The following is a 57080-nucleotide window of genomic DNA, read 5'->3' as shown; positions in this document are numbered from 1 at the left end:
TCGAAGCCGACCAGGTTCGGGATCGTCAGGTTCAGGCCGGCGCCGGTGAAGCCCGGCAGATCCTCGATATTGGTGTCGCTGCGCACGAACACGCCGTAAGTGCCTTCCATGCCGAAGCGATCGAGCATTGCGCCGCGCATGCGCATCAGCAAGGCCGGTGGCAGCGGCTGTTTCGCGATCCAGTCGCGGGTGAAATCCAGGAACGTATTGACCCGTTTTGCGTGCTGCGCGGGGTCGAGCCGGCGCCGCACCGCGATGTCCGCGTACTGCTGTTTCATCCATTCGAACATCGCCGGGCCGCCGGCTCTTACCGGCTCGTTGAGCAGCTCGCGATAGATGCCGAAGCTCACCGCCAGGCCGGGTGAAACGTGATCCGGGAATCGATGGGTCAGCTCGCCGACATGCGCGGCCTTGGGCCCGCAGATGCGGCCGGAATCACTGGCGCGCAGATTCGCGGTCGATACGAAATCGGCGCGCAGCAGGTTGAGCTTCACCAGGTCCGGCACGATCACCACGCTGGGTTTCTGCGCGCCCTGGCCCAACACCTGGTCCCATCTGGCGCCGTCTTCGGCGATCTCGACCAGGCCGCCGCTGCTCGCGGCCAGCACGATCCTCGATCCGTCGTAGGCATCGAGTTTCGGGATCAGATCGCGCGACACCACCACGTTGGGGATACCGAGATTGCGCGCCAGCAGTTGCACGTGCGACACCGGGTTGCCTTCGGCCTCGGTCAGGATGCCGGCCGCGGCCGGCAGATCCGAGGTGGTTTCGGGCACCAGGAAAATCGCCGGCTCGCTGCCGGCGCCGGCGTTCTTCATCGAGGTACGCAGGATGCCGCGCGCGATGCCGGGATTGAGCCGGCGCAGGCCGCCGCCCGCCGGCTCGCCGAACAGCTGCTGGCTGACGCCCGAAACCGTGTCGGCATCGACGCGTAGCGTCTGCAGTACGGTTGAATAGAACAGCAGCGGGCTCGCGCGCAGACGATCCGGCACAAAAGCCTCGACCAGCGGCTCGATCGGCCGCAGGCGCTCGACACCGTTGCTGTAGTAGTAGCTCAGCCGGTTGCCGCACCAGGCCGAAGCACGCTCCAGGTATTCCAGCTCGCTGCGGTAGTCGCTGAGTTCGACCTTGCCCGACAGCGACTCCAGCGCGGCCGCCAGCTCTTGCGATTCGCGATCGGTCAGCAGGCCCATCCCGTACAGCGCGGCTTGCGTGAACGCCAGCCAGTGCAGCCGCTGCTCGCGCGTCAGCGCCGGCATCGTCGGCAGCGCCTGCGAGGCCGCAACCATGTAGGCCTGCTCGGCGTCGAGGCTGGCGTCGATCGCGGCGACCCGCGCATTGCGCGCGACCGCCGCATAGCCCTGGCCGCGCAACCACACCAGTACCTCGGACGCCGACTTCAGGCGCGCGTCGAAGCCCGCGTCCGCTGCTTCGGCCGCGGTCTGCGCCTTGACCAGATCCTGCAGCGCGGCCTGCATCTTCTCGTCGCGCAGGTAGCGCTTGAGCCGGCTCAGCGCCAGCGACAGCGGCGGCGGCTGATACGCCTGGTCGATCGCGGCCACCAGCTCCGCATATGCAGCCTGCAGCGCCGGCTTGGCGCTGCTGCTCGCCGCATAGGTGCGCACGCGCGCCGCGTCGGCGGCCTCGGGTGCGTTATGGATGCGCGAGCGCAGTGGGTGGAACTGCGGGTCCTTGTCGTCGAGCACCACCGCCATGCTGCGCACCTTGCTCAGGCTCGGCGTGTCGGCACCATGCGGGAGGGACCGTGCGGCCTCGCGCAGCGCGAGGTGCGGCAGATCCTCATCCGCGGTGATCGCCGCCAGCAGGCTGCGCGCGGCTTCCTTCTCGTTGTGATCCTGGATCGCGCCGCGATAGAACTGCGCCCGGCGATAGATCCAGCCATCGTCGTAGGAGATCAGGAAGCGCTCGATCACCAGGATCGACAGCAGGTCCGGATCGGCATCTGCGCCGATCACCTGTTCAGGCGCGACCGTGACCAGCAGGTTGGCGACCGGATAGCCGGCGGCGCGCAGCTTCAGCGTCTGCGCGTTCCACTCGCCGTGCTGGTAGCCGCCGCCGAAAGGCTCGCAGATGAAAGCTTTCGGCTCGAGGATCTGGCCGTCCGAGCAGAAATAGCGGATGCGGCTGAACGGCCCGAGCGCCGCGTTCTTCATCGCCGCGATCCAGGCGCGGCCGGTGTCAGCGTTGAAGGACGGATCGATATGCTGCGCCGCCGCCGTCTGCGGCGGTGGAATCCTGGGTGGCGGCTTGCCGGTGTCCTGCTTCGCGGCGGCAACCGCAGCGGCCGGAGCCGACAGCGCCTGCGTCGTCAAAAAGGCGATCGACCAGGCCAACGTCGCCCCGATACGCCAGGCCCCTAGCCGCATGAACCACTCCCGGTTATCGAGATCGCCTGCAAGCGCGGCCCCTAGCGATCATCAAAAATTCCAATCAACGCACTCAATCTGGCGGCAGGCGATTAATCCGGACTTAAGCCTCGCCACTCATCTGCTTCCAGCGCTGCTGCATCTCGGCTTTCGATACATTGAACTGGTGTGTCGACAGCGTCCAGCGATGGCCGAAAGGATCCAGCATCGTCGCGCTGCGGTCGCCGTGAAACTGATCCGCGGCTTCGCGCAGCACCGTCGCGCCGGCTGCGACCGCCGTCGCCAGTGTCGCGTCGACATCGCCGACATACAGCATCAGCGACACCGGCGTACCACCGATCCTGGCCGGTCCGAGCACGCCGGACTCGGGATATTCGTCGGCAATCATCAGCACCGAATCGCCGAGTTGCAGTTCGGCGTGGCCGATCCGGCCGCCGGGTTCGGCGAAGCGCAGCCGTTCGATCGCGCCCAGCACCTCGGAATAGAACCTGATCGCCGCACTGGCGTCGCTGACGACGATGTAGGGCGTGAGGCTGTGATAACCGTCAGGGACTCGCCGGGTCATCGTCGTGCTCGCAAGGTAGGGACACCCGAAGATTAACCCGGCCAAGCGCAGCCCGGGTACGGCCCGGATACTGGCACCGGGGCGTCCGGTTACGTTTCGCGATCAGCGTTTCGACGCAGGCCGCGGCATCTGCTGCGCGGCGCAGTCGGTCCTCAGCCAATGCAGCAGCGCGGCCGATAGCGGGTCGCGGTTCGCGGAAAACGGATGATCATCCTGGAATGTCAGCGCCCGCACGCGATGGCCGCCGGCTTTCTTCACCGCGCTGGCCATCGCGTTGCTCATCAGCGCGTCTTCGTCCGGCGAATCGTCGGTGGCGCCGATCAGCAGCAGCGCATGCGATTTCAGCGCCGCTGCCTGCTTCAGATAGTCCCAGGGCTCGGCGTGCGCTTCCATCTCGGCGATCAGATCGTCGGCGTGCGCGTCGATCGGGCCCGACTCGCCGTCGGTGGTTTCGACGAAATAGGCCAGGCTCTCGGCGCGCTCTTTCGGGTGTTCGTCGAAGCGTTTCGCAGCCCAGCCGAGGTTCCAGCCGGCCATCGACGAAATGCACACCGTATCCGGCAGATGCGCAGCCGACATCAGCGCCAGCCAGCCGCCGAAGCTGTGACCGACCAGGGTGATGCGCTTGGGGTCGATATGATATTTCGCGACATTCGCGGGCGCCTGCAGCCAGGCCATCACCGCGTCGACGTCCTCGAGCCCATGCTGAAACGAGAACTTGCCGCCGGTACCCCAGGAGCCGCGGTAGTCGAAGTACACCGCGTTGTAGCCGGCGCGCCGCACGTCCTGGGCCGTGTCCAGATTGCGCTCGTTGCCTGGATAGCCGTGCAGGAACACGACCACCGGATGCGCCGACTTGCCCGCCGCCAGGTAGATCAGGCCGTTGAGCCTGACGCCGCCGCTGGGAATGCCGATCTCGTCCATCGACGGTGACGCCTCGTCGAACGCCGAGGCCGACACCGGCAGCAACAGCAGCGGCGCGATCAGCATCGCGTGGAGCGCGTGGCGGAATGTGGCTGCGGTCGGCATGGACGGAGTGTCGCACGGTGGGGGCCTGATGTCGGCAAAGGATTGCCGACCTACGCCGATGCGCCGACCGGCTAAGATTGCGGCCCAACCCAACGCGACCGTCCCGATGTCGAATCCGAAAACCGCTGCCCTGTCGCCCATGGCCGGCCTGATCTTCTCCTCGCGCTGGCTGCAGCTGCCGCTTTATCTCGGCCTGATCCTGGCTCAATGCGTCTACGTGGTGCTGTTCGTCAAGGAGCTGTACCACCTGATCCACGGTGCGTTCAACCTCGGCGAGCAGGAGGTGATGCTGATCGTGCTCGGGCTGATCGACGTGGTGATGATCTCCAACCTGCTGATCATGGTGATCGTCGGCGGCTACGAAACCTTCGTGTCGCGGCTCGGGCTCGACGGCCACCCGGACCAGCCGGAATGGCTGAGCCATGTCAATGCCTCCGTGCTGAAGGTCAAGCTGGCGATGGCGATCATCGGCATCTCGTCGATCCATCTGCTGAAGACCTTCATCGCCGCCGGCACGCTGGGCGCGCTGCCGGTCTGCGCCAGCGTACCGGCCGGTACCGCCTGCACCACGTTCACCGAGACCTCGGTGATGTGGCAGACGATCATCCACCTGGCCTTCATCATCTCGGCCGTTGGCATTGCCTACACCGACCGGCTGATGAGTGCGATGAGCCACAAAGTGAACGATCACCCGGCCAGCTGATCCAAGCGGGGCCGGTTGTTGAGGACGCCGATGAACAGAATGCCGCTGAAGATGTTGCTGCTGACCGCCGCGGTTGCGGCGCCGATCGCTGCCACCCAGGCCGCCACGGTCACGGTGGAGTTCAAGGACCCCGACCACTACGTCGACGCCGGCAATCGCGGCGCCGACCGTGACCGCAATTTCAAGACGCTGACCACGTATCTGCAGAAGCTCGGCGAGCGCCTGCCGGCGCAGCAGACGCTGGCGATCACCGTGCTCGCGCTGGACCTGGCCGGCCAGTACGAACCCTGGCGCAGCCCGCCGGGCAACGAGGACATCCGCTATCTGCGCAGCAGCACCTGGCCGAGCATGCAGCTGCACTACCGCCTCGGCGACGGCGACAAGACCGTCGGCGAAGGTGAGGACTCGATCGCCGACATGAACTACCAGCTCGGCCGGCAGGTCGGCTCCGAGAGCACGCTGTACTACGACAAACAGATGCTGAAGACCTGGTTCGACAAGCGCTTCCCGGTCGACGGCAAGCCCTGAACAGCGTAGGCCGGCAAGGGATTGCCGGCCTACGCTGTTCAGGCGTCCAGGCTGTACCTGGACCGCGGTGCCGGGCGAGAATCGCGGCAGGCTCAAGGACGGGCTCACAGGGAGGATAAAAATGAACCGGAAACATCGCCGCCTGGCGACGGGCTTGTCGTGGCTGCTGCTGGCGTTGGCGGCGCTACCCGGTTTTGCCCGGGCCGCCGCCTGCACCGACACCGTGGATCGCAACTCGCCGGTCCGCAGCAACGGCTTCACAGGCGATCTGTCGAACACGCGCAATGCGGCATCCGCCATCGACTCCGGCAATGTCGGCACGCTGCAGCTCGCGCTGAGCCACATCGCCAGCGGCAGCACCGAAAAACGCGGCGCACCGGCGGTCACCGACCAGGCCGTGTTCCTGTCGGCCGGGCTCGACGTGGTCGCGATCAATCGCGTCTCGGGCTGCCAGTACTGGTCGTACCCGATCCCGCAGAAAATCGACGGCAGCCTGCGCAAGAATGCAGTGCGCTCCTCGTCGGTGTATCTGCTCAACGCCGACCCGCAGCGGAGCGCGCTGATCCTGGCTGGCGACTACTTCGGCCACTACTACGCCGTGGATGCGGTCAGCGGCAAACTGGCCTGGACGCGCTTCATCGGCTACGACGCCGACAACAGCTCGATCACCGGCGGCGCGCAGTTCTACGACGGCAAGCTGCTGGTGCCGGTGGCCAGCAAGGAAGTGCTGAACACGATCTTCCAGTTCGTGCGCGTCTGCTGCAGCAGCCACGGCACGCTGCAGGCGCTGGATCCCTATACCGGCGTGACGATGTGGACGTATCACACCGCTGCGGCAGCGACCTACCAGGCGTCTTCGCGCAAGTTCGCACCCAACGGCATGAGCCTGTGGGGCACGCCGGCGGTGGATACAGCGCGGCGCAACCTCTACATCGGCACCGGCCAGAACCTGACGCCGCCGACCACCGACAACTCGGATTCGGTGATCGCACTCGATCTGGACAGCGGCGCCGTCAAATGGGTCTACCAGGCAACCGCCGGCGATGCCTGGAACGCCGGCTGCGAGCTGCGCCCGCCGCTGCGCTCGGACTGCGTAGAGCCGGCAGGATCGGACTTCGATTTCGGCGCATCGCCGATCATCGCCAGGCGCAGTGGCGCCAGGGACGCCGTGATCGCCGGCGCCAAGAACGGCGTGGTCTACTCGCTGGACCCCGACACCGGCGCGCTGAACTGGAAGCGCAGACTCGGCCGCGGCGGCAATCTCGGCGGCGTGCACTGGGGCATGGCCGCAGACGCCAGCCGCGTCTATGTCGCGATCAGCGACGTCACGCTCGACAAGACCTCCAAGTTCCAGCTCGGCGGCCTGATCACGGCACCGACACCGCCGCCGGCCGGCGAAGCGCATCCCGGCGTCTACGCGCTCGATCTGGCGAGCGGCGCCGTGCTGTGGCAGGTGCATCCGACGCATCAATATCAGGGCGCGGCGATCAGCTCGATCTATTCCGCGGCGGTCTCGGTGACCAATGACGTAGTCTTCGCCGGCTCGCTGGACGGCGTCGTCAAAGCCCTGCGCGCCAGCGACGGCACCGAACTCTGGTCCTACGACACCGTGCAGTCCTACACTGACGCCGCCGGCAACACCGGCAACGGCGGCACGATCGATTCGGTGGGCGCGATCGTCGCCGGCAACGACGTGCTGGTGAATTCCGGCTACGACACCTTCGGCCAGGCCGGCCCGATGCAGGCCGGACCGGGCAATGCGCTGTTGGTGTTCAGGCTGCCGGGGGGTTGAGCTTGCGCAACATCCGCTGATCAAGCCGCAATGCCATTCGGGATTCAATATCAGGGAGAGATGCGATGGGGATCGTTCGTGTGATGGGCTATAGCTTGCTGCTGGTGGCGACGCTCACGGCTTGTGGTGGCAGCGATAAACAGGACGCCGGTGTCGCGGCGCTGACGGCCGCGCAGAAAAGTTGGTCGGACGCGATGATCGACGACTACCAGTTCACTCTGACGGTCGCCTGCTTCTGCGGCTCCAGCACGACCGATGCCGGCCCCGGCGAATATGTGGTGATCGTGAAGGACGACGTGATCGAATCCGCGTTCGAGAAAGACAGCGGCGAATATTTGAACGCCGACCAAGCTGCTGCGCTGCCGACGATCGACGGTCTTTTCACCATCATCGGCGATGCGTACGACGATGATGCCGATCACGTCGACGTGGTCTACGACGCCACGCGCGGATATCCGATGGACATCACAATCGACCCGATATCCGGCGCCGCGGACGACGAGATCGAATATCACGTTCGGGACTTCATGTAACCGGGCTTGCGCCGCCGTGTTTCCGCATCGGATCGAAAAGCGCTAACGTCGCGTCGTTGGTCCACCCTCGGGATACTCGCTCCATGCGCTCCATGCGTTACATCGCAATCGTCGCCGCGCTGTTGATCGGCAGCTCCGTCGACGCCCACGCGGGCGAGCCGGCCCAAGTGGTGACCCACGATCAGAAAGCGAACTGCAAGTTCGTCAAGTTCATCAAGGTCAAGGGCAGCCCGGATGCGGCGCTCAAATCGGCGCTCGATCAGGCGGGACGCTCCGGAGACAGCTTCCTGGTGCTGAGCAGCACCGACAGCGGGGTCGACGGCGAAGTGCTGCGCTGCAAGCCCTAGCAGCCTGTAATCAGTGATCAGCATCCGAACACGAGCTGCACCGGTAGGAGCGGGTCATACCCGCGACTGTGCCGCTCAAGGCCTGAGTCGCGGGTATGACCCGCTCCTACACAGGCGGCGATGGGGCCCCCAACGGTGCGCGCCGGCAAAAGATTGCCAGTGTGTGGCCAGAATGCCATTCACCGATTACACGCTACTGGTGTCGTGAGTCCAGATGAACCAGGCGAATCTTCTTTGGGGCGTGCTATTCGGCTCGGTCGGGCTGGGTTTCTTCCTGTACGGCAAGAAGCAGGGCAAGCTGGTGCCGCTGGTCTGCGGGCTGCTGCTGATGGCGTATCCGTATTTCATCGCCAACACCTGGCTGTTGGTGGCGATCGGTATCGCACTGGTGGCGGCACCGTATTTCATCCGGCTCTGACGGGAGCGAGCGCATGGGCCTATACGCAGGCAGCTACACCGGCAGCTGCCTGTGCGGCGGCATCCAGTACCGCGTCGATGCAGAGCTGGCGCCGATCCAGCTCTGCCATTGCTCACAATGCCGCAAGGCCCAGGGCTCTGCGTTCGCCAGCAACTCGCCGGTCGCTAAATCCTCGTTTCAACTGATCGCCGGCGCCGACTTGCTGAAGGCCTACGAGTCGTCGCCGGGCAAGCGGCGCTTTTTCTGCAGCCGCTGCGGATCACCGGTCTACAGCGCCCGCGACGCGACGCCCGAGCTGCTGCGCCTGCGCGTCGGGCTGATCAACGAGCCCTTGCCGGCAGGCCCGGAGTTTCACTTTCACACGGCGTCGAAAGCCAACTGGCTGGCGATCGACGACGGTTTGCCGCAATACGCCGGCGAGTATCCGGCGGCCGAGAAAACCCCCGATGCGTAGGCGCGATGCAGCAGCCCTGCTGCTGACGCTGGCAAGCGTGGCGTACACCGCCGGTGCTGCCGATACTTCCATAGCGACGCCGCATCTGCTTGGTCATTTCAGCGACGCGCAGCTCGGCGCCATTGGCAGCTTCAGTCTGCCGCGGACCTTTGTGTATGACGCTGGCGGCAAGATGCTGCAACCGGAGGCATGGCCCGCCGATCTCGCCGAAGTGAAGAAGACCCTGGGCGACGCTTACTGCTGCGTCGACGACGGCAAGGGCAGCTGCGTACCGATCCCGTATGGCGAGTACATCGGCGAAAACTTCGCTGGCCTGATGGACGCGACACAAAAGCCGATCACGCTCGCCGCGCTGCCCCGGCACCGGTGGCTGCTCGTGGAATATTCGGCCAGCTGGTGCGCGCCCTGCGTCGAAGAAACCAAGGCCCTGACTCGTTACTTCAGCTCGTCCAAAGACGCCGGTCAGTACGTCTGGCTGACGATCGACATGAGCCGCCTGATCGAGGCACAGGATGCGGCCAGGAAAGCCGAATAGGCGGCATGGCCGCGGTCGGCGCGTAGGCTCTCGGCCAGGTCCACTATTGCTGAATCCCGATGTAGGTCGGCAATCCTTTGCCGACGTGTATCTCCGATGCGCAACCGAGGCCTCACGTCGGCAAAGGATTGCCGACCTACAAAAGCAAAAGCCGCCCGATCTTTCGATCGGGCGGCTTTTTAACAACCACTACCTCATCAGTAGTGGACCGAAGCCTGCACGTAGCCGTAAGTGCCGGGCAGATCGTACAGCGAGGCGTCGTAGCCATTGAGCGAGCAGCTCAGGCAATCAGGCGGCGCCTTGTCGAAGATGTTGTTGACGCCCCCCGAAACGGTGGCGTCGACCTTGACTGGCAGCTTGTACGAAACGCGCGCGTCGTTGTAGACCACCGCGCCGAGCCGGTTCGTCGCCTTGTCAGTATCCGAACACAACTGCGGAAAATCAGACAGGATGTCGTCGTTGCAGCTTTCTTTCAGCGCGCTGATGTAGCGCATTGTCCAGTTCGCATTGAAGCGGCTCAGCTCGTAGCTCGCACGCAGGTTGCCGCGGATGCGCGGGATGCCGCTATCCGCGACTTCGATGCCGACTGTACGCGGCTCCTGAAGGCCGGTGGCCTTGGAGACCGACTTGTACTCCTGCATGTAAGTACCATTGAAGCTCAGGCCGAACTTGCCGGCCGGCGTGACCGGGCTGAGCCAGGACAGCGTCAAGTCGTAACCCTTCACGTCGATCGTGCCCAGGTTCAGCAGCTTGTTGCTGAAGCCGTTGATGTCGCCGGTCGTGCCGCGAGTGATACCACCGCAGAAAGCGTCTGACAACGTCGCGACACAGCGATCGAGCTGGGTCTGCGCGTCCAGCGACTGGATCGCGTCGTCGAGCTTGATCTTGTAGTACGTGACTTCCAGATCGATACGCTTGGTGAACGGCAGGCTTTCGGCCCAGTAGGGGCTGTAGACGAAACCGAAGGTGGTGCTCTCCGAGGTTTCGGGCTGCAGGCTGCTGTTGCCGCCAGTCTGCACCGAGATCTGCGTATTCGCCTGTTCAAAGCCGGCCGGCACGCCGAGCGCCGAGCAGTTGGCGATCGTCTGCGCGTTGGTCGCGTTCGAGCAGGGATCCTCGATCGTCGCGTCGAAGCGGCTGGACGAGGCGAACAGTTCGCCGACCGACGGAGCACGGAAGCCCTCCGCATAAGTGCCGCGCAGGGTCAGATCCTTGATCGGCTGGTAACGCAGGCCGTACTTGTTGTTGGTGGTGTCGCCGAAAGTGTCGTAGTCGGAATAGCGCGATGCAAAATCGAACTCCAGCGCATAGACCGCGGGCATCTCGGCGAGCAGCGGAACCGACAGTTCGATGTAGCCTTCGTCGACGGTGTAACCGCCCGAGGTCGGCTGCGAAGGCACACCGTTGGTTTCACCGGCGGTCACCACCGAATCCGGCGCGTATTCGCCGTGCAGGCGGCGCGATTCATAGCCGGCCGCAAAGCTCAGGTCGCCAGCCGGCAGCGTGACAATCGGGCCGGAGACGTTCGCCGAGACCGAGTGCAGCGTCTGTTCACTGTGATCGTTCTCGGTGAATTGGATGTAGTTCAGCATGTCCTGCGTAAGGCCCGCCGGACCGCCGAAGAAATTCAGCGGCACGCAGTTGCCCGTCGCGATAGTACCGTCGCAATTGGACACCGGGCCAAGCGCGCGCTGGATGTGCGCGATGTTGTAGGTGCCGGTCACGTACTGCTGCGCGCGGTTGCTGCTGTCGATGTAGTGCGCGTCCCAGTTGTAGTTTTTGCCGAACAGGTCGAAGTCACCCTGCAGGCCGCCGGTCAGATACAGCGTGTCGACGTTCTGCGAGAACACGCGCGGACCGCCGGCCAGCGGACGCATGCCGGCGAACGCGAGATTGCTCGAATCGAGGGTGACGCCGAACGGGTTGTAGGGATTGCTCACGTCGACGCCGACGGTATCCGCCAGGCCGCCGGTACCGGCGCCGGCGCCGATGAAGATCGGCTCGGCCGCAGCCTGGTTCACGGACTCGCGATTCTGGTACAGGCCCTTGACCGAGAACTTCACGTGATCGAGCAGCTGGTAGCTGGTCTGCGCGAAGATCGCCTTGCGTGTCGACGGCGTCAGCAGCAGGTTGTACTCGGCGAAATTGAAGCGATCCGCGCCGCTGAACTGGTGAAAGCCGGTCGGGAAACTCTGCACGCCGCCACTCGGAGCGTTGCCGTTGGCGGTGATGTCGCAGACCGACACACCCGCATCCGGATCGATCGGACACAGGGTTCCGTAAGTCTGGGTGGGATCGGTCGGCGTGAACACGGTGCGCGTTGTCGGGATCGCCGAGCTGCCGAAAGCGACACCGGTGCCCGGCACCGGATAGCGTGACTGCGCGGTGGCGTTGGAGCTGATGCCGTTCTGATCGAAGTAGCTCAGGTCGACAAAGTAGTCGTACTTATCGCCGCTGCCGCCGAACGACACGTTGGCCGACTTGGTCTTGCCGTCGCCGGTCGAGTAGTCGCCGCCGTACGCATCGAACAGGATGCCGTCCTGCTTTTTCTTGGTGATGATGTTGACCACGCCGCCGATCGCGTCCGATCCGTAGACCGCGGATGCGCCGTCGGTCAGGATTTCGATGTGGTCGACCATGCTCATCGGGATCGTGTTGATGTCGACTGCCGCCGAAACACCCGACGCGGACGACTCGTTGACCCAGCGCAGGCCGTCCACCAGCACCAGCGTGCGTTTGGCGCCCAGCTGACGCAGGGCGACCGTGGCCGAGCCGGAGCCGACACCACCGCCGTCGGGCGGGAAGCCGAAGTTGCCCGCCGAATTGAACTTGGTATTCAGCGCCGAGCCGCTCACCGACAGCTGCGACAGGATGTCGCCAATGCTACGCAGGCCGCTGTTCTCGATGTCCTCGCGACTCAGCGTCTGCACCGGCGCCGCACCCTCGGCCTCCGCCTTGCGGATGTGGGAGCCTGTGACGATGATGGTTTCGATCGCTACGGGCTCGTCGCTCGGTGCTGGCCCGCTCTGCGCTAGCGCCGGCGCGGTCCCGCCGAAAGCGGCGAGCAGCGCGCCACCCCACAGCAGGCGTGAAGCGTGACGGGCTACTGCCTGTTTGTTCCTGTCCATGAGAACTCCCTCTCTTTAGTTTTGTGCGTGCCGCCCCTGGCGCTGCGGGCATTGTTTCATCAAGTTTCATGCCGCAAGGCCGCGCCTTCAATACTGCGGCTCCTCACTGGAGCGCCGGGAGATTCCTCTTGCGCTTGCGCGGGCGGGCACGGCGGAAATCACTCTTGCCTCCGGCCACGCCGCGGCGCTACCGTCGATGATCGCCACCAGGGATGAAGTCATGAACCGCACTCGCGTGCCAGCCGCGGCACCTCAGCCGCGCCGCGTCATCGCCGTGATCGCCGCCACAGCATTGACGATGGTGTGCGGCAGCACGAGCGCGCAGAACGATGGCGAGCCGGGGTTCCGTGATCTGTATCGCGAGCTGATCGAAATCAATACCACACTGTCGGCCGGCGACTGCAGCGCCGCCGCCAAAGCGATGTCGGCGCGCTTGTCTGCTGCCGGCTTTGCGGATCGCGATCTGCAGATCCTCGGCCCGGCCGATCATCCGCGCGAACAGGCGCTGATCGCGACGCTGCACGGCAGCTCGCCGAAACTCGAAGCGGTGCTGCTGCTCGCACATATCGACGTCGTCGAAGCCAGGCGCGAGGACTGGCAGCGCGATCCGTTCAAGCTGGTCGAGGAGGACGGCTGGTTCTACGCACGCGGTGCCAGCGACGACAAGGCGATGGCCGCGGTGTTCACCGACGCGATGATTCGCTACAGGACTCAAGGCTATAAACCCAGGCGCGACATCAAGCTGGCGCTGACCTGCGGCGAAGAAACCTCCGAGCACTTCAACAGCGTGCGCTGGCTGCTGCAAAACCAGCCGGCTGCGCTGCAGGCCGCGTTCGCGCTGAACGAGGGCGCCGGCGGCGAACTCGATGCCGCCGGCAAGCCGGTATCGCTGCAGATTCAGGCGGGCGAAAAGGTTTACGAGGACTTCGAGCTTTCGACCACCAGTGGCGGCGGCCACAGCTCGCGGCCGGTGCCGGACAACGCGATCTATAGACTGGCGGCCGGGCTGATGCGCCTGTCCGCGTACCCGTTTCCGCTGGCGCTGAACGAGGCGACGCGCGGCTATTTCGAAGCGCAATCGAAGCTGGTTGCACCGGATGTTGCCGCGGACATACAGGCGGTGCTGAAAACCCCGCCGGACACCGATGCGCAGGCTCGTCTGTGGGCCGCGAATCCGATGTGGAACAGCATGCTGCGCACCACCTGCGTCGCCACGCAGTTGTCCGGCGGCCATGCGCCGAACGCGCTGCCGCAGCGCGCCACCGCCAACGTCAACTGCCGCATCCTGCCGGGCGTGCCGGTGGCCGAGGTGCAGAAGACGCTGGCCATGGTGCTGGCCGACGACAAGATCGCGATCAAGCCCTCGGACGAGCCGGTGGTGGTCGGCCCGGCGCCGCCGCTGACGGCGCAGATCATGCAGCCGGTACGCAAGATCGCCGACACCATCTGGCCGGGTGTCGCGATCGTGCCGACGATGTCGACCGGCGCCACCGACGGCCGTTTTCTGAATGCGGCCGGTATTCCCACCTACGGCCTGTCCGGCATGTTTCACGATGCCGAAGGCAGCCACATGCATGGCCTCAACGAACGCATTCGCGTGAAATCGTTGATGGACGGACGCGTGTTCCTGTACGAGATCGTCAAGATTTACGGCAGCCAGAAGTAGTGTCGTGAGTTCGAAATCCACACCCGCATTCGACTCGGCTTGATGCGCGGCCGGTTCGCGCTATTGCATCGGCTGTGCATGGCAAGCCTCGGCCTCGGCATCAGTCATGCATCGATCGCGACGCCGGCCTACGAGAGCATGAGCGTCGCCGAGCTGCAGGCGGCGATGGATCGCAAAGAACTGAGTTCGCGCGCACTGACCGCCTACTTCGTCGCGCGCATCGAGGCGCTCGATCGCCGCGGGCCGCGGCTGCAGTCGGTGATCGAGCTGAATCCGGATGCGGACGCGATCGCCGCCGCGCTCGACGCGGAGCGGCTGCAGACCGGAGCACGCGGCCCGCTGCACGGCATTCCGCTGCTGCTGAAGGACAACATCGACACCGCCGACCGCATGCTCACCACCGCCGGCTCGCTGGCGCTGCTCGACTCGCATCCATCCACCGACGCGGCGCTGGTCAAGCGTCTGCGCGATGCCGGCGCGGTGCTGCTCGGCAAGACCAATCTGAGCGAATGGGCCAACTTCCGCTCCACGCATTCGCTGAGCGGCTGGAGCGCGCGCGGCGGGCAGACGCGCAATGCCTACGCGCCGCTGCGCAGCCCCTGCGGCTCCAGCGCCGGTTCGGCGGTCGCGGTCGCGGCCGGCTTCGCGGTACTGGCGGTCGGCACCGAAACCGATGGTTCGATCGTCTGCCCGAGCAGCGTCAACGGCGTGGTCGGCATCAAGCCGACGCTCGGCCTGATCAGCCGCCGCGGCATCGTCCCGATCGCGTTCAGCCAGGACACGGCCGGGCCGATGGCGCGCAATCTTGGCGACGCGCTCGCCTTGCTACGCGTGATGGCGGCGAGCGATCCGTCCGATACGGCGGCGCCGGCGATACCGGACGGCTTCATCGGCCGTCTGCAGCTGCCGGCCGATGGCGGCGATCTGAAGGGCCTGCGCATCGGCGTCGCGCGCAATCTGAGCGGCTATCACGACGGCGTCGACGCGGTCTTCGAGTCGGCGCTGGCGCTGCTGCGCGCCGGCGGCGCCGAACTCGTCGATCCGGCCGAACTCCAGCGCGACCCCGCGCTCGCCGCCGACGAGCTGAGCGTGCTGCTGTACGAGTTCAAGGACCGCATCGGCCCTTACCTGGCGACGCGTCAGGGCGGCCCAAAAAACCTGGCCGATCTGATCGCGTTCAATGACACCATGCGCGCGCTCGAGATGCCGCTGTTCGGCCAGGAGCTGTTCCTGCAGGCGCAGAGCAAGGGCCCACTGAGCGACCAGGCCTATCGCGAGGCGCGGATGCGATCGAAGCAGGCCGCCGGTGTCGACGGCATCGATGCGGTGCTGCGCGCGCATCATCTGGATGCGCTGGTGGCACCGACAAAAGGGCCGGCCTGGCTGATCGACCCGGTACTCGGCGATCGCGGCATCGGCGGCGCGGCGCAATCAGCGGCGATCGCCGGCTATCCGCACATCAGCGTGCCGGCTGGCCTGGTCCAGGGACTGCCGGTCGGCCTGTCGTTCATCGGCACGGCCTGGAGCGAACCGCAGCTGATTCGCATGGCGGCGGCCTTCGAGAAAGCGCGCGGAGCGTTCCCGGCGCCGCAGCTCACCCCGTAGGTCGGCAATCCCTTGCCGACGTGCACGCATCAATGCGCAATCGCGGCCTCACGTCGGCAAGGGAGGAGTCCATATACGACCTACGCTTTGCTGGCCGGTTTAAACTGCTGTGCATGGCCGACGTCATCAATCTCAACAAGGCGCGCAAGCGCCGCGACAAGCAGAACGCCGAGGCGCTGGCGGCGGAAAATCGCGTGCGCTTCGGCCGCAGCAAGCAGCAGAAAACCCTCGAAGCCGCGCAGGCCGAAGAAGCGCAGCGCCGGCTCGATCAGCTCAAGCGCGAGCACGATCCTCAAGAACCGTCCTGAAAGCGGCGATGAAGACCGTGATCATGCCCCTGCCCTCGCGCGACTTCGATCCCAGCGAGGCCGCAGTGTCCTGGCAGCGGCTGCGCCAGGACGGCCATCGCGTGCTGTTCGCGACGCCGGACGGCGAGCCGGCCACCGCCGATCCGATGATGCTCAGCGGCGAAGGCCTGGATTTCTGGAGCTTCGTGCCGCTGCTGCGCAAGCTCAAGCTGCTCGGCCTGATGCTGCGCGCCAATGCCGACGCGCGCGCCGCGTACCGCGCGATGCTGGTCGACGCGGCATTCCTGAAACCGCTGCGCTACGACGAGCTGCGAGTGGCCGATTTCAACGGCCTGCTGCTGCCCGGCGGCCACTGGTCGCGCGGCATGCGCGCGTATCTGGAAGACCCGCAGCTGCAGGCCTTCGTCGGCGCGTTCTTCGACAGCGGCAAGCCGGTCGCGGCGATCTGTCATGGCGTCGTGCTCGCAGCTCGCGCACGCCGCGCCGACGGCCGCTCGGCGCTATACGGCCGGCGCACCACTGCACTGAGCTGGAAGCTCGAATCCTCGGCCTGGTCGCTGATGCGCTTTGCCGGCCGCTTCTGGGATCCCTCGTATTACCGCACGTATTCCGAGCAGCGCGGCGAGCCGCGCGGCCATCGTAGCGTGCAGGCCGAGGTCAGCCGCGAACTGGCGTCGCCGAACGACTTCGAGGACGCGCCCGCCAGCGCCTTGCGCAAGAGCAGCGGCCTGTTCCGCGACTCGGCCGTCGACGCGCGGCCGGCCTTCGTGGTCATTGATGGAGTCTATGTTTCGGCGCGCTGGCCCGGGGATGTGCATACGTTTGCCGCACGCTTCTCGCAGCTGATGAGCCGCCGCTAGCACCGATGTTGGGGTTCGCTACGCTCACCCCAAGCTACGCGGGCCGACTTTGGAGCGGCGCTCCATCCGCCAGCTGATCGTCGTCAGGCCCAGGCCAAGCACCGTAATCAACGCCGCCGCCCACGGCAGCGCGTGATAACTCGCGCCATTGCCGAGCAGCACCGCGCCCACATACGCGCCACCGGCATTGCCCAGGTTGAATGCGCTCTGATTCATTGTCGATGCCAGCAGCGGCGCGCCCTGCGCCTGCTGCATGCAGCGCGTCTGCAAGCCCGGCCCGGCCGCGAAACCCAGGGCGCCGACCAGGAATACGCCGATCGATGCGGTGATCGCGTTGTTCATCAGCAGCGGGAACAGCGCGTAGAACGCGATCAGCGATATCAGCACGCGGCTCAGCGCCTGCATCACGCCGCGGTCCGCGATGCGGCCGCCGGCCAGCGTGCCGAGCGTGGCGCCGGCGCCGAACAGCATCAGCACCCAGGCGATCAAATTCGGCGGCACGCCCGCCGCGTCGCGCAGGATCGGCACGACAAACGTGAAGACCGTGAACACACCGCCGAAACCGAACACCGTCATGCACAGCGCCAGCAGCACCTGCGGCCGCCTCAAGACCGCCAGCTCGCGGCGCAGCGACGGCGCGGCCTCGGCCGACAGCTTCGGCACGAACTGCGTGATGCCGGCCGCGGCGACCAGGCCCAGCGCAACCACCGCCCAGAACGTCGCGCGCCAGCCATAGGCCTCGCCGAGCATCGCGCCCAGCGGAACGCCGACGATGTTGGCGATGGTCAGCCCGGCGAACATCAGGCCTACCGCCTGGGCGCCTTCGCGCTCGGGCACTATGCGCGTCGCGACCACGGCGGCAATGCCGAAGAACGATCCGTGGGAGAACGCGGCGATGAAGCGTGCCAACATCAATACCGCGTAGTTCGGCGACAGTGCGCAGGCCAGGTTGCCGAGCGTGAACAGACTCATCAGCAGCAACAGCGCGCTTTTCTGCGGTATACGGATCAGCAGCAGCACCAGGATCGGGCCGCCGACGACCACGCCCATCGCGTAGCCGGTGACCAGCAGGCCGGCGCGAGGGATCGTGACCCCAAGATCGGCCGCGATCTGCGGCAGCAGCCCCATGATCACGAACTCGGTAGTGCCGATGGCGAATGCGGCGATGGCCAGCGCCAGCAGCGGCAGGCGGGTCTGAAACCAGGAGGGCATGAGCAAGACAGTGGGCCGACAGCGTGGTTAGTGTTCCATGTGACGGCGAAGTTCAGGGGCAATTCACCGCCGGCGTGTTCGGCGGCGTGCCGCTCCCGCTTTTTTACTATGACGGTTGCATGACAACCTGACGATATACTCGGCTCGCCCCAAGCGGTTCAAAAATACTCGAGGAGAGGGCCGATGCAGAACATCATGGCGGGCGCCGTGGCACTGGCTTGTCTGTCGCTTTCAGGCTGCAGTTCCACGTCGCCCGATGACAGCAGCGGCGACCCCGCCCCGACTTGCGCCAGCCCGACCGCTCCGGCAGCGACCGATGGCTCGCTGGTGATCGACAGCCCATCGGACTTCGACGCGACGGCCAACCCGACACCGACCACGACGATCTATTTCACCGTGCTGACGCCGGCGCGCTGCCCCGGCGCGAGCTATCCGCTGGTGCTGCACAGCCATGGCTACGGCGGATCGCGCCTGACCGCGCTCGCCGCCAACGGTGACCTGCAACCAGACCTGCCGCACTTCCCGTCGATCGACGCGCTGGCGCAGGCGCTGCCGTATCACGGCTACGTGGTGCTCAGCTTCGACGAGCGTGGCCACGGCCAGTCCACCGACGCCAACGCGCGGCTGATCGACCCGGCCGCGGAGACCCAGGACGCACGCGCGCTGCTCGACTGGGCCTACGAGCACGCGGCCGACTACGGCATCGAGCGCGAGAGCGGTACCGGCATCGCCAAAGACGTCAAGGTCGGTACGCTCGGCTACAGCTACGGCGGCGCGTTCCAGCTGCCGCTGGCGGCACTGGACCCGCGAGTCGACACGATCGTCCCCAACGGCACCTGGCACGGCCTGCTGTACAGCCTGCTGCCGGGCGATTCGGTGAAGCTCAGTTTCGGCGGCCTGCTCGGCCTGCTGGCGATCACCGGCGGCGTCAGCAATACGCCGATCGTGCAGACCGCGATCAATACCATCGGCGTCACCGGCCTGGGCGCCTACAACGTGCGTTCGCGCGCCGACCTGATCGCCGCCGTCGCCAGGCCCGCCTCGCAGCCGCGTCCGGTCGGCGAGGACGAGATGATCTCGCTGTTCGACACCCACGGCATGAGCTACTTCCGGCGCCAGCAGAAGGCCGGCGCGGGCTGGGGCTTCGGCGAGAGCAGCGCGAAACTGCGCAAAGTGCCCGCGCTGTTCCTGCAGGGCAATCGCGACGTGCTGTTCAACCTCACCGAGGCTTACTGGAACCGGCGTTATTTCAGCGAGGCCGGCGGCGACGTGCGTCTGATCTCGACCGAGGGTGGCCACATGAATCCGCTCGCCAACCAGACCGAGGGCACCGCCAATTGCGGCGGCGTGATCGGTGTTGCCGCGGTGCTCGGCTGGTTCGATCACTACCTCAAGGGCGCCCGTTCCGCTGCCTACGATGCGCTGCCGCAGATCTGCATCTCGGTCGCCGACACCACTGGCGCACCGGACGTGGCGGCGGCGGGACTGATGGTCGATTCGTTCCCGGTCGGCTCGCTCAGCGGTAACGGCGCCGTGCCGGCCAGCCTGGCGACGGGGACGGCCGAAGTCCCCGCATTCACGATCGCGCCGGTGTTCGTGCCGGTGGCGACCATCAGCGGCAACGACAAGCTGCTGGCCGGCGCGCCAACCATCGGCAAGCTCGTGGTCACACGCGGATCACCGGCCTTGCCGAATCAGAGCACCAATGCCTTCGTCGGCGTCGGCATCCTGCGCAGCGGCGCGGCGGCGCCTTTCCTGGTCGACGATCAGCTGACGCCGTTCAACGAAGGCGAGCACACCAACAACCGCAACATCGCCGAGGATGCTCGTATCCTGCTGCCCGCGGTCGGCGAGCAGCTGAAGGACGGCGACCAGGTGGGCCTGCTGTTCTACCCGCAGCACATCCAGTACGCGGCGATCGTCAGCGCCGAAGGCCTGACCGGCGTCACCGGCATCGTCACCTACCTCGGCAATGTGCCGATCCCGCCGATCACCTCGGCGCTCGAGCCGGTACTCGGCCTGCTGTACGTCAACCCGTATACCGCAGTGGCAAGCGACGTGGAACTGCCGATCCTGGTGCCGGGTGTGTATTCGGGAAGTCGGCTGAGTCAGTAGCAGCGATCCGCTCAAGACTGAGCGCGCGGCTTACAATCCCGGCTCCGACTCTGGCCGGTGGCAAACCATGAGCCACGACGCACCCTACGAAATCCACATGTACGCCGCGGTTGCGAAAATGGGCGCCACGGGCCGTTATCCGGCCGGCGAACAGCATCCGCTGCTGGTGTTCCTGAAACAGGATCCGGACTCCGAGCACGACTTCGACATGGCCATGGAAGTCGCACAACGCAACGGCTGGACCGACGTCGATTTCACCAAGGCCGGCACTCTGCCGGCCGACGCCGGCGAGAATCATGTCGAACCGTTTCACGGCTGCTACATGGCGGCGGTGCAGGACGGCGAATCGATCCTGGTCTACGACACGCCGGTGAAAGCAGCGCCGCCGAAGAACAAGCCGGCGAATCCGACCTGACCCGTAGGTCGGCAATCCCTTGCCGACAACAGGCAGTGATGGCGCGGCCTCGGGTTCACGTCGGCAAGGGATTGCCGACCTGCGGGTCATGCCCGGGCGGCGCTCATTCCGCACCGATGGCCGCGGCCCGCAATTGTTCTGCAAAGCTCGTCAGCTCGCCGGCATTGAGATCGGATATCGCCCACCACCGCATGCCGCCGACGGTCCAGCGTTCGATGTTGTAACCGGAGTTGGTGAGGGGCTCCGCTTCAGATTCGGCGCCCGCCGCAGGCCAGACGAATACGTTGATGACGTGGCGTCCGCGACGATAATCGAGCGCGGCCACGGCGCGATGATCCAGATAGTCGAGGCGGCCGCCGGCGAGTGGGAATCCATGCGCCGCCAGGTCGAACACCGGCGGCGCATAGTCGAGCTTGCCGGCGAACCAGGGCTTGACCGTGTGCCGGTCGGTCGAGGCGACGTCGTCCAGATGCGCCACCATCATCGACCGCACGTGGCCGGCCACGACCTCATCGACCAGTGCGCCATCGGCACGGCGGCTGCCGATCAGCAGGTTGAGGCCGACCGAGAGCGTGAGCGCGGCTGCGATCGGCAGCGCCCACTGCAGGATCTGACCGCGACCGTGCTGGCGCGGGCCTGCAGCCGCCCGGCCATCGTCGTCATCCAGCAGGCCGGGCAAGCGCGATTTCAGGGCCGCAGGCATCCGGTGATACGGCGCCCGCTCGCGCAATACCCGGCTGAAATCGCGTAGCCGCTGCAAACGGGCGGTGCATTCCGCGCAGACGGCGAGATGGCTTTCGAGCGACAGCGTGCGCGCCAGATCGAGCTCTGCGTCGGCGTAGGCGCTCAGCAGCTCACGTACCTCGTCGCAGTTCGGGTTCATGCCGTTTTCTCCAGCTGTTCGAGCACGCGGCGCAGTTGCCGGCGGCCGCGCGACAGACGCGACATCACGGTGCCGATCGGGATGCCGGCAATCTGCGCGACGTCCTTGTACGACAGGTCTTCGAGTTCGCGCAGCACCAGCACCTCGCGATACTCCGGCGCCAGGCGCCGCAGCGCGATCTCGATCCGCAGACCGTCGGCCTGGCGCAGCATCAGGGTCTGCGGATCGGTGGCATGCAAGGGCGCGTCGTCGGCTGCGTGCAGATGCAGACCGGTTTCGTCTTCGACATATTCCACATGCAGATCCGCGGGTCGATTCTGCTTGAGCCAGCTGTAGGCGGTGTGGCGAACGATGGTCAGCAGCCAGGCGCGGCCGTCGCCGCCGCGAAATCCGTCGAAGAAGCGGAACGCGCGCAGATAAGCCTCCTGCACCACGTCCTCGGCGTCCTGCGGATCACGCGTGAGCCAGCGTGCGAGGTTGTAGGCGGCGTCCAGATGCGGCTCCGCCATCGCCGCGAAACGCCGGCTTGCTGAGCGGCTTGTCGAGAGGTCGATCGGAAACGCTCCGGTATTCAAGCCACAGACCGGTCCGCTGCGCGCTTTATTCCCGATTCCGGCGAAATATTTTGGGGAGCCGGCAACGGGAATATTGCGGCGATGCGCCAGGTATGCACTGGTGTCCGTTCCGGGACGATCATCCGCGGAGTATCCATCACATGCACAAGACAATCGACCGCCGCCAGTTCATCAAGCTCGCCGGTCTGGGCGGAGGCGTGGTCTTCGCCTCCGGTCTCGGCGGCTTTTCCGCGCTGGCGCAAGCCGCAAGCCGCCACGGCAAAAAGGCGTCTGGCGCCGAAGAGGATTTCTATTTCGTGCAGCTGTCCGACACGCACTGGGGCTTCAGCAATCCGGTGATCAACCCGGACTTCGCCGGCACGCTGCAGAAAGCGCTCGCCCAGGTCAACGCGCTGAGCCCTGCCCCGGATTTCATCGTCTTCACCGGCGACCTGACCCAGACCACCGACGACGCGGCGTTGCGGAGGCAGCGCATGAGCGAGTTCCGCGACATCATCGCCGCGCTCAAGGTGCGCGACATCCGTTATCTGGCCGGCGAACACGATGCCGCGCTGGATCAGGGCGCCGCTTTCAAGGAGTTCTTCGGCGACACGCACTACAGCTTCGACCACCGGGGTGTGCATTTCATCGCGCTCGACAATGTCTCCGATCCCGCCGCCAACATCGGTGCCGATCAGCTGGCATGGCTGGGCGCGGACCTCGCCAAACTCGACCGGCAGCAGGCCATCGTCGTGCTGACGCATCGGCCGCTGTTCGACCTGGCGCCGAGCTGGGACTGGGCGACGCCCGATGCCGGCAAGGCGATCGATCTGCTGATGCCGTTCGAACACGTGACTGTTTTCTATGGGCACATCCACCAGCAGCATCACCACATGACCGGGCATATCGCCCACCACTCCGCGCAAGGCCTGATGTGGCCACTGCCAGCTCCGTTGTCCGTGCCGAAAAAGGCTCCGGTGGCCTGGGACCCGGCCGCACCGTACCAGGGGCTGGGATTCCGCCAGATCGAGTCGGAGCACGGCGTGCCGACGATCACCGAATTGCCGGTGAAAGCTTGAGACGCACGATGCGCAAGACCAGGCGCCTGCACGTTGCTATGGCCCTCTTCACCAGCACGCTGCTGGGTTTTGCTGCCGCGGCCTGGACGGCCGTTCCGGTCGTGCGCGTGGTCAAGGTATCGGCGAAGCGTTACGAGTTCAGGCCTGCCAGCATCACCATCAGCCGCGGCGAAAGCCTTGATCTCGAACTGGTGACGGACGATGTGCTGATGGGCTTCAACGCGCCGGATCTGGGCGTCCGCAGCAACATCGTTCCGGGGCAGGTGTCCTGCCTGCGGATCACGCCGCAGAAAACCGGAACCTTTCCTTTCCTGTGCGACGTGTTCTGCGGCTCCGGGCACGAAGACATGAACGGCAGCATCACCGTGGTCGATTGAAGCGTCTTCAGCACGACAAAAGCCGCTGCGGGGAGCGGCGGCTTTTGCGGTATCAATCGCTATTCGACATCGGTCGCCGTGCGGACATCCTGTCCTGGTCCCGGCCGTGCTTCCCTGCACGACCTGCGATCGATACCCAGCCCAGTATCCAGCTCCGCACTGAATGCCGCATGAGCCAGGGTGCAGAGACCTGCCTTTAATGGTAATTCAATGCACATCACATGCTACTATCCGCGCATGGAATCCAAGACCGCCCGCCTGACGCTGCTGATCGACCCCGAAAAGAAAAGCGCTTTCGAGTCGCTTTGCGCGCAGCAGGATCTGACGCCGTCGCAGGTGGTGCGTCAACTCATCCGCGACTATCTCGCCAAACACGGCGTCACCTACGGCACCAAGAAAAGCAGCCGCAAATAGCGGCGTTTCAACGCGGCATCTTGCGGCCGCGGTTGCGATACCAGCGCTCCAAGGACTCGGCGTATCCGGGCAAATCGAGCCGATGTTTCTGGCCAAGCTCCGGCGCTGCGGCCTTGATCGCAGCCCAGCGCGGAGGCCAGTTCGCTCCGCGAAATGCCAGCGCGATGCGGTTGCCGCCGACAACAGCGTTCATCAGCAGGAACTGATCCTCGAATACCTTGGCGATGCTGCGCTGTGCTGCATCCTTGATCGAATTGGCGCCGACGAGGTTGACCACCATCACGCCATCCGGCCGCAGGCGGTCCCGCACCGAGCGGTAGAACCCTTCGGTGGCCAGGGCTGGCGCGATGCCATGGACGTCGCATCCGTCCACCAGCACCACGTCGGCCGAATGGGCACGGGTCTGGGCTCGGTTCTGGAAATATTCGGCAGCGTCGGCATGCACGATGCTCAGGCGCGCGCATGGAGCGGGCACCCGAAACAGATGCGACATCCCAATGACCTTGTCATCCACCTCGATCGTGGTGACGCGGGTATGCGGCAGCTCGTAATAGCAGAACTTGGTGAGCGAGCCGCCACCCAGACCCACGATCTCGACATGCATCGGGGCCGGCTGAAACAGCAGGCAGGCCATCATCCTGCGGGTGTAATCCAGCGAAAGCGTATCGGGCGAGCGCAGGCTCATCCGGCTCTGGGTGTAGCGCATCGTGAAATGCAGCTGCAGGAACTCGCCGTCATCGACCACGAACGGCGCGGCGTATTGCCCGGTGCCGACGCGCCGGAGCTGCCTGCCCGCGGCGGCGTCGATCGGCTCGTTGATATGGATGACGATCGGATCGTCGGCTGCGTCCTTCCCCGCTTGCGGCACATCAACCGACGTCGCTGCGGCGGCAGCGCGACTGTCGCCGGCCGCGGCCGGCGAGCGCGCGCGCTTGGATGTCACTGCGAGCCTGCTTTGGTCACCGGCTCGGCAGGCGCCGACGGTTCGTCGAAGGCGCGCAGCGCGGCTTCGAGATTCCGGAAATAACGCAGCGGACCGGGCCGCTTTCTGACCACGCCCGCTCGCACCAGCTTGTGCAGCACATTGGTACGCGCCTCGCAGAGCATCACACGCACGCCGCGGCGCTCCAGATTGTGGATCGACTCTTCCAGCGTCTGGATGCCGGTGATATCCATGAACGGCACGTGCCCGAGCCGGATGACGACACCGCGCGGATCGGTGTGGGTCTGCTCCAAAGCGCGCTCCAGATTCTCTACCGCCACAAAAAACAGCGGGCCCTCGATGGAATAGATCAGCAGGTCGGACGGCAGGTGCATGCGGCCGCTCATTTCCAACTCGGGCTGAATGGCCGAGCCGTCGAGCCGCAGCACCTCCACCGAGGACGCCATGCGCCTTAGAAACAGCAGCATCGCGAGAATGACGCCGATATTGACCGCGACCACCAGGTCGGACAGAACGGTGAGCAGGAAGGTGATCAGCAGAATCGCCACGTCGCCGCGCGGCGCAGTCCGCGTCATGCGGACGAAATGCCGGGCCTCGCTCATGTTCCAGGCGACGACGAACAGGATCGCGGCCAGCGCACTCAGCGGCACCTTGGCGGCCAGCGGTGCCAGCAGCAGCAGGATCAGCAGCAGCGTCAGCGAATGCACGACACCGGCGAGCGGGCTGGTGGCACCGTTGCGGAAATTGGTCGCGGTTCTGGCGATCGCGCCGGTCGCCGCAATCCCGCCAAACAGCGGCGACAGCAGATTGGCGATGCCCTGGCCGATCAGCTCCTGATTCGAGTTGTGCCGGGTTCCGGCCATGCCGTCGGCGACCACTGCGGATAGCAGCGACTCGATCGCGCCCAGCATCGCGATCGTGAACGCGGAAGGCACCAGCGAAATCAGGCGGTCATAGGTGACGTTTGGGAACGCCAAATGAGGCAGGCCGAGTGGAATGCCGCCGAAAGCGCTGGCGATCGTCGCCACGCCCTCGAATGCAAAAATCGACTGGAGGATCGTGGCCACGAGCATTGCAATCAGCGGGCCGGGAACGCGCTTGAGCCCGGGAATCCGCGGGCCATAAAGCACCAGCAGCAGGCTCGATAGCGCGAGCCCGGTCGTCGCCGGGCTCAAGGCGGGAAACGACTCCAGCAAATGGAACAGCTTTTCGTGGAAATGCGTACCGCCGGGCGCAGGGAGGCCGAAGAAATCCTTCCACTGGCCGACCCAGATGATGACGCCGATCCCGGACGTGAAGCCGACGATCACCGGGTCGGGGATAAAGCGCAGAACGCTGCCGAATTTGGCCAGGCCCAACAGAATCAGAATGACTCCGGCCATGCCGGTTGCCAGCAGCAGGCCATCGACTCCGTGCTGGGCGGTGACACCGGCCAGAATGACGATGAAGGCCCCGGTAGGGCCGGCAATCTGGATGCGCGTGCCCCCGCACAGCGACACGACCAGCCCGGCGATGATCGCGGTGTAGATGCCCTGCTCGGGCTTGACGCCCGAGGCAATCGCGAAAGCCATCGCCAGCGGCAAGGCAACCACGCCGACGATGACGCCGGCCACCACATTCCGCAGCCATTGATCGCGCCTGAACAAGCCGGCTTTTGCTGCCTCGACCACCGCGATCATTGCCCGGCTCTCGCGAAAATTTATGTGAACTACATTATCATAAAATACGTATTATCTGTGCTTCACATGAAACCCCGGGACGCACGGTGCCGCGGCGCGGATCGGCGGCAACTGCCTGCAAAGGGACTTCTGGCTTAGCATGCGGTTTTTCCGGAGCACGGCCGATGAATCTGCAACGACTGCTCGGCATCGAATTGCCGATCATCCAGGCGCCGATGGCCGGCGTGCAGCTGAGCGCACTCGCGGTTGCGGTGTCCGAAGCGGGCGGCCTCGGGTCCCTGCCCTGCGCGATGCTGGGTTCCGAGGCGCTGCGGGCCGAGCTTGTGGCGATCGGGGCGCAGACGCGCAGGCCCTACAACCTCAACTTTTTCGCGCACCGGGCGCCGCAGGTCGATGCTCCGCGCGAAGCCGCATGGCGTGGCCGGCTTGCGCCGTATTACCGCGAGTTCGGCATCGATGTTTCGAACATCACCGCGGGCGCACCGCGGCATCCGTTCAATGCCGATTACGCCGAGCTGATCGCGGAATTCAAGCCGGCCGTCGTCAGCTTTCATTTCGGCCTGCCGTCGGCGGACTTGCTGGCGCGAGTCAAAAGCTGGGGCGCGAAAGTTCTATCATCAGCGACGACGGTCGATGAGGCACGCTGGCTCGCGGAACACGGCGTCGACGCGATCATCGCGCAGGGCCTGGAAGCCGGCGGACATCGCGGCCTGTTCCTGAGCGAGGATCTGACGACGCAGGCCGGCACCCTCGCGCTGCTGCTGCAGATCGTGCGCGCGGTGAACCTGCCGGTCATCGCGGCCGGCGGCATCGCCGATCGTCAGGGCGTTGTCGCGGCGATGGCGCTGGGCGCCGCCGGCGCGCAGATCGGTACCGCCTACCTGCTGTGCCCGGAAGCAAGCACCAGCGCGGTCCATCGCGCGGCGCTGAAAAGCGAGGCGGCCCGGCACACCGCGCTGACCAATGTCTTCACCGGCCGGCCGGCGCGCGGCATCGTCAACCGCATCGTCCGCGAAGTCGGCCCGATCAGCGCCGCGGCACCGGAGTTCCCGCTGGCGACGAGCGCCATCGCGCCGCTGCGTGCCGCGGCCGAGAGCCGCGGCAGCGACGATTTTTCGCCGCTGTGGTCCGGGCAGAATGCGAGCGGCTGCAGGGAGATTCCAGCGGCGGCGTTGACACGCGAGCTGGCCGGGATTTCACCACTGTAGGAGCGGACCTTGTCGGCGATTGTGCCGGTGAAGCCGCAATCGCGGACAAGGTCCGCTCCTACAGTTCGACGATTGAAGGGACGATGGAAGGTTTGATCAAACCGTCCACGACGCCGGTGCATCCGCGTCTATTCCATATCGGCGGATCGCCGCGCTCAGCAGCGGCTTCGCCACCGCTTCCAGCGCCGCGAGCACGATCTGGTAGCGATCGACTTCGAAGAACCTACGCAGCGCCGCACGCGTATCGCTGCGGCCGAAGCCGTCGGTGCCGAGCGTGACGAATCGCGCATCGACATACGCGGCTATCAGCTGCGGATAAGCGCGGATGTAGTCGGTCGCCGCCACGATCGGTGTCGTGCCCGGCAGGCAGGTTTCGACGTGACTGACCCGCGCCGCCGCATCAGGATGCAGCCGCTGGTAACGCTCGCATTCCCGCGCATCGCGCGCCAGCTCGCTGAAGCTGGTCGCGCTCCAGATTTCGCTGTCGATGTTCCAGTCGGCCGCCAGCAGCTGCGCAGCGGCGATCACCTCTGGAAGAATCGCACCCGATCCGAGCAGACGAACTTTCGCGGCGGCCTGCTTCAGGCTGTGACCACCCAAGCGATACAGGCCCTTGATCACATCGTCGGCGACGCCTTCGGGCAAGGACGGCTGCGCGTAGTTCTCGTTCATCACCGTCAGGTAATAAAACACGTCCTGCTGCTGCTCGAGCATCTGGCGCATGCCGTGATCGACAATGATCGCGAGTTCGCCGGCGAAAGCCGGATCGTAGGCGCGGCAGTTCGGAATACCGGCAGCCACCAGGTGGCTGTGACCGTCCTGGTGCTGCAGGCCTTCGCCGCCCAGTGTGGTGCGGCCGGCGGTCGCGCCGATCAGGAAGCCGCGCGTGCGCTGATCCGCCGCGGCCCAGATCAGATCGCCGACTCTCTGGAAGCCGAACATCGAGTAGTAGATGTAGAACGGCAGCATCGCCACGCCATGCACGCTGTACGAGGTGCCCGCTGCAATCCACGACGACAGCGCACCGGCCTCGGTGATGCCTTCTTCCAGGATCTGGCCGTCGGTGGCTTCCTTGTAGTACAGCATCGACGCCGAATCTTCGGGCTCGTAGAGCTGGCCGACCGGCGAATAGATGCCGACCTGCCGGAACAGGCTGGCCATGCCGAAAGTGCGCGCCTCGTCGGCGACGATCGGCACGATGCGCGAACCGAGATTGCTGTCCTTGAGCAGATTACCGAGCATGCGCACGACCGCCATCGTCGTCGACATTTCCTTGTTGTCGGCCTGCAGCGCGAACGCGGCGTAGCGCTTCAGCTCCGGCACGATCAGCGGCTCGCAATTGCGGCGACGCGATGGCAGCGGGCCGCCGAGCGTCTTGCGACGTTCGCGCAGATAGCGCATCTCCGCGCTGTCGTCGGCCGGCTTGTAGAAGTGCAGATGTTCGAGATCCTCGTCGCTGAGCGGCAGGCCGAAGCGGTCGCGGAACGAGCGCAGGCCGTCGACGTCCAGCTTCTTGGTCTGGTGCGCGGTCATGCGCGATTCGCCGGCCGTGCCCATGCCGTAGCCCTTCTTGGTCTTGGCCAGGATTACCGTCGGCGCGCCGCTGTGCGTACGCGCCGCGCTGAAGGCCGCATGCAGCTTGCGCAGGTCGTGGCCGCCGCGCTTCAGCGCGCCGATTTCGGCGTCGCTCATGTGCGCGACCAGCGCGCGCAGCTCGGGGTCTTCGTTGAAAAAATTCGCCATGTTGTAGGCGCCGTCGTTGGCACCCAGCGTCTGATACTTGCCATCGACGGTCGCGGCGAAACGGCGCAGCAGCGCGTGGTTCGTATCGCGCGCGAACAGCGCGTCCCAGTCCGAACCCCACAGCACCTTGATCACGTTCCAGCCGGCGCCGGTGAACAGCGACTCGAACTCCTGGATCACCTGGCCGTTGCCACGCACCGGGCCGTCGAGCCGCTGCAGATTGCAGTTGATGATGAACGTCAGGTTGTCGAGCTTCTCGCGCGCGGCCAGGGTCAGAGCGGCCACCGACTCGGGCTCGTCCATCTCGCCGTCGCCGAACACGCCCCAGACATGGCGCGCGTCGGTCTGCGCCAGGCCGCGCTGCGCGAGGTAGCGCATGAAGCGCGCCTGGTACACCGCGTTGATCGGCCCCAAGCCCATCGAGCCGGTCGGGAACTGCCAGAAGTCCGGCATCAGCCAGGGATGCGGATACGAGCACAGGCCGTTGCCGCCGGTCTCCTGCCGGTAGTTGGCAATGCGCTCTTCGGAAAGGCGCCCTTCCAGAAACGCGCGCGCATACACGCCGGGCGCCGAATGCGGCTGGAAGTAGACCAGGTCCGCGCCCTGCGTCGCCTCGGGCCCACGGAAGAAATGATTGAAGCCGACTTCGAAAATCTCCGCGGCCGAGGCATAGCTGGCGACGTGTCCGCCGAGATCGCCATAAGCCTGATTGGCGCGCGCGACCATTGCCAGCGCGTTCCAGCGCATGATCGCGGTCAGCCGCTCCTCGATCGCCAGATCGCCCGGATAGGCGCCCTGCCGCTCCAGCGGGATGGTGTTGCGATACGCCGAATACGGCGCCGCGTATCCGGGCACGCCGAGATTGCGCGCCTCCTCCTCGAGCTGCTGCAGCAGGAAGCGGCCGCGCGCTTCACCGCCGCTGCGGATCACGGCGTGCAGGGCCTCGAGCCAGTCGCGCGTCTCCTGCGGGTCGATGTCCGGGCCGCTGCGCGCTACCGCTGCCGGGTTCGGAATGCCGGCGTCTTCCGCCATGGTGTCGCTCCCATTTTTCAGCAGCGAACTTTACGCCGTGCGGGCCGGCGGCGAGCGCGGGGAAATGCCCAGATTTGGGCACAGGCGCTTGATGCGAGCGCCATGCGGGTGCATCATCGGCCCGCTTCGGACAGAGGGCGTCATGACCTGGCGCAGGGCTCAGCCGCAAGGCTCGCCGTGCTCCCGCTGCCGAAGATTCAGATGCTGGGGTGCCCGCGCGATCCCGAGGTACGGGCACCTCTTCTTTGAATGGCATCCCGATCTTGCTGTCGTCGAACATAGCCGAGCTGATTGTTCTGCTGTCCGCCTGCCGTCCCGCTTCAGGGCGATGCGGCCACTCCCCCACAAAGTCCCAGCCCCCAAGGCTCGCCGTAGAGTCTGCGTGCCGACCTACATGATGACCGATCACCACTTCGCATCCGACCGCGCTTTGCGCGCGCTCCCCGCAGCCGCCTTGCTCGCACTGTACTTGCTCGCTGCGCCGTGCGGCGCCGCCGATTCGGTTCCGGCGCAAGTGATCACCAGCACCTGTCCTCAGCCGATCTATCCACCCGAGGCCCTGGCCGCCAACCAAACCGGAACGGTGCTGCTGTCGATCCATGTCTCCGCCGAAGGCAAGGCCGACCAGACCGAGGTGGCGAAATCCTCCGGCAATCCGCAGCTGGACGCAGCGGCGGCTGCGTCGCTGGGCCAGTGCCAGTTCAAACCCGCACTGAGCGACGGCAAGCCGGTCGCGACCACGACGCCGCTCAAGTACACATTCAGGATCGATACGCGATCAGCCGAAGAAGTGGCCGCGCAACAGCGTATGGCGGCCTCGATCATGCTGCTGAGCATGAAGATCAAGATCGACGCGGTGGCCGACCGCTGCAGCTTGCAGAAAGCTCCGATAGCCAAGATCACCGAAGACGCGCGCAGCAAGTGGCATAAGCGCAATGACGCGACCGTGCACCAGGCCGAGCAGGTGCAGGCAGCGCTGTTCGCAGAGTTCCGCAGCAAGATCTCCGATCCCAAGCTGGCCGACGAGCAGATCGCCAAATCCAAGGAGCAGATCAAGACCATGACGGAGCGCGGCGCCGACATTGAGTTGAACAATCTGGAAAGCCTGAGCCAGGACGAGCAAACCGCCGCCTGCGGCACTTTTAACGACGATACGAGCGGCGGACGCTTCGACTTGGTCAAGGTCATGCCGGACGCCATCGCAGCGATCGGAACGGCGGTCAAACCGGCAGTCAAGCCGGCCGCGAAATAGCCTGCTTTTGCAGGGCGGTTCTTAAACCCACCTGCGGATCAGACTAGCCGCAACCCGCGATCTGGAACGGCTGGCTCGCACCGCTGTACGGGCCGTCGGCCGACGCGCCTTCGATGCGGATGCGGTAGGTGCCTGGCCGGGTGCCGGCCGGCACTTTCCACTCCACCAGCGCCAGGTTCGCGCGGCCGTCCGCGCCTTTCTGGTAGGTGAAATACGTGGACCAGTCGTCGTCGCTGGCGATCGTGTCCCAGGCCTCGCCATTCTGGCGCTCAATGTAGACGTAACTCGATCCGCGGCGCAGATCGCGGCGCGGATTGCCGGCGTAGAAGCTCGCGCTGATCGTGGTGCGCTCGGTGCTGCTCAGCGTGTAACTCGTCTGCGGCTGCACCGCGACATCGCCGAACGCGACGCCGGCCGGCAGCGTGCCGTCGCTGACGCTGGGCAAGTGCCGCAGGATCGGCGTGTGATCGGTGAAGCTCGCCGCCGCATACGGGCTGGCCGCGGCGCTGCCGTCGCGCAGATGGCCGGCGAGGCGCACGTATTCCTGCACCACCGCGTCCTGCGACCAGGGGCCGAACACCGTGGACGCGCCTTCGTAATCCTGCTGGGCGTACTCCTCGCGCGTCGTCAGGTAATGGATATAAGTGTTCGACAGGCCCGAAATCACCGCGTAGTCGATGCCCGCGTCCTGCAGCTGGTCGAGCACCGCCTCGCGCAGCCGGCGGCCGGCGACGGTCGTGGTCTCCCAGGGCACCGACACGATCGCCAGATTGCCGAGCGCGATGATCTGGATCGGGATCACGTACGGCTGCAGCTCCAGCACCGGCAAACCCAGCGGCGCGACCACCAGCGGAATCGCGATCGGCTTTTCCTGTTGGCAGGCGTAGCCCAGCGCCGCGAACGCGGGGTTGTAGCAGCCGATCGGCTCGATCAGCGTCGACGGGATCGCACCGTCGAACAGCGGGCCGATGGTGTCCTGCAGGTACTGCGCGATGTAGTCGGCGGTGTCGGTGCTGACCGGGCAGGCCGCGCCTTCGGTGAACGGCCCGCGGCCGTCTTCGGCACCGGCCGCGAACGAGATGCCGAGCGCCGGCTCGCAGGTGCGCTGCGTGCCGACCGCCGGCATCAGGCCGGCAGCGTAAGTCTTCGGCGCCTCGACGACGACGCGGCTCATGTCCAGCGCCAGATGCACCGCGCGCACTTCACCGTGCAGCTTCTCATCGGCCTGGTCCCAAAGGGCTTTCGCGCCGTGATACTGCTTGTAGCCGGCGATCTGCGCACTCTCGAAATCGTCGCGGCCGCCGCCGCGCGCGAACCAGGCGTCGGTGTCGCGGCTGTGCAACTCGGCCTCGCTCAAATACAGCATGTAGGGATTGGGCGAGGCGTCGCCCTCGTCGGACTGGAAGAAGCCGGCGACGAAGGCGCCGGCGCTGCTGCCGCCCTGCGGGAAATCCGCGGCGAAACGCCGCGCCGCATAGCCCTTGTTGTCGGACGACAGCAGCTTGTAGGTCTGGCCGATCGAGGTGCCGTGCACCGAGAACCAGTCGACCACGCCGACCGGCGTGCCGTCGTCGCGCTGCAGCTTGAGCAGGGTCATCCAGCGATTGGTCTGCACGTCGCGGCCTTGCGTATCCGCAAAGCGCGCGCGCTCGTCGGCGGGATTCAGCACGAAAGCATCGGGCGAGCGGTTGAAGTTCGCATCCAGCACCTCGGCCATCGCGATCTTCACCGACGCGGCCGGCGCCGCGATCATGTTGCGATGCGCCTGCAGCAGCGCGTCGAAGACGCCGTCGACGATCGATTGATACGCCTGCTGATCGAGGCCGAACGCGAACAGGTTGACCAGGTCGTAGTGCGACTGGCCGGCGGAACTCGAATGCGTGTGCGTGGCCGAGATCAGGATGTTGTCGATGTTCCAGTAGTCGGCGAGCGGGTCGCTCGGATCAAGGCTGTCATGGGCCGCGATGCGCGCGAGCACGCCGAACTTGATCGAGTCGAAGGCCAGGCCGTTCTCGACCGTGATCAGCATCGCGTGGCCGCTGCGGCCGCCACAGTCGGACTCGAACGCGAAGGCGCGCGCGTATTCGCGGGTGTGCAGGCCTTCGGACACCTGGCCGGGGTCGGCATAGCCGAGCAGTTCTTCACCGGAGGCCGGGCCGCTGATGTCGCCGGTGCCGGCGCCGTAGCGGAAACGCGTGTTGTCGGCGCAGTCGCCGCCGTTGAGCACCGCGCCTGTGGCGCGCGCGGCGTGGCGGGCCTGGTAGTGGCTCAGGTCGGCCAGCGGCGCATCGGGCTGGTCGCGCCTGACCGCCAGCATCTGCTCGGCCGTCAGCTCGCCGGCCTGGCACATCGCGGCGTCGCCGCTGCCATCCGGCGACGAGGCGCCGCAGCCGGCAAGGACCGCGCACATCGCAGCCAGGACTGCTGTCGTTTGCTTGCGCATCGCTGTATCTCCCTTCCACGCCACCACGAGCCCGTACCCCGTAGGTTGGGGTGAGCGCAGCGAACCCCAACGTTCGTACCGCGCCGATGTTGGGGTTCGCTGCGCTCACCCCAACCTACAACCGCCGTCTTGACTGCAGCTTTCCCGAGCATTTACTGTGCCGACCAGTCGGTACAGTAAATCAACAGGGCCCATGTCGGCAAAACCTACAACCGCTGCGCTCAAACCCGTTGCAGCCAAGCCCCCGCAGGCGCCGCGCGGGCGCCCCAGCTCGCGCGAAACCATGCTCGACGCCGCCGTCGCGGTCGCGCTCGAACAGGGCGCCGGCAAGCTCACGCTGGACGCCGTGGCCAGGCGCGCCGGCGCCAGCAAGGGCGGCGTGATGTACAACTTCCCGACCAAGGAGGCGCTGCTCGAAGCCCTGCTGGAGCGCCTGACTTCGCACAACCGCCAGGCCAGCGAGGCCATCGCCGCCGAGCTGCCCGACCAGCCCGGCCGCGCACTCAAGGCCTACGTGATGAACTCGGTGCGCGATCCCGACGAGGACGACCGCGTGTCCGGCGCGCTGGTCGCGGTGGTCAACGGCAGCCCGGAGTTGCTGCAGCGCGTTGCCGGCTATTTCAGCCAGCGCTTCGAGATCATTTCCGGCGACGTCTCGTTCGACCGCGCCGCGCTCGCGCATGTCGCCACCGAAGGCCTGTGGCTGATGGAGCTGTTCCAGATATCGCCGTTCAATGCCGTGCAGCGAGCCCGCGTAGTGCAGCTGCTGAGCGCGCTTGCCGAGCAGGATCTGCCCGATGTCACGGCCTGAGTCCGGGGCCCTCGGCGGCAAGCTTGTCGCTGCGGCCGTCGCCGACGACGACGCCTACTACCAGCGCCTGAAGCGGCTGGTCGCCGGCCGCAGCCTGCCGCTGATGCTGCTCGACCTGGATCGGGTCGAGGCCAATGCGCAGGCGATGCTGCGGCGCGCCGGCCGCCTGCCGATCCGGCTCGGCACCAAGTCGATCCGCTGCACCGAGATCCTGCGCCGCGTGATGGCGCTGTCGCCGCAGTTCCGGGGCCTGCTCTGCTACAGCGCGCGTGAAGCGGCGTGGCTGGCGCGCGAAGGCTTCGACGACCTGCTGGTCGCGTATCCGACGGTCGATACGGTCGAACTCGCGCACGCCGCCGATGCCTTGCGCAGCGGCAAGCGCATCACCCTGATGGTCGACAGCATCGAGCAGTGCGGGCTGATCGCGGCGCAGGCACGCGAACACGGCGCATGCTATCGGCTGGCACTGGACCTGGACATGTCGACTTCGGTGCCGGGCCTGTGGTTCGGCGTGCGCCGCTCGCCGGTGCGCGACGTCGCCGCCGCGCTCGAAATCGCGAGCTTCATCAGCGCCAACGCCGACACGCTGCAACTGGTCGGCTTGATGGGCTATGAGAGCCAGATCGCCGGCCTGCAGGACCGGGTGCCCGGCGCCGGCCTGCGCAACCTGATGATACGCACGCTCAAGCGCCGCTCGCTGCGCGAGATCCACGCGCGCCGCCAGGCCGTGGTCGCCGCGCTGAAGGCGGCGGGACACGCGCTGGAGTTCGTCAACGGCGGCGGCACCGGCAGCCTCGAGGATACCGCCGCGGACAGCAGTGTCACCGAAGCCGCGGCCGGCTCGGGGCTGTATGCGCCGGCGCTGTTCGACTACTTCGGCCACTTCCGCCACCAGGCCGCGGTGTTCTTCGCGCTGCCGGTGATCCGCCGGCCCGCGCCCGGCATCGTCACCTGCACCGGCGGCGGCTACGTCGCCTCGGGGCCGTCCGGCCCCGATCGCCTGCCGCGGCCTTTCCTGCCCGCCGGCATGAAGCTGCTTGATCTGGAGGGCGCCGGCGAAGTGCAGACGCCGGTGCAGTTGCCGCCGGGACTCGCGCCGGGATTTGCGCCGGCACTCGGCGACCCGCTGTTCTTCCGCCACGCCAAGGCCGGCGAACTCGCTGAGCGCTTCGAGCGCATATTGCTGTTCCGCGGTGAGCGCATTGTCGGCGAGGTGCCGACTTATCGCGGGCAGCTGCAGAGCTTCTTCTGATGTCCGACGATACCGATCACCTGCCTTCCACCGTCACCCGGAGAAGCTGCTTCCAACCGTCCTGCGAATCTCCCCCATGAGCCCGACAAAACCGCATAGCACGCCCTGGCGCAACTGGTCCGGCGCGGTGCGCTTCACACCGCAGACATTCGCCACGCCCTCGTCGGTGCCCGAATTGCAAAGCCTGGTCAGCGGCGTCGCGGCTCGCCGCGGCCAGCTGCGCGTCGTCGGCAGCGGCCACTCGTTCACGCCGCTGGTGCAAACCCCGGACACGCTGGTCAGCCTCGATAAACTCAGCGGCATCGCGCGCATCGACGGCCATGTCGGCCACATTTACGGCGGCACGCAGCTCAAACCGCTGGGCCTGGAACTGGCCCGACGCGGCTTCGGCATGACCAATCTCGGCGACATCAACAAGCAGGCACTGGCGGGCGCGGTGTCGACCGGCACGCACGGCACCGGCGCGACACTGGGCTCGATCTCGACCCAGGTGCGCGGCATGGACCTGGTGCTCGCCAGCGGCGACGCGATTCACTGCTCGGCCACCGAAAACGCCGAGATTTACGATGCGGCGCGGGTATCGGTCGGCGCGCTCGGCGTGATCGCGGCGCTGGATATCGAGCTGCAGCCGGCGTATCGGCTGAAGCTGATCAAGCGCGCAATGGATCTGGACGACTGCCTGGCGCAGGCGCCGGATCTGGCGCGGCTGTATCGCCATTTCGAGTTCTACTGGATTCCGCATACGCGGCGCACGCTGGTCAAGCTGATGGATTGGACCGCCGAGCCGGAGTCGGCGCGCGGCATGACCACCGCCGTCGAACTGCTGGTCGAAAACGGCGCTTTCGGCATGGTGTCGCGGCTGGCGCGGATGAATCCGGACTGGGCGCCCGGCATCGCGCGCTTCATCGGCAAGGTCACCAAGAGCGACGAGAGCACGATGGTCGCCGACTGCCATCGCGCGTTCTCGACCGCGCGCCTGGTGCGCTTCCAGGAGATGGAATACGAGCTGCCGGCCGAGCGCGGACCGGATGCGCTGCGCGAGCTTGCCGAGCACGTCGAGCGGCGGCGCGTGCTGGTGCATTTTCCGGTGGAATACCGCTTTGTGGCCGCCGACGACATCTGGCTGTCGCCGTTCTACCGGCGCGACTCGGTCGCGATCTCGGTTCATCAGTACGTCGGCATGGCGCACCAGGAATATTTCGCCGCGGCCGAAGCGATTTTCCGCAATCACGGCGGCCGGCCGCACTGGGGCAAGATGCACAGCCTGGCCGCGCGCGAGCTGTCCGCGATGTATCCGCGCTGGGACGATTTCCAGCGCGTGCGCAAGCAGCTGGACCCGCACGGCCTGTTCAGCAATACGCTGCTGCAGCGCTGGTTCGGAGACTGATTTCGTGGCGCGGCGAAGCACGGAGTGCACCCGATGAGTTCGCTGCAAGCCGGTGCCGCGCGTGAAGAAATCGTAGTGCCCGGCCGCGGCTACGGCATGCTTGGCTACGGCCAGATCAAGCACAGGGTGCTGGGCCAATCGACCAAACTGTACAGCCGCGCTTTCTGTTTCGACGATGGCGGCGACGGCGGCAGCGCGCTGTTCTTCGCGCAGGCCGAAATCTGCATGGTGTTCCCGGAACTCAAGCGCGCGCTCGTCGAGCGCGTGCAGCAGGTGATCGGCGCACGGCATCTGAGCAGCGAGCGCCTGATGCTGTGCTCGCAGCACACGCATTGCGGCCCCGGCGGCTACTCGCACTATCCGTTCTACAACTTCTCGGTCCCCGGCTTTCGCAGCGAGGTATTCGACGCGATCGTCGCCAGCCTCGCCGCCGCGCTGATCGCGGCCTGGAACGCGCGCCGGCCGGCGCGGCTGCAGTTCGCGGTGGACCGCTTTGCGGACCAGGTCGACGTCGCTTTCAACCGCTCGCTGGCCGCGTACAACCGCAATCCCGGCGTGCACAAGCTCGGCGATCACCAGACCCATCTGGCGATCGACCGGCGCATGTGGCTGCTCAAGGTCTGCCAGGACGGCGACGGCGCGCTGATCGGCCAGATCAACTGGTTCGGCGTGCATCCGACCAGCATCAGCAGCCGCGTGTCGCTGCTGAGCTACGACAACAAGGGCTACGCCGCCGACTACCTGGAACAGCAGATGGGCGCCGGCACGGTCGCGATCTTCGCCCAGCATTTCGCCGGCGACGTATCGCCCAACGCACAGGGCAACACCCGGCCCGAGTGGCCGCGCGGCAAGTACCAGGACGAGATCGCCAGCGCCGAGTACAACGGCCAGCTGCAATGCGCGCAGGCCTGGAAGATGCTGCAGGCGATGGGCCCCAGCGACGCGCTGCAAGGCAGCGTGCTCGACGCGGCGCTGGTCAACAAGGATTTCTCCGATATCCACGTCGACCCCGATTTCGCCGACGGCCGCAGCGGCGAGCATACGACGCCGCCTTGTCACGGCCTGGCTTTCTACGAAGGCTCGCCGGTCGACGGGCCCGGCATCCATCAGCCGATCACCGGCCTGGTGCGCCTGCTCGCAAAACTCAGCCAGCGCCGCGCACTGCGCAATGCAAAACACGAGAGTGCTCAGGCACTGGCGCAAACGCAGGACCGGTATCGCGCGCAGAGCCCCAAGATCATCGTCACCGACAGCGCCGAGGGCGTGCTGCTCGGCATGTGCGATCGTCAGAAGCTGCCCGGCGCGATGGACCCGATGCTGGCCGAAATGCAGCGCCAGGATCGCGCCGGCGCGCTCGCGGAGACACCCTGGGTGCCGGTGGTGCTGCCGCTGCAGTTCATGCGCATCGGCGAACTCGCGATCATCGGTTTCCCCGGCGAAATCACCACCGTCGCAGGGCAGGAGCTGCAGGCGCTGAGCCTGGACGTGCTGGCGCCGGCGGGCGTGCGCAAGGTCGTCATCGCCAGCTATGCGAACTCCTATTTCGGCTACTGCACGACCTGGCACGAATACCAGGAGCAGCAGTACGAAGGCGGGCACACGACCTTCGGCAGCCGCACGCACGATGCGTTCCGCACTGAGTTTCGCAGGCTGCTGCGCGAGTGCCTGAAGCCCGCGCATGCGCGCACGCTGACATCCGCGCCCGAGAAAATATTCTCGGCCGCGACGCTGGCCTTGCGCTCTGCGCCGCGCACGCCGTGATACGCGATATGCGGCTCAAGCCTCCGGCCCGGCTTGCGCTGACCGCGGCCTTGTTCGGCTTCAGCTGCAACAACGCCGTGGCGCAGGATGCCGCCGACCCGGCCGCCGACGCCCTGGACACGATTCCGGTGGAGCCCGCGACGCCTGCCGCCGCTACTCCACAGCGTGAACGCGAGCGCGCCAGCGCAGCGGTGCAGCTGGAAGAAGTCCTGGTCACCGCGCGGCGCCGGCAGGAGCGCGCGCAGGACGTGCCGATTTCTCTGGCCGTGCTCGACGGCGACGATCTTGCCAACGCCGGCCTGTTCCGCCCGCAGGATATCCAGCAGCGCACGCCGGGCATGACCGTCAGCGTGCCCAATGCGCGGCTGACCAGCTACACCATCCGCGGCCTCGGCTCGAGCTCTCAGAACGACGGCATGGAAAGCAGCGTCGGCCTGTTTCTGGACGGCGTCTACCTGGGCCGCCAGGGGCTGTCGATGTTCGACCTCGTCGACCTGGACCGCGTCGAAGTCCTGCGCGGACCGCAGGGCACCCTGTTCGGCAAGAACACCACCGCCGGCGCGCTGAACATCGTCACCAAGCTGCCTGCGGAATACTTCGAGGCACAAGCCGAGGCCAGTATCGGCGACAGCGGTTTCCGCCAGCTGCGCGGCAGCCTCACCGGCCCGCTGATCGGCGGCCTGCTCGCCGGGCGGCTGACCGCGTATTCCACCGACAAGGACGGCCAGATCGAGAATCGGTACGACGGCAAGGAACTCAACAACCAGAATCGTCAAGGCCTGCGCGGACAGTTGCTGTGGACGCAGACCGATACGCTGAGCGGCCGCCTGATCGCCGAATACGGTCACCAGAGCGAAGACTGCTGCGTGTATCCGCTGATCATCTACCGCGATGCGGTACGCGCGCGCGACGAGTACATGGAATACACGCGCGCGCCGATCGACCCGTACCAGCGCCAGACCGACTCCGACACGCGCACTCACAGCGAGGTCGAGCAGAAGGCGATCTCGGCCGAGTTCAACTGGAACGTCAGCGACGCGCATCGCCTGACCAGCATCAGCGCCTACCGCGACTGGAGTTTCAAGCCGTACAGCGACGACGCGACTTCGCTGAAACTGGTACCTGAAACCGGCGTCGCCAATACCCATCGCCAGTTCAGCGAAGAGATCCGGCTGGCATCGCAGTTCGACGATTTCGACAGCGTTTTGGGCCTGTTTTACCTGTACCAGCATCTCGAAGGCCACGAGCGCAACATCTTCGGTGAAGATCTGGTCGGCTGGACTTTCGGCGGCCTGATCCGCCAGAACGTGCTGCCGTTCGCAACCGTATCCAACACCGGCCCGCTGCTGTACGCGCTGATTCCGCCGGAAGCGCTGGACGGCATGACGGTGCTGACCGACACCTATCAGAAAAGCCATAGCGCGGCGGCGTTCGGATCGGTCGACTGGCACCTGAGCGAGCAGCTCGACCTGACCACCGGCCTGCGCTACACGCACGAGTGGAAGGACGCCGGCGTGACGCGCTCGCGCTCCGGCGGCTGCGCCAGCTGCAGCCCGCTGCAACTCACCAATGTATTGTCCGACGCGCTGGCGCAGGCGCTCGGCGTCGATATCAGCGCGCTGAGCTATGACGGCCTGATCGACAGCGTCGCCGGCGGCGACTACGCCCGCTACAACCAGCGCGACGAAGGCAACTACAGCGGCCAGATCGCGCTGAGCTATCACCCGCTGCGCAATGTGCTGACGTATGCCTCGATCGCGCGCGGCTACAAGGGCGGCGGCATCAATCTCGGCGCCACCGGCGACACGGTAAAGCCGACGTTCAAACCGGAGGAGGCGACGTCGTACGAGCTCGGCGTCAAGAGCCAGCTGTTCGATCGCGCCTTGTCGGTGTCGTTCGCCGCGTACCAGACCGATGTCAAGAATTACCAGGCGCTGACTTTCGACGAAGAGCAGACGCTGATCCCGAACCCGCGCCAGCTGAATTTGCTGAATGTCGGCAAGGTCAGGCTGCGCGGCGCCGAACTCGATGCCTACGGCTACGCGATGGCCGGGCTGATGCTGCGTGCCGGCGCCGCGTACAACCAGGCGATCACGCTGAGCTTTCCGAATGCGCCGGACGAAGACACGCGCGACAACACCAAGGATCTGTCCGGCGAAACCCTGTACAACGCGCCGCGCTGGACCGCGACCACCGGCTTCGAATACAGCCACGCGACGCTCAACCGCATCGACGGCTATCTCGGCGTCGACTACTACTACCGCAGCGGTGCCTGGGCCACAGTCGAGCACGGCCGCGGCAGCTATATCAACGCCTACGAACTCACCAACGCCCGCATCGGCCTGCGCAGTGCGACCCGCAGCTGGGACGTGTCGGCCTTCGTGCGCAACCTGTTCGACGAAAACTATCTCGGCGCGGTCTACGCGCTGTACGGCGTGGGCGACTACGGCGGCACCGCCGGTGATGAGCGCAGCTACGGCCTCACCGTGCGCGTGGCATTCGATTAGCCGCAGGAGAGCATTGTCATGAACCCGACTTTCGACTACCCGCGCTTCGAACTCGGCGACGCGCTGACCGCCGAACAGCTGGAGCATTTCCAGCGCTGGGGCTTTCTGCACTTCAGCAACTTCATCGCCGCCGATCGGGTGCAGGAACTGATCGCCGCCACGCAGCGTGTCGAAAACCGATGGATCGACGGCGGCATCGAAAAAGTCAACGGCGTGCCGATCAAGTATGGCCGCGACCTCGACGGCCGCAGGATCGTGCAGCGCTTCGCGTTCGCGAACCTCTACGATCCGCTACTCGCGGACTTCCTGAAAGACCCTCGTTTCAAGCTGCTTTTCGCGCTGATCGGCAGTCCCGATGCGCGTGTCGGCGCCAACGAGAAAGACGGCCTGGTGGTCAATCATTACGTGCATGGCCCGCACAGCGAGCACAGCCGTCTCGGCTGGCATACCGACGGCCTGCGCGACATTTTTCTCGGCTCTCGACTGAACCCCTTGCTGAATGTCGGCGTGCATCTGAGCGAACTGGGCATCGAGCATGGCGGCCTGCGCCTGCTGCCCGGCACGCATCGGCAGTCGCTGTGGCAGTTCCTGTTCCGCAAGCGTTATTTCCGCGATCACGATCCGGATGCGGACGAGCTGGCGATCATTCCGGCAGCGGGCGATCTGACGGTGCACGACGGGCGACTTTGGCATCGCGTGGCGCAGTCGACCGTGAGCGGCGAACCCAGCCGGCGGCGGGTGATGTATATCCCGGTGATTTCGGGGGCGTATGCGCCCAAACATGAAAAGAGTGCGACGCCGCTTTATCAGCGCCTGGCGAGGTTCGCGAAGTAGGTTTGGCGCCGCTGCAAACAACGCAGACACGGTGGGCGCCAGATGGGTGCCCGTGTAGGAGCGGGTCATACCCGCGACTGTGTCGGTGGAGTCCCAGTCGCGGGTATGACCCGCTCCTACAGCTTGAGAATTTTGATTTGCCGGGTTCCCTCGAGAATCGCCAAAAGCGCCCCCTTCACTTCGCTACAACGGCTTTATGAAGCGCCGCCACAACCTTGCGCAACAGCCAGCGCGGGCCAAGCCGGGGCGCCGTCGCCAGCAGCTTGTTGCGGAACTTCGGAATGATGATCGCCGGATTGCGGTCCATCGCCGACACCGTGATCCGCGCCACCTCCTCCGGACTCATGATCAGCCTGTCCGGCGCCGCCTTCTCGATCGCGATCTTCGCCTTGGCGAAAAACGGGCTGCGCGTGGTGCCCGGGCACAGCACCGATACCTTCACGCCCAGCGGCCCCAGTTCCTCGCGCAGCGACTCCGAAAAAATCAGCACGTAGGACTTGCTCGCCGCGTAGTTGCTCATCCACGGACCGGGCATGAAGCCGGTGATCGACGACACGTTCAGAATGTGGCCGCTGCCGACAGCCGCCATCTGCCGGCCGATGGCATGGCACAGCTGCGCCAGCGACAGCACGTTGACCATCAGCAGATCGCGTTCGCTGTGCCAGCTCTGGTCGACGAAGGCGCCGGCGGTGGCGAAGCCGGCGTTGTTGATCAGCTTGGCAATGTGCAGACCGTCACGCTCGATGCCGCCGACCAGCGCCGTTACCGCCGCGGCGTCGGCCAGATCGCAGACGCGCTCCAGCACCTCGACGCCGTGCCGCGCCCGCAGCGACGCCGCGGTCTCGGCCAGCGCGCCGGCGCGGCGCGCGACCAACAGCAGCGCGTCGCCGCGTTGCGCGAACTCGTGGGCCAGCGCCAGGCCAATGCCGCTGGTGGCGCCGGTGATCAGGGTGTAGGCGGTGTTCATGGGAGACATCGGCTCATGTCGCTACCGGGTTTGGAAGCCAGCGCCCATGATCCCCGAACGCGGCGCATTTTGGATCACCGCAGCGCTGGTAAAAAAAGTCCGGGTGCCGGACGCGATAACATGCGGCGCCCGCTGTCCAAAGCGGGCTTCCATCCCACCAGGACCCGTCGATGCGTTCGAGTCGCGCTGTAATGCTGCTGTCCTTGTCCCTTGCGTTGCTGCCCGCCGCCTGCGCCAGCGAGGGCTGGACTTATATCGCTCCGCCCGGAGTCGATCAGAAAACCCTGGATGCGGACCGCAGTGCCTGCGAGGAGGAGTCCGGCATCGTCAGGCTCGGCGATGAGCAGAAACTGCTGGCCCAGCAATGCATGATGACCCGCGGTTACGTGATGCGGAAAACCCCTTAGAAATAGCGGTTTCATCGTGTTCTCTGCCAATAAAGTCGGAGGCAGTTGGCGACGCTGATCAAAGCGGCTTGACCGCATAATTATTTGGGGGCACACTTAATTAATGGCCGCCCTGCTGACCGTAGTTGAGACCGCGATCTTCCGCGAATGGGCCGCCAAGGTCTGGAGCGATGTCGAGCGCGAGGAGTTTATTGATTGGATCTCGGCGCATCCCGAAGCGGGCGACGTGATTCCCGGCACAGGCGGTCTGCGCAAGGTGCGCTGGTCGCGTGCCGGAATGGGCAAGCGGGGCGGGACGCGGGCGATCTACTTCACTCGCCTGGCGCAGGGGCAGATTGTGCTGGTCGTGGCATATGCCAAGGCCAAGTTTGATGACATGCCGCGCGCGGTGCTAAGGAAGTGGAAAGCGGCACTGGACGAATCCTTTGGAGAATGACCGAATGAAGAAAAAACTGGACGCCGAGCAGGAAGAATTCGCAGGCGCTGTGCTCAACTCCATTCGCCAGGCAAAGGCGGGTGAATATGCCGCTGTGCACACGCCCGCCGTCATCACGGCGCGCAAGCGTGGCCGCCCGACCGGCAGCACCAAACCGGAGGCCAAGATTGCGGTGAAGTTGCGTCTGGACCCCGATGTTCTGGCGGTGCTGCGTGCCACTGGGGCGGGCTGGCAAACCCGTGTCAACCGCGTGTTGCGGGAACGTTTCGCGCTGGAATAAGGGAAAGCCGTTGCTGTCTTCAATCACTGCGCAATATACCGTCTCATCATCGACGGCACGGCCTGGCCCTAGATAGCATCAAAACGCGCGAGCCTTGGCGGGATTGAAATGCTTCATCGGCAGCTTTGTGCCAATTCTGTTGAAAAACTATTTGGCCTGAAGCATGCCACCGGAAATATAGACCGGGTGTTCGCGTCAGTGCGGTTCTGACCAACTCGACTGAATCGAAGTCACAGAATCAATCCTACGCGAACACTTTTCCAAGTTTCATCGGTATCCGAATCGCAGCTCCGAGTTTTTCAACAGAATTTGCCAGTGGCCGCCGGTCGGCACTTAAATCTTGATGCCACAAAGCGGCCACTCAGAGCCTCCGTCGGGTCCGCTTTCGGCCGCATACGACACGAGCATGGCAGTAAGCGCCACATAGCTGTCCTACCAGTCCCTTCCGCAACACTTCTTGTATTTGAGCCCACATCCACAAGGGCAGCGCTCGTTGCGACCAATCTTGTCGTGACCTCGACTCGACGCTTCTTTCGCAAGGCACCGCTCCTTGAGCGCGGCGGCCTTCACTGCTAAGGCTTCCACTTCGAGCGCGGGAAGGCTTTTGAGCGCGACGAATTCCCAGTCGACGTGAGTCGGTGAGTCTTGCGCGTCGAAGCTCAGAAGCAATAGCAGATGCTGTTCCTTGCGCGAAATGATCAGAGATAGCAGCGCACATCGATCATGCCCCGGCAGGCGCCGCTTTGAAGACAGCTATGAGCCGGCGAAGAGGTCATGAGCGCGATGGCCCGAAAACGGACACGGCGGGCGCCGCTCTCCAGTATCCGATGGAGCATTTTGAATAGGTCGCAATGAGGCACTTGGGGCCGCCCGCGGTGAAGTCGCAATCAGTCCGGCCGGGTTAAGCACAATGGTGGATTAGTACTTGAGACGGGTTCATCGAGCTTGCGGGCTGGAAATCCGGGGGTGTAATAGTCAATGTAGTATTCACTTCCGCCGCTGACGCGGAGCACAATGCGCGCAAATATGTTTTTGAGCAGCTTGATGTCCCTAACCAGGCCGTGATAGTCCTCAGTGCCGGTTCCGTGGGCGGCGTCGTTGCGCCGTCTCCAAGCCTGAGACTCTTCCGGTCCCATTTTGAGATTTAGCGCCTCGAAGAACCGCTCGTTAATAACCCGTTGAGACGGCTTGTTGAGCTGATCGATCTTCTTTTGTAGCTCGCCCTTCACACCATCGTCGAAATTCATTTCGCTCACCAACTTCTCCACCCCTTCGCGCAAGGCGCGATACTGGGGCTTGTCCATCAGCTTGGTGTTAAAGGCGTCAGGATTGGCCGCCGCCTGGGCTACCTGGAGTGCCTCGATGGCTGCGCCCACTTGCACCGCCTGGCTGTGCAATGCTGAACATAGACCGTGCCAGTACAACCAGCTGACGTGGAGAAAATTGAGGGCATCGTAGTGGGCGAATAACCCCTTCAGCAGGCGCGTCGTCACCCGCTCGCTGACCATGATGTAATGCCCCTCAAACAGAGGCGCCGGCGGCAGCCCCACGTACGCATATCGAGCGTGGTCGGCATTGAACCCTGCGACCGCCTCAAACCCACACGACACAGAGTCCGGCGTCAACAGGTCGTAGCCGAGGTAGATCAGAGGTCGGCCAAAAGCGAAAGACAGGCACTCCCGAAACTTGCGTCTAAAGCCTTCGGAAGCCTGCCCGCGGTATAGGACGTAGGCTTCATTCCGCTTGGTTCGGTTCTCTGAACCCGGTACCTGCCCGATCACAATCTCATGATCATCTATCGTAAGGCGATAGCAGTTACCATGGTTGCCGCCATTCCGTCCCGAACGAATCTCGATAGGCATTCCGCTTCCAGGAAACGATAGTATTGATGTATCGTCGCTCTCCACTCGAAACGAGTGAGGCAGTACTTCGTCCAATTCCAGGTTGTTGATCCACTCGAACTGATAGCCGACCGTATCGGTAGCTTTTGGGGACCGGACAATGGAATGCACCAGCGACCTTTGTTCGTGACACTCAATTTGTCTGGCGAAGTCAGACGTACTCTTGACCCCCAATAGCACCACGCCCCCCAGTTTTACTGTCCCCGCGGGGCCATCCAATTCGACAACATCCGTTGCTGGACCCACCGTTCCGGCACGGGACCCGGTCGTCGACGGATTGGCACGCCGTGCGGGCGCCGAGTGGAGAGATGTCTCGGAGATCGTGAGCAATTCAATCTGGAAGTCATCGTTGCGCCTGATCGAGAACTTTAGGATCGGACCGCGAAGAGGGCCCTGATTGCAGACCACCCACAACGGACAGTTCAACAACTCTTCGAACTGTTCACCCTCCCAGACCGCTTTCATGGAATTACTCGCCACCGTTTTTTAAGGAAAAATTGGCCTTCTCTGATTCTCCGTCGCTCCGGCGCAGGCGTCCAACAGAACCGGTCCAAGTCATGTCGGCTTGGGCCCGCTTTTCTGACATGAATTTGGCAACCCGAAAGCTGACCTTCGTCACGGGTCGGAAAAGGGCTGATACCGACCAATCGCACAGGCGTTCTTGACGACCGGCGGCGAAGATCTTTTAAGCGGTCGCCAGGACACATTGAGAAGTTTCGTGCCGATGGCACGTCGCAGACTTCAATTGCACTTTCCGCGCGTACATTCCGCTCGGACGCAATTTGTCTCAGACTTTAAGTGCCGGCGATGGGTTGAGATCGCTGACTGGGGAAGCCAGGGGCGTCTTCCAGAGTTTGCATGTCTGCACTGAAATTCGGCGAGACAAATGGGGCCAATGCCAGCTTGAGCCGAATGCGTCAGCACGGCAGTTCAAAGCACCGTGCGAAGCTTGACTTGTCTCTAGACGCGCGCATACGGTCACGGTCGATCAGCCATCCGCATCTCATGGCCTTCGTCATCGATAAAGGTGCGTGGGAAATAGGAGTCCTTCCGTTCCTCCGGGTCGTCAGGATCTATGTCGGCGTCCTCGGACGAAACGATGAACCCACGAGCGTCCGATGCCTTCTCGACCCGAGGCGCCGTCACCGCTTTCTCCCAGAGCGTCTTCCCCTCGCGCGTTACAAGTTCCAGCGAGCCGACATCGGATCCGTGACCTGGCATTCCAACGACGAGAAACCGGGTCCACACGTTGTTGGGAGTGATCGTAATCCAGGCGCCCAGCTCGCGAGTCCAGAGCGGCACGCCCTGGGCGCTGAGCAGGCCCGCGGTGAGCAGACCGCCGCTCGCGAGTAGCATTGTGTCATCTGGTGAGTAGACCAGGCCGTCGAGACGCTCACTGAAACGGATGTCCTTCAGCATCGATCCCTTGGGGTCCATCAAGAACAGGTGCCCCGCAGCGGTTCCAACCGCCAGCGTGTCTCCACGGTGATTGACCGCGAGCGCCGTCGTCGACCCAACCGAGACTGGCGCATGACTGTAGGCCATACCCCGTTGATTGAGGAACCAGACATAGCGGTAACCAGAGCCGCCTGCCAGAGCCACCCATCGGCATCCCGGCGACGCGGCGACTGCGCCGACCTCCGTGGCCAGCCACCGATTGACGTGGGGCTTACTCCATCGGGGTTGGCCCGTGGGATCCAGTACCGCCACGCCCTCGCGCGTTACTACCGCGAAGCACGTGCCGTCCGGCGCCGCTCCGACGGCCCAGAGCGTGCCGCCATGTTCCTGAGCCCATCGGTCAGCGATGCCGGGCAGCGGCTCTGCCGCCGCAGTCAGTGTCGTCGAGAGCAGGATGGCGGCGAATACGAGCTTTAAGAGGCGGCCGGAAGGAATCATTGCATGCGGAGGCTAGCAGCCTGTCGGGCTTGGGAGATCGTAGCGAGGGTTTGGCCTGCTGTGTCCAAGCTGCGGGCGACCGAGGAAAATATCGAGTCATATTCGACGAGGGCGCCCGCAGTTTGGGCGCAGCAGGCCGAAGCCGCAGTAGATCTTGCCAAGCCCGACAGGCTGCTAGGCCAAAAATGTACGGCATCGGTGGCAACGCCTGCCACGCAGGTCCGCTTGATGTCCATTTGCTTTCGTCGATCCAACGCCAAGCTCAGTCGCGGCCTTGACGGCGTTCATCATTGCCTGGCGGCGCCCGGCACGTCCATGTGCCGGCATCCCCAGCCTCAGACCAGTTTGCGATCGAGCACGCCGACCAGCTCTTTCTCGATGCGGCCCTTCAGCGGCTTGAGCATCAGGCCGAGCTTGGCGGTGATGTGTATGTCACTGGGCGAGATCGCCATCTCGCCGGACAGGCCGCTGCGCTCGAACTTGAGGGTGTCACCCTCCCACTGGTGTTTCAGGTCGTAGTCCTTGGCCATCTTGACGATCAGGCTTTCGACGAGCTGGCGGGCTTCGGCGATGCTGCGTCCATGCGGACGGGTGACGTCGATATCGGGCATGTTGTTTTCGCTATCTCTTTGGAATGTTGTATCTAGTTTGGAAATTTTAATCGCCCCGGCACGGAATTGGCAGTCAGCCACCCGGGCCGGGGCGCTTAGCAACCGGCGACGCCGGGGCCCCGTTTTCCCATGCGGTCGCGGCTTTCCATCATACGACGAGCCTGGTTCAGCGATCCGAACCCAGCAGTTCGGCGAACGGCTGCAGGCGCTCGATGCGCTCGCAGACGGCCATGATCGCCATCATGATCGGGATGCCGAGCAACAGGCCCGGGACGCCCCATAGCCATTCCCAGGCGATCAGCGCGACGAAGGTGGCGACCGCGTTGATGCGGCCGACGCGCTCGGTCAGCCAGGGCACCATGCCGAAGCCGACCAGGCCGGCGATCGCCAGCGTCGCGCCTGCCACCAGCAGCACGCTATGCACCTCCGAGAACTGCAGGTAGGCGAACACCGACGACATCAGCACCACCAGCGCGGTGCCGATGTACGGCACCAGATGCAGCACCGCGGCGGCGACGCCCCAGAAGAACGCGCTGTCGACCCCGATCAGCGCGAACGCAAGGCCGGTGAGCAGGCCGACCAGCGCGCTGGTGCCGAGCTGGATCAGGATGTAGCGCTGGATCTGCGTGTCGATCTCGTCGAGGATCTGCACGGTCAGCTTTTTCTCGCTGAGCGTGCTGCCGCTGATCCTGACCAGCCTGCGCTTGAATGAATGACCGGAAATCAGCAGGAAGTACGACAGCGCGAGCACCACGACAGCACGGCCGAAGCCGGTCAGTACCGCCCCGGCACCGTTCCACAGGTATTCGCGCAGCTTGTCCGGCGACGAGCCGATGATCGCATTGGTACCCGGCGAGTTCTGCTGCGACAGACGCGCGGCGCCTGGATTGGTGGCCTTGCCGAATTCGTCGGCGGCGATGGTGAGCTTGCGGAACGCGCTGGTACGATCCAGCGAGGTCCGGTGCAGCAGGCTTTCCAGTTTCTTCGTCGCCTGCGGCAGGCTGTCGAGCAGGGTCGCGGTCTGCGGCTGCAGCGCGGCGCCCATATATGCGACCGTCGCGACCAGCAGGCACAGCGCAAGGCCCGCGCCCAGCGGCTGCGGCAGACGCAGATGCTTCTTCAGCCAGGCCACGAACGGCGTCAGCGCGTAGCTCAGGGAAATCGCCAGCACGATCGGAATGAACACCTGACTGGCCCACTGCAGCAGATAGATCACCGCGACGAACGCGATGATTGCCAGCGCCGTGCCGCGTCCATCGATTGGCCGGCGCACCGCCGGGATCATCGCAGCCGAAGTCTCGGGTGCACGCTGCAGCTGCAAATCCGGGTCCGGCGGCATCGTCATCGGCATCTCTGACACCGCGCGGGCCAGGAAGCTGGTCCGAACATCGCGGCGCGGCGACAATAGAGTGCGGCAATGTCCAAGACCTGCAATGAACGAGATCGGCGCCGCGTGATCGTGCTGGCCGCGTTCATCGTGGTGCTGCCGACAGCGGCCGTCGCCCCGGCGCAGAGCTCGACCCGGCTGATCATCGCGCGCCTGCTGCAGCGTGTGCCTGCCGGGCATCATCGGCATCACGGTCGCCTACATCGGCTCGGAGTGGCCGCCGTCGCAATCACGCGAGGTCACCGCGCTGTACGTCGTCGGCACCCTTGCCCGAAGCCGGGGGCGAGTCGCCCTAGCCCGAATGGCCTTGCGATCCCTTATCCCCTTTCCATGAACCGGCTCTGCCCCGCCAGCGACGTAGGTCGGCAATCCCTTGCCGACGTGTGCGCCCCGATCGCTTGAGCACGTCGGCAAAGGATTGCCGACCTACCGTCATCGGGTTCATGGTCCGTGAGCAGGTCCGCAAGGAACATGGGGCTACCCAGGAGCCTCTCCCTCCCCCGCTTGCGGGGGAGGGCTGGGGTGGGGGCGCCCAGGCGCGGCGCTATCGTCGCGCCCCCATCCCAACCTTCCCCCGCATGCGGGGGAAGGGGCTGGCCGGTTCCGGGATTCAAGCCGGCAGGTGCAAGCCTGCGGGAGAGGGGATCGCTCGTTAAGTTGGTGCCATTCGGGTTAGGGCCTGTATTTGATGAGAAGCATCTCCCGGCACCGTAGGTCGGCAATCCCTTGCCGACGTGTACTCTCGGACGCGCAATCGAGGCCTCACGTCGGCAAAGGATTGCCGACCTACGCGCGAACCGCGTTCCCATTCGCGGCTAGGCGATCTGCGCTTCCTGCGATATCGCAGGCCGGTGGCGCGGGGCTCGCGCCGACGGGCGCAGATAGCTCTGCAGGAAGGTGCGTGATGCACCGTCGGCAAAACGCAGCGTCGCATGCGTGTCGGTGAGGTCGGTGATTTCTCCGTGGCCGTAGCGGCTGACGCGGACGCGGTTGCCGGGGGCAAAAACCGGCGGCGCCGTTTCGCCGCCGGCGAGGTCGGTCTCAGCGGCGTTTTCGATCGGCGGCAGCGGCTTGCGTGCGCGCCAGGCGGCGTCGTTTTCGGCACGGCGCAGCACGTTCGGGTCGACCTGGATGCCCGGTCGCTCGCAGCTGTCGCAGTGGCCGCAGCGCTGGCGCTCGGCGCGCACGCCGAAGTATTCGAGCAGGCGAGCCCAGCGGCATAGCGAACTCTGCGCATAGGCGATCATCTGCTCGAGCACGATCTGATCGCGCTCGGCACGCAGCGCGTAGTCGTCGGCAATTTTCTGGAAGTCGATCAAATTGCCAACAGTCTCGGACAGCCGGTACCCGCCATCCTCGGCGCGCGCCAGCAGGCCCGCCTGCTCGAGCAGCTTCAAAGTGATGCGCAAGCGGCTGGAACCCAGCCTGGGGACCGCTTCCTGCAATTCCTTCAAGCTCGCGCGATCGCGGTTCTGGGTCTGGCGGCACAAGGCGACCCAGACGCTGGACAACTCGTCGACACCCGGGTAACGGCGCGCCAGAAAGAACTGCTGCACCTGCTTGTCGCGCACATCGAACATCAGCAGGCAAGCGGCGGGCAGGCCGTCGCGGCCGGCGCGGCCGGATTCCTGGTAGTAAGCCTCGAGGCTGCCCGGCATCTGGTAGTGAATGATGAAACGCAGGTCGGCCTTGTCGATCCCCATGCCGAAGGCATTGGTCGCGACCATGATCCGGCATTGGCCGGACATGAAGGCGTCCTGGTTGGCGTCGCGCTCGCGCGGCGTCAGCCGGCCGTGATACCGGGTGACGTCGATCTGGGCCTGCCCCAGGGCCTCATGCAGTGCATCGACGCTCTTGACGGTCGCACAGTAAACGATGCCGTTGCCGCGGCTGGTGCGCAGACGCCCGATCAGCGCCGCGAGCTTGCGATCCTCGCCCTGCACGGGCAGCACTTCGCAGCGCAGGTTCGGGCGGTACAGGCCGGTGTTGATCACGCGCAGCTTGGTCAGACCGAGCTGCGTGCGGATGTCGTCGATCACACGGGCGGTCGCGGTCGCGGTCAGTGCCAGCACCGGCGGACGGTTCAGCGCATTGATGGCCATGCCGATCTCCAGGAACGCCGGGCGGAAATCATGGCCCCACTGCGAGATGCAGTGCGCCTCGTCGACCACCAGCAGCGCGACCGACTTGGCCCGCAGCGTGTGCAGAAAGCGTTCGTCCGCAAGCCGCTCCGGCGTCACGAACACGATGCCTTCGTGCATCGCGACAATGCGCTCGAGCATCGCGGCTTCCTGCTGGGCGCTCAAGGCGCTGTTGAGCTGCGCGTTCTGGATGCCGGCGACCTCGAGCTTCTCGGCCTGATCCTTCATCAGCGCGATCAACGGCGACACCACCAGCGTCAGTCCGCTCAGATGCAGCGCCGGCAGCTGGTAGCAAAGCGATTTGCCGGCGCCGGTCGGCATGATCGCCAGCGTGTCGCGGCCGGCGAGCACGCTGGTGATCACGCGCTCCTGTCCCGGCCGCCAGCCTTGCAGTCCGAAACGGCGGGACAGGGTTTCTCGCAAAGCGCTCACACCGAGCGCCGATGCCATCGTCATCACTGAACCTGTGGTGTTGCGTTGCCTGGAATGAGGCGCCCGCTGCTGCCCGCGCGAGCCGCCTCTGTAAAAGTTTCTGCCGTCAGTCCGTTGGCCGGACTCAGCTCACCGGCTGACAGACTTTGCGCGTTGAGCCCTGGTCGTCGGTCTTGCTGTCGTTGTATTTCTTGCCGGCGTAGGCGCCGGCACCCGCGCCGGCGACGGTGGCAAGGTCGTTGCCCTTGCCGCCTCCGAACTGGTGGCCGACCACGCCGCCAGCTATCGCGCCGATCACCGGCGCGGCCACCGGATGGCCGTCACTCGACTGGGTTTGCTCGTAGTGGCATTCGACGCGCTGGCCATCGTCGTTGGTGTAGACCTCCGCGATTGCCGGCAGCGATGCACAGGCAGCAAATGCGGCACAACTCGCGATCAGATAGCGACTTCCGATTCGACTTCCGCTTCGATTGAAGACATCCATGTCTTTCGTCCTCCATGTACTGAGCAGTACACGGTAGGCGCCAGCGCTGAATTCGCCGTGAACCCCGGCGGGGATCGGCTAGTGCGCCGGCTCCCCGCCCGCGTGACGCGTGGCGATACGTGCCCGCAGCTCGCGCAGCTTGGCTTTCACCACTTCGGCATTCTCCGGGCCGATGCGGATCATCGCCTTCTGTCCGGCGGACAGCGATTCCAGCGTCGGATCGGCGAACTGGTAGAACACCTTGGGTCGCGCCAACGGAATCGGGCCGGCGACTTCTGGCGTCGCCAGCAGATGGTCGATCACCTGCACCAGCCGGTCGTTGAAGTATCGACCCGGATGGCCGAGCTCTTCGTAGGCGCTCTGGAACAGCGGGTAATAGCGGAAGTAAACCTCGCTGACGCGCTTGGCGTCGGCGAGCTGCACCGCCTCGACGAAACCCGCATAGCGCGCGGCGTTGCTCGGACTCAGCGCCAGGCTGCCGTCCTGCTGCTGCACCACGAAACCGCGGTCGATCTTGCGGATCGGCCGCACGCGCATCGGCAGAGCCGGCTCCGGCAGATTGTCGATCATCGCGACGAAGCGCCGGATGATGTCCTGCGGCACCAGGAAGGCCTCGACCGGCGCCGTATCGAACAGCCCGAGCAGCGACTGGCGCATCTCCGCATCGCTGGACCCCAGCAGCGGCAAGGGCGGCGACGGCGGCACCGTCTCGGATGGCGGCGGCACGACCGGGACCGGGTTCTGCGGCGTGTTGTCTTCGGCAGGCGTGCCTGCTTCGGGCGCAGGCGCTGGCGACGTGGTGGCAGCCGGCGCGGTCGCGGGTCCACCGCCGCGCGAGCCATAGAAGTACCAGGCCGCCGCGGCCAGCGCCACGACGATGATGATGACGGGCAAAGCCCAGTCGCGCGCCTTCATGCTTGCATCCCTAGCTGTGTTGTAGCTGTGTTGCCGCCTGTCCCGGTTCGGTCCAAGACTTGAAGACGGCGCCGCTGCTGTCAAGCTCGGGATGGTCCGGCCAATGGATGAGCAGCGTCGCCGGCTTATGCTGCGATCAGTGGCCCACTACGCAGAAAGCACCGGGACTCATACGAGACCCGGTGCTACGCATCCCTGCGATACCATGCCGCCGTCCTTGGCGGCCTTGCTCAAGATGCCTGTAAGGCTCTGAATTTCGCGTGAACTCTGCGGCGCCGACGGCAGCCGCTGCGCGACGACGAAGCTCGCGAGGTTTACTCGAAGTAGTACTCGTCCTTGCACAGCTTGCCGTCGTGGTTCGCATCACGCGTCTTCAGGCGCTTTTCGATCTGCGAGCCCGGCTTGATTTCGTCGGCTTCGAGGCAGCCGTCGCCGTTCTTGTCTACGTAATCGGTGTTGTTGACGGCCAGCGGGCTACCCGGCGGATAAGAGCTGCCGACACCGCCCTTGGACAAAGTGTTTTCGGCCACGGCAACGCCGGAGGCCAGGGAAAGGATGAGGGCAAGGCAGGAAATCGAAGTCTTGTTCACGCTAACGCTCCAAATAGAAAACCTTATGGTGGGTAGCGCGTCGTTGCGCATCAGGTCACCGGCTTGCCGGGGTATGAACCTGGGTTGCCGCGCGGCTGCATTACCGCACGGCACTCATTTGCAAAGCAAAAAGCAAACCGACGTGAGCGTCATATCGAAAAAGTTCCCGGGCGGTGACAAAAAAAACGGTTCGCGGGGTTCCGGAGCGGCTCGAAGGATGATTTCGGGGACACTCCCCAAAAACTAGTCCGATGGGATCATGGAGCGCTGCCGGAGCGGTTGCACCATGCGAGCGGCGAGCCCGCCGTGCGCGCCGCGAACCCGGAGATCTCATCGATGAACACCGCCACCCAGCCTGCCCCATCCGCGATGCCACCGGCAGCCCAGCTGCCCTTGGTGCCGACGCCGCGGGTACCCGGCTGGCCATTGCTCGGCAATGCCCTGGCCATGGCCAGGGGCCCGGCGCAGTTTTTCGTCGACTGCTATCGGAAGTACGGCCCGGTGTTCCAGGTCAACCTGCTCGGCAACGACTACAAGGTCATCGCCGGCGTCGAGGCGGCCAACTTCATGGGTACGCGCGAAGGCCGCGACTGCCTGCGCTCCAAGGAGTTCTGGGAAGGCCTGGTCCAGGAATACGGTGCAACCCGCACGCTGACCGGCGAAGACGGCGAGAGCCACAAGCAGCTGCGCGACATCATGCGCAGCGGTTACTCCAAGGAATCGATCAAGGGCCGCTACGACGAGCTGGTGCGGATCACCGACGGCGCGCTGGAACGCGATTGGAAGCCCGGCACTCTGGTGCCGGTGGTCGAGGGCATGCAGTACATGGTCGTCGACCAGCTCGGCAAGATCCTGACCGGCGCCGCGCCGCTGGAGTACGTCAAAGACATCCGCATCACGATCCTGCACATCCTCAACGTGCTGGTCACGCGCCAGCGCCCCAAGTTTCTGCTGAAGCGGCCGACCTACAAGAACGCCAAGGCGCGCGTCTACGAACTTGGCGGCAAGATGATCGAGGAGGCCAAGGCGCGCTACAAGACCGTGCCACCGGAGGAGCGCAACCTGATCGACGACGTGATGGCAGCGCACATGGAGCACCCGGAGATCATGCCGGCACAGGACCTGATCATCACGCTGACCGGGCCGTATGTGGCCGGCCTGGACACCGTGGCCAATACCACGGCGGCAATCACCTACACCGTGCTCAAGCACCCGGAAGTGAAGCGCCGCGTGCTGGCCGAAGTCGACGCGCTGTTCGCCGGCGGCAGCTTGGACGAAGAGACGATGATGAAGGCGATCCCATCGCTGAACGGCGCGATCATGGAAACCATGCGCCTGTATCCGATCGCGGTCGCGCAGATGCGCACGGCCACCCGGGATTTCGTGTTCCAGGGCCACCAGATCAAGGAAGGCGAGCTGATGTACGTGGGCACCAGCGTGCCGCACTTCATGCACGAGTATTACCCGGAGCCTTTGAGGTTCGACATCGACCGCTACCAGCGGCCGCGCGCCGAGCATCTGGTGCCGGGCGTGTATTCGCCGTATGGGCGCGGGCCGCATACCTGCCTGGGCAAGAGCCTGGCGGAAGTGCAGATCGCGCTATCGATGGCGCGGCTGTTCTACAAGCTGGATCTGGAGTTCGAGACGCCGAACTATGTGCTGAAGACCAAGACGGCGCCGACGCCGGGGCCGGCGATGAACTTCAAGGTGCGGGTGAAGGGGCTGCGGCACTAGTGGTCCGTTGCATGCTTGACGGCACATAAAACCGCGTCTTTCGACCTGCGGCGGCGTTGCAAATCCTCGCAATAGCGGTGCTATTGCTGTGGTTTGCGCCTTGCCACAGGCCGAAATCCATCGGTTTTATTTGTGTCGCC

The 57080-nt window shown here is 65.2% G+C and carries 49 protein-coding genes and 1 pseudogene (1 of these 50 running past the window's edge); 29 read left to right on the top strand and 21 right to left on the bottom strand.

Annotated features, from left to right (window positions below):
• The 3 genes from JWQ90_RS16570 to JWQ90_RS16560 form a co-directional block, all read right to left on the bottom strand.
• On the bottom strand, positions 1–2387 hold the 5' portion of the coding sequence (locus JWQ90_RS16570; protein WP_299696101.1) for a PEP/pyruvate-binding domain-containing protein. The gene continues 640 nt to the left of window position 1, outside the view; only the first 2387 of its 3027 coding nucleotides appear in the window; its start codon is at positions 2385–2387; its stop codon lies off the left edge, out of view.
• Positions 2388–2490: 103 nt separating this feature from the next.
• Positions 2491–2952: a VOC family protein gene (locus tag JWQ90_RS16565; RefSeq protein ID WP_299696100.1), complete on the bottom strand. Its 462-nt coding sequence runs from the start codon at positions 2950–2952 to the stop codon at positions 2491–2493.
• A gap of 102 nt (positions 2953–3054) precedes the next feature.
• Positions 3055–3981 carry an alpha/beta fold hydrolase gene (locus JWQ90_RS16560; RefSeq protein ID WP_299696099.1) on the bottom strand — a complete coding sequence of 309 codons (927 nt, stop codon included), beginning with the start codon at positions 3979–3981 and terminating at the stop codon, positions 3055–3057.
• A gap of 106 nt (positions 3982–4087) precedes the next feature.
• On the opposite strand from JWQ90_RS16560, the gene JWQ90_RS16555 reads away from it, so the two are divergent.
• The 8 genes from JWQ90_RS16555 to JWQ90_RS16520 all read left to right on the top strand — a co-directional run bounded on the left by JWQ90_RS16555 (position 4088) and on the right by JWQ90_RS16520 (position 9291).
• Positions 4088–4684 (top strand): TIGR00645 family protein, encoded by a 597-nt coding sequence (locus JWQ90_RS16555; protein WP_299696098.1) that lies wholly within the window; start codon positions 4088–4090, stop codon positions 4682–4684.
• Positions 4685–4714: 30 nt separating this feature from the next.
• Positions 4715–5212, top strand: coding sequence for a DUF3016 domain-containing protein (locus JWQ90_RS16550; protein ID WP_299696097.1), 498 nt, complete (start codon positions 4715–4717; stop codon positions 5210–5212).
• A 121-nt stretch (positions 5213–5333) separates the two neighbouring features.
• A complete protein-coding gene (locus JWQ90_RS16545) occupies positions 5334–7004 on the top strand; it encodes a PQQ-binding-like beta-propeller repeat protein (RefSeq protein ID WP_299696096.1) in 1671 nt (556 codons plus the stop codon).
• A gap of 65 nt (positions 7005–7069) precedes the next feature.
• Entirely contained in the window at positions 7070–7537 is a 468-nt protein-coding gene (locus JWQ90_RS16540; RefSeq protein WP_299696095.1) for a DUF6174 domain-containing protein, read from the top strand.
• An 83-nt stretch (positions 7538–7620) separates the two neighbouring features.
• Positions 7621–7884 (top strand): hypothetical protein, encoded by a 264-nt coding sequence (locus tag JWQ90_RS16535; protein ID WP_299696094.1) that lies wholly within the window; start codon positions 7621–7623, stop codon positions 7882–7884.
• A gap of 214 nt (positions 7885–8098) precedes the next feature.
• Positions 8099–8302 (top strand): hypothetical protein, encoded by a 204-nt coding sequence (locus JWQ90_RS16530; protein WP_299696093.1) that lies wholly within the window; start codon positions 8099–8101, stop codon positions 8300–8302.
• A gap of 13 nt (positions 8303–8315) precedes the next feature.
• Entirely contained in the window at positions 8316–8756 is a 441-nt protein-coding gene (locus JWQ90_RS16525) for a GFA family protein (RefSeq protein WP_299696092.1), read from the top strand.
• Complete coding sequence (locus JWQ90_RS16520; RefSeq protein WP_299696091.1) at positions 8749–9291, top strand: hypothetical protein; 543 nt, start codon at positions 8749–8751, stop codon at positions 9289–9291. Before JWQ90_RS16525 ends, JWQ90_RS16520 begins: the two co-directional genes overlap by 8 nt.
• Before the next feature lie 197 nt (positions 9292–9488).
• Here the strand turns inward: JWQ90_RS16520 and JWQ90_RS16515 are convergent, their stop codons facing one another.
• Positions 9489–12419 (bottom strand): TonB-dependent receptor, encoded by a 2931-nt coding sequence (locus tag JWQ90_RS16515; RefSeq protein ID WP_299696090.1) that lies wholly within the window; start codon positions 12417–12419, stop codon positions 9489–9491.
• A gap of 220 nt (positions 12420–12639) precedes the next feature.
• Here JWQ90_RS16515 and JWQ90_RS16510 point away from each other — a divergent pair, with 220 nt between their 5' ends.
• The 4 genes from JWQ90_RS16510 to JWQ90_RS16495 all read left to right on the top strand — a co-directional run bounded on the left by JWQ90_RS16510 (position 12640) and on the right by JWQ90_RS16495 (position 16858).
• Positions 12640–14085 (top strand): M20/M25/M40 family metallo-hydrolase, encoded by a 1446-nt coding sequence (locus tag JWQ90_RS16510; RefSeq protein WP_299696089.1) that lies wholly within the window; start codon positions 12640–12642, stop codon positions 14083–14085.
• Between the two features lie 78 nt (positions 14086–14163).
• Entirely contained in the window at positions 14164–15690 is a 1527-nt protein-coding gene (locus JWQ90_RS16505) for an amidase (RefSeq protein WP_299696088.1), read from the top strand.
• A 32-nt stretch (positions 15691–15722) separates the two neighbouring features.
• Positions 15723–15998 carry a DUF4169 family protein gene (locus tag JWQ90_RS16500; protein ID WP_299696087.1) on the top strand — a complete coding sequence of 92 codons (276 nt, stop codon included), beginning with the start codon at positions 15723–15725 and terminating at the stop codon, positions 15996–15998.
• Positions 15999–16006: 8 nt separating this feature from the next.
• A complete protein-coding gene (locus JWQ90_RS16495) occupies positions 16007–16858 on the top strand; it encodes a type 1 glutamine amidotransferase domain-containing protein (RefSeq protein ID WP_299696086.1) in 852 nt (283 codons plus the stop codon).
• A gap of 24 nt (positions 16859–16882) precedes the next feature.
• Here the strand turns inward: JWQ90_RS16495 and JWQ90_RS16490 are convergent, their stop codons facing one another.
• Positions 16883–18070 carry an MFS transporter gene (locus JWQ90_RS16490; protein ID WP_299696085.1) on the bottom strand — a complete coding sequence of 396 codons (1188 nt, stop codon included), beginning with the start codon at positions 18068–18070 and terminating at the stop codon, positions 16883–16885.
• A gap of 183 nt (positions 18071–18253) precedes the next feature.
• On the opposite strand from JWQ90_RS16490, the gene JWQ90_RS16485 reads away from it, so the two are divergent.
• Together JWQ90_RS16485 and JWQ90_RS16480 are read left to right on the top strand one after the other, a co-directional pair.
• Positions 18254–20185, top strand: coding sequence for a CocE/NonD family hydrolase (locus JWQ90_RS16485; RefSeq protein WP_299696084.1), 1932 nt, complete (start codon positions 18254–18256; stop codon positions 20183–20185).
• A gap of 67 nt (positions 20186–20252) precedes the next feature.
• Entirely contained in the window at positions 20253–20600 is a 348-nt protein-coding gene (locus JWQ90_RS16480) for a hypothetical protein (RefSeq protein ID WP_299696083.1), read from the top strand.
• 103 nt (positions 20601–20703) lie between these two features.
• On the opposite strand, the gene JWQ90_RS16475 is transcribed toward JWQ90_RS16480, so the two are convergent.
• Together JWQ90_RS16475 and JWQ90_RS16470 are read right to left on the bottom strand one after the other, a co-directional pair.
• Positions 20704–21483, bottom strand: coding sequence for an anti-sigma factor (locus tag JWQ90_RS16475; RefSeq protein ID WP_299696082.1), 780 nt, complete (start codon positions 21481–21483; stop codon positions 20704–20706).
• Positions 21480–21992 carry a sigma-70 family RNA polymerase sigma factor gene (locus JWQ90_RS16470; RefSeq protein WP_299696081.1) on the bottom strand — a complete coding sequence of 171 codons (513 nt, stop codon included), beginning with the start codon at positions 21990–21992 and terminating at the stop codon, positions 21480–21482. The genes JWQ90_RS16475 and JWQ90_RS16470 overlap by 4 nt, the downstream gene beginning before the upstream one ends.
• Before the next feature lie 197 nt (positions 21993–22189).
• Between JWQ90_RS16470 and JWQ90_RS16465 the strand changes: the two genes are divergently transcribed.
• The 3 genes from JWQ90_RS16465 (at position 22190) to JWQ90_RS16455 (ending at position 23907) form a co-directional block, all read left to right on the top strand.
• On the top strand, positions 22190–23116 hold the full coding sequence (locus tag JWQ90_RS16465; protein WP_366919530.1) for a metallophosphoesterase: 927 nt from the start codon (positions 22190–22192) through the stop codon (positions 23114–23116).
• Positions 23117–23124: 8 nt separating this feature from the next.
• A complete protein-coding gene (locus tag JWQ90_RS16460) occupies positions 23125–23493 on the top strand; it encodes a cupredoxin domain-containing protein (protein WP_299696079.1) in 369 nt (122 codons plus the stop codon).
• A gap of 237 nt (positions 23494–23730) precedes the next feature.
• Positions 23731–23907: a CopG family transcriptional regulator gene (locus JWQ90_RS16455; RefSeq protein WP_366919529.1), complete on the top strand. Its 177-nt coding sequence runs from the start codon at positions 23731–23733 to the stop codon at positions 23905–23907.
• Between the two features lie 7 nt (positions 23908–23914).
• On the opposite strand, the gene JWQ90_RS16450 is transcribed toward JWQ90_RS16455, so the two are convergent.
• Both JWQ90_RS16450 and JWQ90_RS16445 read right to left on the bottom strand, forming a co-directional pair.
• Positions 23915–24850: a hypothetical protein gene (locus JWQ90_RS16450; RefSeq protein WP_299696077.1), complete on the bottom strand. Its 936-nt coding sequence runs from the start codon at positions 24848–24850 to the stop codon at positions 23915–23917.
• A complete protein-coding gene (locus tag JWQ90_RS16445; RefSeq protein WP_299696076.1) occupies positions 24847–26529 on the bottom strand; it encodes a SulP family inorganic anion transporter in 1683 nt (560 codons plus the stop codon). Before JWQ90_RS16445 ends, JWQ90_RS16450 begins: the two co-directional genes overlap by 4 nt.
• Positions 26530–26693: 164 nt before the next feature.
• Here JWQ90_RS16445 and JWQ90_RS16440 point away from each other — a divergent pair, with 164 nt between their 5' ends.
• Complete coding sequence (locus tag JWQ90_RS16440; protein WP_299696075.1) at positions 26694–27737, top strand: nitronate monooxygenase; 1044 nt, start codon at positions 26694–26696, stop codon at positions 27735–27737.
• Positions 27738–27833: 96 nt separating this feature from the next.
• Here the strand turns inward: JWQ90_RS16440 and mdeB are convergent, their stop codons facing one another.
• The gene (gene mdeB, locus JWQ90_RS16435) at positions 27834–30512 is read right to left on the bottom strand and encodes an alpha-ketoglutarate dehydrogenase (protein WP_299696074.1); all 2679 of its coding nucleotides are present in this window, start codon (positions 30510–30512) and stop codon (positions 27834–27836) included.
• A gap of 142 nt (positions 30513–30654) precedes the next feature.
• Between mdeB and JWQ90_RS16430 the strand changes: the two genes are divergently transcribed.
• Complete coding sequence (locus JWQ90_RS16430; protein ID WP_299696073.1) at positions 30655–31764, top strand: energy transducer TonB; 1110 nt, start codon at positions 30655–30657, stop codon at positions 31762–31764.
• 43 nt (positions 31765–31807) lie between these two features.
• Here JWQ90_RS16430 and JWQ90_RS16425 read toward each other — a convergent pair whose 3' ends face one another.
• Positions 31808–34207: a neutral/alkaline non-lysosomal ceramidase N-terminal domain-containing protein gene (locus JWQ90_RS16425; RefSeq protein WP_299696072.1), complete on the bottom strand. Its 2400-nt coding sequence runs from the start codon at positions 34205–34207 to the stop codon at positions 31808–31810.
• Positions 34208–34490: 283 nt separating this feature from the next.
• On the opposite strand from JWQ90_RS16425, the gene JWQ90_RS16420 reads away from it, so the two are divergent.
• From JWQ90_RS16420 to JWQ90_RS16395, 6 genes are all read left to right on the top strand, one after another.
• Entirely contained in the window at positions 34491–35018 is a 528-nt protein-coding gene (locus JWQ90_RS16420; RefSeq protein ID WP_299696071.1) for a TetR/AcrR family transcriptional regulator, read from the top strand.
• Positions 35005–36270, top strand: a complete 1266-nt coding sequence (locus JWQ90_RS16415; protein WP_299696070.1) for an amino acid deaminase/aldolase — start codon at positions 35005–35007, stop codon at positions 36268–36270. The genes JWQ90_RS16420 and JWQ90_RS16415 overlap by 14 nt, the downstream gene beginning before the upstream one ends.
• A gap of 76 nt (positions 36271–36346) precedes the next feature.
• Positions 36347–37657, top strand: coding sequence for a D-arabinono-1,4-lactone oxidase (locus JWQ90_RS16410; protein WP_299696069.1), 1311 nt, complete (start codon positions 36347–36349; stop codon positions 37655–37657).
• A gap of 33 nt (positions 37658–37690) precedes the next feature.
• The gene (locus JWQ90_RS16405) at positions 37691–39418 is read left to right on the top strand and encodes a neutral/alkaline non-lysosomal ceramidase N-terminal domain-containing protein (RefSeq protein ID WP_299696068.1); all 1728 of its coding nucleotides are present in this window, start codon (positions 37691–37693) and stop codon (positions 39416–39418) included.
• A gap of 8 nt (positions 39419–39426) precedes the next feature.
• Positions 39427–41925 (top strand): TonB-dependent receptor, encoded by a 2499-nt coding sequence (locus JWQ90_RS16400; RefSeq protein ID WP_299696067.1) that lies wholly within the window; start codon positions 39427–39429, stop codon positions 41923–41925.
• A gap of 18 nt (positions 41926–41943) precedes the next feature.
• Complete coding sequence (locus JWQ90_RS16395) at positions 41944–42759, top strand: phytanoyl-CoA dioxygenase family protein (protein WP_299696066.1); 816 nt, start codon at positions 41944–41946, stop codon at positions 42757–42759.
• A gap of 175 nt (positions 42760–42934) precedes the next feature.
• On the opposite strand, the gene JWQ90_RS16390 is transcribed toward JWQ90_RS16395, so the two are convergent.
• Positions 42935–43726, bottom strand: a complete 792-nt coding sequence (locus JWQ90_RS16390) for an SDR family oxidoreductase (RefSeq protein WP_299696065.1) — start codon at positions 43724–43726, stop codon at positions 42935–42937.
• A 170-nt stretch (positions 43727–43896) separates the two neighbouring features.
• Here JWQ90_RS16390 and JWQ90_RS16385 point away from each other — a divergent pair, with 170 nt between their 5' ends.
• From JWQ90_RS16385 to JWQ90_RS16375, 3 genes are all read left to right on the top strand, one after another.
• Positions 43897–44133, top strand: a complete 237-nt coding sequence (locus JWQ90_RS16385) for a hypothetical protein (RefSeq protein ID WP_299696064.1) — start codon at positions 43897–43899, stop codon at positions 44131–44133.
• 112 nt (positions 44134–44245) lie between these two features.
• Positions 44246–44569: a transcriptional regulator gene (locus tag JWQ90_RS16380; protein WP_366919528.1), complete on the top strand. Its 324-nt coding sequence runs from the start codon at positions 44246–44248 to the stop codon at positions 44567–44569.
• Between the two features lie 4 nt (positions 44570–44573).
• The gene (locus JWQ90_RS16375; protein ID WP_299696062.1) at positions 44574–44849 is read left to right on the top strand and encodes a BrnA antitoxin family protein; all 276 of its coding nucleotides are present in this window, start codon (positions 44574–44576) and stop codon (positions 44847–44849) included.
• A gap of 432 nt (positions 44850–45281) precedes the next feature.
• Here JWQ90_RS16375 and JWQ90_RS29205 read toward each other — a convergent pair whose 3' ends face one another.
• From JWQ90_RS29205 to JWQ90_RS16335, 9 genes and pseudogenes are all read right to left on the bottom strand, one after another.
• Positions 45282–45419 carry an SEC-C metal-binding domain-containing protein gene (locus JWQ90_RS29205; RefSeq protein ID WP_366919527.1) on the bottom strand — a complete coding sequence of 46 codons (138 nt, stop codon included), beginning with the start codon at positions 45417–45419 and terminating at the stop codon, positions 45282–45284.
• Between the two features lie 317 nt (positions 45420–45736).
• Positions 45737–47215 (bottom strand): hypothetical protein, encoded by a 1479-nt coding sequence (locus JWQ90_RS16370; RefSeq protein WP_299696061.1) that lies wholly within the window; start codon positions 47213–47215, stop codon positions 45737–45739.
• 513 nt (positions 47216–47728) lie between these two features.
• On the bottom strand, positions 47729–48646 hold the full coding sequence (locus JWQ90_RS16365; RefSeq protein WP_299696060.1) for a hypothetical protein: 918 nt from the start codon (positions 48644–48646) through the stop codon (positions 47729–47731).
• Between the two features lie 335 nt (positions 48647–48981).
• The gene (locus JWQ90_RS16360; protein ID WP_299696059.1) at positions 48982–49257 is read right to left on the bottom strand and encodes a polyhydroxyalkanoic acid system family protein; all 276 of its coding nucleotides are present in this window, start codon (positions 49255–49257) and stop codon (positions 48982–48984) included.
• Between the two features lie 166 nt (positions 49258–49423).
• On the bottom strand, positions 49424–50833 hold the full coding sequence (locus JWQ90_RS16355) for an AI-2E family transporter (RefSeq protein ID WP_299696058.1): 1410 nt from the start codon (positions 50831–50833) through the stop codon (positions 49424–49426).
• Between the two features lie 626 nt (positions 50834–51459).
• Positions 51460–53241, bottom strand: coding sequence for an ATP-dependent DNA helicase RecQ (locus JWQ90_RS16350; RefSeq protein WP_299696057.1), 1782 nt, complete (start codon positions 53239–53241; stop codon positions 51460–51462).
• 163 nt (positions 53242–53404) lie between these two features.
• Positions 53405–53539, bottom strand: a pseudogene (locus tag JWQ90_RS29200) (glycine zipper 2TM domain-containing protein); the annotation flags it as partial.
• 240 nt (positions 53540–53779) lie between these two features.
• Entirely contained in the window at positions 53780–54616 is an 837-nt protein-coding gene (locus tag JWQ90_RS16340) for a DUF3014 domain-containing protein (protein ID WP_299696055.1), read from the bottom strand.
• Between the two features lie 314 nt (positions 54617–54930).
• Positions 54931–55206 (bottom strand): hypothetical protein, encoded by a 276-nt coding sequence (locus JWQ90_RS16335; protein WP_299696054.1) that lies wholly within the window; start codon positions 55204–55206, stop codon positions 54931–54933.
• A 336-nt stretch (positions 55207–55542) separates the two neighbouring features.
• On the opposite strand from JWQ90_RS16335, the gene JWQ90_RS16330 reads away from it, so the two are divergent.
• On the top strand, positions 55543–56940 hold the full coding sequence (locus JWQ90_RS16330) for a cytochrome P450 (protein WP_299696053.1): 1398 nt from the start codon (positions 55543–55545) through the stop codon (positions 56938–56940).
• Positions 56941–57080 lie beyond the last annotated feature (140 nt).

The sequence above is a fragment of the Hydrocarboniphaga sp. genome, assembly GCF_028291725.1.
Taxonomy (GTDB): Bacteria; Pseudomonadota; Gammaproteobacteria; order Nevskiales; family Nevskiaceae; genus Hydrocarboniphaga.
This window is presented reverse-complemented; position numbering and strand designations above follow the sequence as displayed.

What these genes read in the sequence shown, in the direction of transcription:
- JWQ90_RS16565 (WP_299696100.1), bottom strand. Translation starts at nt 2,952, where the DNA reads ATGACCCGGCGAGTCCCTGACGGTTATCACAGCCTCACGCCCTACATC.
- JWQ90_RS16560 (WP_299696099.1), bottom strand. Translation starts at nt 3,981, where the DNA reads ATGCCGACCGCAGCCACATTCCGCCACGCGCTCCACGCGATGCTGATC.
- JWQ90_RS16555 (WP_299696098.1), top strand. Translation starts at nt 4,088, where the DNA reads ATGTCGAATCCGAAAACCGCTGCCCTGTCGCCCATGGCCGGCCTGATC.
- JWQ90_RS16550 (WP_299696097.1), top strand. Translation starts at nt 4,715, where the DNA reads ATGAACAGAATGCCGCTGAAGATGTTGCTGCTGACCGCCGCGGTTGCG.
- JWQ90_RS16545 (WP_299696096.1), top strand. Translation starts at nt 5,334, where the DNA reads ATGAACCGGAAACATCGCCGCCTGGCGACGGGCTTGTCGTGGCTGCTG.
- JWQ90_RS16540 (WP_299696095.1), top strand. Translation starts at nt 7,070, where the DNA reads ATGGGGATCGTTCGTGTGATGGGCTATAGCTTGCTGCTGGTGGCGACG.
- JWQ90_RS16535 (WP_299696094.1), top strand. Translation starts at nt 7,621, where the DNA reads ATGCGCTCCATGCGTTACATCGCAATCGTCGCCGCGCTGTTGATCGGC.
- JWQ90_RS16530 (WP_299696093.1), top strand. Translation starts at nt 8,099, where the DNA reads ATGAACCAGGCGAATCTTCTTTGGGGCGTGCTATTCGGCTCGGTCGGG.
- JWQ90_RS16525 (WP_299696092.1), top strand. Translation starts at nt 8,316, where the DNA reads ATGGGCCTATACGCAGGCAGCTACACCGGCAGCTGCCTGTGCGGCGGC.
- JWQ90_RS16520 (WP_299696091.1), top strand. Translation starts at nt 8,749, where the DNA reads ATGCGTAGGCGCGATGCAGCAGCCCTGCTGCTGACGCTGGCAAGCGTG.
- JWQ90_RS16515 (WP_299696090.1), bottom strand. Translation starts at nt 12,419, where the DNA reads ATGGACAGGAACAAACAGGCAGTAGCCCGTCACGCTTCACGCCTGCTG.
- JWQ90_RS16510 (WP_299696089.1), top strand. Translation starts at nt 12,640, where the DNA reads ATGAACCGCACTCGCGTGCCAGCCGCGGCACCTCAGCCGCGCCGCGTC.
- JWQ90_RS16505 (WP_299696088.1), top strand. Translation starts at nt 14,164, where the DNA reads ATGGCAAGCCTCGGCCTCGGCATCAGTCATGCATCGATCGCGACGCCG.
- JWQ90_RS16500 (WP_299696087.1), top strand. Translation starts at nt 15,723, where the DNA reads ATGCGCAATCGCGGCCTCACGTCGGCAAGGGAGGAGTCCATATACGAC.
- JWQ90_RS16495 (WP_299696086.1), top strand. Translation starts at nt 16,007, where the DNA reads ATGAAGACCGTGATCATGCCCCTGCCCTCGCGCGACTTCGATCCCAGC.
- JWQ90_RS16490 (WP_299696085.1), bottom strand. Translation starts at nt 18,070, where the DNA reads ATGCCCTCCTGGTTTCAGACCCGCCTGCCGCTGCTGGCGCTGGCCATC.
- JWQ90_RS16485 (WP_299696084.1), top strand. Translation starts at nt 18,254, where the DNA reads ATGCAGAACATCATGGCGGGCGCCGTGGCACTGGCTTGTCTGTCGCTT.
- JWQ90_RS16480 (WP_299696083.1), top strand. Translation starts at nt 20,253, where the DNA reads ATGAGCCACGACGCACCCTACGAAATCCACATGTACGCCGCGGTTGCG.
- JWQ90_RS16475 (WP_299696082.1), bottom strand. Translation starts at nt 21,483, where the DNA reads ATGAACCCGAACTGCGACGAGGTACGTGAGCTGCTGAGCGCCTACGCC.
- JWQ90_RS16470 (WP_299696081.1), bottom strand. Translation starts at nt 21,992, where the DNA reads ATGGCGGAGCCGCATCTGGACGCCGCCTACAACCTCGCACGCTGGCTC.
- JWQ90_RS16460 (WP_299696079.1), top strand. Translation starts at nt 23,125, where the DNA reads ATGCGCAAGACCAGGCGCCTGCACGTTGCTATGGCCCTCTTCACCAGC.
- JWQ90_RS16455 (WP_366919529.1), top strand. Translation starts at nt 23,731, where the DNA reads ATGGAATCCAAGACCGCCCGCCTGACGCTGCTGATCGACCCCGAAAAG.
- JWQ90_RS16445 (WP_299696076.1), bottom strand. Translation starts at nt 26,529, where the DNA reads ATGATCGCGGTGGTCGAGGCAGCAAAAGCCGGCTTGTTCAGGCGCGAT.
- JWQ90_RS16440 (WP_299696075.1), top strand. Translation starts at nt 26,694, where the DNA reads ATGAATCTGCAACGACTGCTCGGCATCGAATTGCCGATCATCCAGGCG.
- mdeB (WP_299696074.1), bottom strand. Translation starts at nt 30,512, where the DNA reads ATGGCGGAAGACGCCGGCATTCCGAACCCGGCAGCGGTAGCGCGCAGC.
- JWQ90_RS16430 (WP_299696073.1), top strand. Translation starts at nt 30,655, where the DNA reads ATGACCTGGCGCAGGGCTCAGCCGCAAGGCTCGCCGTGCTCCCGCTGC.
- JWQ90_RS16425 (WP_299696072.1), bottom strand. Translation starts at nt 34,207, where the DNA reads ATGCGCAAGCAAACGACAGCAGTCCTGGCTGCGATGTGCGCGGTCCTT.
- JWQ90_RS16420 (WP_299696071.1), top strand. Translation starts at nt 34,491, where the DNA reads ATGCTCGACGCCGCCGTCGCGGTCGCGCTCGAACAGGGCGCCGGCAAG.
- JWQ90_RS16415 (WP_299696070.1), top strand. Translation starts at nt 35,005, where the DNA reads ATGTCACGGCCTGAGTCCGGGGCCCTCGGCGGCAAGCTTGTCGCTGCG.
- JWQ90_RS16410 (WP_299696069.1), top strand. Translation starts at nt 36,347, where the DNA reads ATGAGCCCGACAAAACCGCATAGCACGCCCTGGCGCAACTGGTCCGGC.
- JWQ90_RS16405 (WP_299696068.1), top strand. Translation starts at nt 37,691, where the DNA reads ATGAGTTCGCTGCAAGCCGGTGCCGCGCGTGAAGAAATCGTAGTGCCC.
- JWQ90_RS16400 (WP_299696067.1), top strand. Translation starts at nt 39,427, where the DNA reads ATGCGGCTCAAGCCTCCGGCCCGGCTTGCGCTGACCGCGGCCTTGTTC.
- JWQ90_RS16395 (WP_299696066.1), top strand. Translation starts at nt 41,944, where the DNA reads ATGAACCCGACTTTCGACTACCCGCGCTTCGAACTCGGCGACGCGCTG.
- JWQ90_RS16390 (WP_299696065.1), bottom strand. Translation starts at nt 43,726, where the DNA reads ATGAACACCGCCTACACCCTGATCACCGGCGCCACCAGCGGCATTGGC.
- JWQ90_RS16385 (WP_299696064.1), top strand. Translation starts at nt 43,897, where the DNA reads ATGCGTTCGAGTCGCGCTGTAATGCTGCTGTCCTTGTCCCTTGCGTTG.
- JWQ90_RS16375 (WP_299696062.1), top strand. Translation starts at nt 44,574, where the DNA reads ATGAAGAAAAAACTGGACGCCGAGCAGGAAGAATTCGCAGGCGCTGTG.
- JWQ90_RS16370 (WP_299696061.1), bottom strand. Translation starts at nt 47,215, where the DNA reads ATGAAAGCGGTCTGGGAGGGTGAACAGTTCGAAGAGTTGTTGAACTGT.
- JWQ90_RS16365 (WP_299696060.1), bottom strand. Translation starts at nt 48,646, where the DNA reads ATGATTCCTTCCGGCCGCCTCTTAAAGCTCGTATTCGCCGCCATCCTG.
- JWQ90_RS16360 (WP_299696059.1), bottom strand. Translation starts at nt 49,257, where the DNA reads ATGCCCGATATCGACGTCACCCGTCCGCATGGACGCAGCATCGCCGAA.
- JWQ90_RS16355 (WP_299696058.1), bottom strand. Translation starts at nt 50,833, where the DNA reads ATGCCGATGATGCCCGGCAGGCACACGCTGCAGCAGGCGCGCGATGAT.
- JWQ90_RS16350 (WP_299696057.1), bottom strand. Translation starts at nt 53,241, where the DNA reads ATGACGATGGCATCGGCGCTCGGTGTGAGCGCTTTGCGAGAAACCCTG.
- JWQ90_RS16340 (WP_299696055.1), bottom strand. Translation starts at nt 54,616, where the DNA reads ATGAAGGCGCGCGACTGGGCTTTGCCCGTCATCATCATCGTCGTGGCG.
- JWQ90_RS16330 (WP_299696053.1), top strand. Translation starts at nt 55,543, where the DNA reads ATGAACACCGCCACCCAGCCTGCCCCATCCGCGATGCCACCGGCAGCC.